The sequence below is a fragment of the Secundilactobacillus collinoides DSM 20515 = JCM 1123 genome, from assembly GCF_001435975.1.
Lineage (GTDB): Bacteria > Bacillota > Bacilli > Lactobacillales > Lactobacillaceae > Secundilactobacillus > Secundilactobacillus collinoides.
Window position 1 is genome coordinate 1 of record NZ_AYYR01000083.1, and the last position, 42,777, is coordinate 42,777.

Annotated in this window: 41 protein-coding genes, 1 pseudogene and 1 other annotated feature; of the genes and pseudogenes, 37 read left to right on the top strand and 5 right to left on the bottom strand. The window is 47.5% G+C overall.

Annotated elements, in window-relative coordinates; all coding sequences use genetic code 11:
- Window positions 1-134: 134 nt before the first annotated feature.
- From FC82_RS13035 to trmB, 3 genes are all read left to right on the top strand, one after another.
- Window positions 135-872 (top strand): ABC transporter ATP-binding protein, encoded by a 738-nt coding sequence (locus FC82_RS13035; protein ID WP_056997231.1) that lies wholly within the window; start codon window positions 135-137, stop codon window positions 870-872.
- On the top strand, window positions 865-2,076 hold the full coding sequence (locus tag FC82_RS13040; RefSeq protein WP_056997232.1) for an ABC transporter permease: 1,212 nt from the start codon (window positions 865-867) through the stop codon (window positions 2,074-2,076). The genes FC82_RS13035 and FC82_RS13040 overlap by 8 nt, the downstream gene beginning before the upstream one ends.
- Before the next feature lie 140 nt (window positions 2,077-2,216).
- Window positions 2,217-2,867, top strand: a complete 651-nt coding sequence (gene trmB / locus FC82_RS13045) for a tRNA (guanosine(46)-N7)-methyltransferase TrmB (RefSeq protein ID WP_054761422.1) — start codon at window positions 2,217-2,219, stop codon at window positions 2,865-2,867.
- 60 nt (window positions 2,868-2,927) lie between these two features.
- Here the strand turns inward: trmB and FC82_RS13050 are convergent, their stop codons facing one another.
- Window positions 2,928-3,254, bottom strand: coding sequence for a PepSY domain-containing protein (locus FC82_RS13050; protein WP_056997233.1), 327 nt, complete (start codon window positions 3,252-3,254; stop codon window positions 2,928-2,930).
- A gap of 208 nt (window positions 3,255-3,462) precedes the next feature.
- Here FC82_RS13050 and FC82_RS13055 point away from each other — a divergent pair, with 208 nt between their 5' ends.
- The 26 genes and pseudogenes from FC82_RS13055 (at window position 3,463) to rpmF (ending at window position 29,886) form a co-directional block, all read left to right on the top strand.
- Entirely contained in the window at window positions 3,463-3,762 is a 300-nt protein-coding gene (locus FC82_RS13055) for a thioredoxin family protein (RefSeq protein WP_412778474.1), read from the top strand.
- Window positions 3,763-3,992: 230 nt separating this feature from the next.
- Entirely contained in the window at window positions 3,993-4,628 is a 636-nt protein-coding gene (gene ytpR / locus FC82_RS13060; protein WP_054761425.1) for a YtpR family tRNA-binding protein, read from the top strand.
- A gap of 117 nt (window positions 4,629-4,745) precedes the next feature.
- Complete coding sequence (locus FC82_RS16570) at window positions 4,746-7,799, top strand: DNA translocase FtsK (RefSeq protein WP_082620372.1); 3,054 nt, start codon at window positions 4,746-4,748, stop codon at window positions 7,797-7,799.
- A 313-nt stretch (window positions 7,800-8,112) separates the two neighbouring features.
- Complete coding sequence (murC, locus tag FC82_RS13070) at window positions 8,113-9,444, top strand: UDP-N-acetylmuramate--L-alanine ligase (protein WP_056997235.1); 1,332 nt, start codon at window positions 8,113-8,115, stop codon at window positions 9,442-9,444.
- 217 nt (window positions 9,445-9,661) lie between these two features.
- Entirely contained in the window at window positions 9,662-10,834 is a 1,173-nt protein-coding gene (locus tag FC82_RS13075) for an AI-2E family transporter (protein WP_056997236.1), read from the top strand.
- Window positions 10,835-11,050: 216 nt separating this feature from the next.
- Window positions 11,051-11,764: a Bax inhibitor-1/YccA family protein gene (locus FC82_RS13080; protein WP_056997237.1), complete on the top strand. Its 714-nt coding sequence runs from the start codon at window positions 11,051-11,053 to the stop codon at window positions 11,762-11,764.
- A 359-nt stretch (window positions 11,765-12,123) separates the two neighbouring features.
- Window positions 12,124-14,796, top strand: a complete 2,673-nt coding sequence (gene polA / locus FC82_RS13085) for a DNA polymerase I (RefSeq protein ID WP_056997238.1) — start codon at window positions 12,124-12,126, stop codon at window positions 14,794-14,796.
- A gap of 18 nt (window positions 14,797-14,814) precedes the next feature.
- Window positions 14,815-15,636, top strand: a pseudogene (gene mutM, locus FC82_RS17215) (bifunctional DNA-formamidopyrimidine glycosylase/DNA-(apurinic or apyrimidinic site) lyase); the annotation flags it as partial.
- Between the two features lie 33 nt (window positions 15,637-15,669).
- Window positions 15,670-16,251 carry a dephospho-CoA kinase gene (gene coaE, locus FC82_RS17220; RefSeq protein WP_268873507.1) on the top strand — a complete coding sequence of 194 codons (582 nt, stop codon included), beginning with the start codon at window positions 15,670-15,672 and terminating at the stop codon, window positions 16,249-16,251.
- 34 nt (window positions 16,252-16,285) lie between these two features.
- Window positions 16,286-16,771, top strand: coding sequence for a transcriptional regulator NrdR (gene nrdR, locus FC82_RS13095; protein ID WP_056997239.1), 486 nt, complete (start codon window positions 16,286-16,288; stop codon window positions 16,769-16,771).
- Between the two features lie 18 nt (window positions 16,772-16,789).
- Window positions 16,790-18,226 carry a DnaD domain protein gene (locus tag FC82_RS13100; protein ID WP_056997240.1) on the top strand — a complete coding sequence of 479 codons (1,437 nt, stop codon included), beginning with the start codon at window positions 16,790-16,792 and terminating at the stop codon, window positions 18,224-18,226.
- Window positions 18,227-19,156, top strand: a complete 930-nt coding sequence (gene dnaI, locus FC82_RS13105) for a primosomal protein DnaI (RefSeq protein WP_054761448.1) — start codon at window positions 18,227-18,229, stop codon at window positions 19,154-19,156. It abuts the gene before it with no gap.
- 357 nt (window positions 19,157-19,513) lie between these two features.
- Entirely contained in the window at window positions 19,514-21,457 is a 1,944-nt protein-coding gene (gene thrS / locus FC82_RS13110; RefSeq protein ID WP_056997241.1) for a threonine--tRNA ligase, read from the top strand.
- Window positions 21,458-21,746: 289 nt separating this feature from the next.
- Window positions 21,747-22,268, top strand: a complete 522-nt coding sequence (infC, locus tag FC82_RS13115; RefSeq protein WP_054761449.1) for a translation initiation factor IF-3 — start codon at window positions 21,747-21,749, stop codon at window positions 22,266-22,268.
- Between the two features lie 27 nt (window positions 22,269-22,295).
- The gene (rpmI, locus tag FC82_RS13120) at window positions 22,296-22,493 is read left to right on the top strand and encodes a 50S ribosomal protein L35 (RefSeq protein ID WP_054706909.1); all 198 of its coding nucleotides are present in this window, start codon (window positions 22,296-22,298) and stop codon (window positions 22,491-22,493) included.
- Window positions 22,494-22,575: 82 nt separating this feature from the next.
- Window positions 22,576-22,929, top strand: coding sequence for a 50S ribosomal protein L20 (gene rplT, locus FC82_RS13125; RefSeq protein ID WP_054761451.1), 354 nt, complete (start codon window positions 22,576-22,578; stop codon window positions 22,927-22,929).
- A gap of 525 nt (window positions 22,930-23,454) precedes the next feature.
- Entirely contained in the window at window positions 23,455-24,000 is a 546-nt protein-coding gene (locus FC82_RS13130; RefSeq protein ID WP_082620375.1) for a YqeG family HAD IIIA-type phosphatase, read from the top strand.
- Window positions 23,984-25,120: a ribosome biogenesis GTPase YqeH gene (yqeH, locus tag FC82_RS13135; RefSeq protein WP_054761453.1), complete on the top strand. Its 1,137-nt coding sequence runs from the start codon at window positions 23,984-23,986 to the stop codon at window positions 25,118-25,120. Before FC82_RS13130 ends, yqeH begins: the two co-directional genes overlap by 17 nt.
- Before the next feature lie 12 nt (window positions 25,121-25,132).
- Complete coding sequence (gene yhbY, locus FC82_RS13140) at window positions 25,133-25,444, top strand: ribosome assembly RNA-binding protein YhbY (protein ID WP_056997242.1); 312 nt, start codon at window positions 25,133-25,135, stop codon at window positions 25,442-25,444.
- Window positions 25,445-25,469: 25 nt separating this feature from the next.
- Window positions 25,470-26,102: a nicotinate-nucleotide adenylyltransferase gene (locus FC82_RS13145; protein WP_054761455.1), complete on the top strand. Its 633-nt coding sequence runs from the start codon at window positions 25,470-25,472 to the stop codon at window positions 26,100-26,102.
- Window positions 26,095-26,706, top strand: coding sequence for a bis(5'-nucleosyl)-tetraphosphatase (symmetrical) YqeK (gene yqeK / locus FC82_RS13150; RefSeq protein WP_054761458.1), 612 nt, complete (start codon window positions 26,095-26,097; stop codon window positions 26,704-26,706). Before FC82_RS13145 ends, yqeK begins: the two co-directional genes overlap by 8 nt.
- A gap of 16 nt (window positions 26,707-26,722) precedes the next feature.
- Entirely contained in the window at window positions 26,723-27,079 is a 357-nt protein-coding gene (gene rsfS, locus FC82_RS13155) for a ribosome silencing factor (RefSeq protein WP_054761459.1), read from the top strand.
- On the top strand, window positions 27,076-27,828 hold the full coding sequence (locus FC82_RS13160) for a class I SAM-dependent DNA methyltransferase (protein WP_056997243.1): 753 nt from the start codon (window positions 27,076-27,078) through the stop codon (window positions 27,826-27,828). Before rsfS ends, FC82_RS13160 begins: the two co-directional genes overlap by 4 nt.
- The gene (locus FC82_RS13165) at window positions 27,773-28,957 is read left to right on the top strand and encodes a nucleotidyltransferase (protein WP_082620377.1); all 1,185 of its coding nucleotides are present in this window, start codon (window positions 27,773-27,775) and stop codon (window positions 28,955-28,957) included. The genes FC82_RS13160 and FC82_RS13165 overlap by 56 nt, the downstream gene beginning before the upstream one ends.
- A 124-nt stretch (window positions 28,958-29,081) precedes the next feature.
- Window positions 29,082-29,639 carry a YceD family protein gene (locus FC82_RS13170; RefSeq protein ID WP_054761461.1) on the top strand — a complete coding sequence of 186 codons (558 nt, stop codon included), beginning with the start codon at window positions 29,082-29,084 and terminating at the stop codon, window positions 29,637-29,639.
- A gap of 67 nt (window positions 29,640-29,706) precedes the next feature.
- The gene (rpmF, locus tag FC82_RS16575) at window positions 29,707-29,886 is read left to right on the top strand and encodes a 50S ribosomal protein L32 (protein ID WP_082409092.1); all 180 of its coding nucleotides are present in this window, start codon (window positions 29,707-29,709) and stop codon (window positions 29,884-29,886) included.
- Window positions 29,887-30,361: 475 nt separating this feature from the next.
- Here rpmF and FC82_RS13175 read toward each other — a convergent pair whose 3' ends face one another.
- Both FC82_RS13175 and adhP read right to left on the bottom strand, forming a co-directional pair.
- Window positions 30,362-31,075, bottom strand: a complete 714-nt coding sequence (locus tag FC82_RS13175) for a matrixin family metalloprotease (RefSeq protein WP_054761463.1) — start codon at window positions 31,073-31,075, stop codon at window positions 30,362-30,364.
- A 355-nt stretch (window positions 31,076-31,430) separates the two neighbouring features.
- On the bottom strand, window positions 31,431-32,453 hold the full coding sequence (gene adhP, locus FC82_RS13180) for an alcohol dehydrogenase AdhP (protein ID WP_056997244.1): 1,023 nt from the start codon (window positions 32,451-32,453) through the stop codon (window positions 31,431-31,433).
- A gap of 347 nt (window positions 32,454-32,800) precedes the next feature.
- Between adhP and FC82_RS13185 the strand changes: the two genes are divergently transcribed.
- Together FC82_RS13185 and FC82_RS13190 are read left to right on the top strand one after the other, a co-directional pair.
- On the top strand, window positions 32,801-33,487 hold the full coding sequence (locus FC82_RS13185) for a response regulator transcription factor (protein ID WP_054761465.1): 687 nt from the start codon (window positions 32,801-32,803) through the stop codon (window positions 33,485-33,487).
- A complete protein-coding gene (locus FC82_RS13190) occupies window positions 33,484-35,202 on the top strand; it encodes a HAMP domain-containing sensor histidine kinase (RefSeq protein WP_082620376.1) in 1,719 nt (572 codons plus the stop codon). The genes FC82_RS13185 and FC82_RS13190 overlap by 4 nt, the downstream gene beginning before the upstream one ends.
- Window positions 35,203-35,398: 196 nt before the next feature.
- Here FC82_RS13190 and yidC read toward each other — a convergent pair whose 3' ends face one another.
- Together yidC and FC82_RS13200 are read right to left on the bottom strand one after the other, a co-directional pair.
- Window positions 35,399-36,328, bottom strand: a complete 930-nt coding sequence (gene yidC, locus FC82_RS13195) for a membrane protein insertase YidC (protein ID WP_054761467.1) — start codon at window positions 36,326-36,328, stop codon at window positions 35,399-35,401.
- Between the two features lie 93 nt (window positions 36,329-36,421).
- A complete protein-coding gene (locus tag FC82_RS13200) occupies window positions 36,422-36,694 on the bottom strand; it encodes an acylphosphatase (protein ID WP_054761469.1) in 273 nt (90 codons plus the stop codon).
- A gap of 69 nt (window positions 36,695-36,763) precedes the next feature.
- On the opposite strand from FC82_RS13200, the gene FC82_RS13205 reads away from it, so the two are divergent.
- From FC82_RS13205 to pheT, 6 genes are all read left to right on the top strand, one after another.
- On the top strand, window positions 36,764-37,531 hold the full coding sequence (locus tag FC82_RS13205; protein WP_056997249.1) for a TrmH family RNA methyltransferase: 768 nt from the start codon (window positions 36,764-36,766) through the stop codon (window positions 37,529-37,531).
- Window positions 37,532-37,590: 59 nt separating this feature from the next.
- Entirely contained in the window at window positions 37,591-37,833 is a 243-nt protein-coding gene (locus tag FC82_RS17225; protein WP_054761473.1) for a hypothetical protein, read from the top strand.
- A 119-nt stretch (window positions 37,834-37,952) separates the two neighbouring features.
- Window positions 37,953-38,465, top strand: coding sequence for an HD domain-containing protein (locus tag FC82_RS13215; RefSeq protein ID WP_056997245.1), 513 nt, complete (start codon window positions 37,953-37,955; stop codon window positions 38,463-38,465).
- Window positions 38,466-38,492: 27 nt separating this feature from the next.
- Window positions 38,493-38,885 carry a winged helix-turn-helix transcriptional regulator gene (locus FC82_RS13220; RefSeq protein WP_054761474.1) on the top strand — a complete coding sequence of 131 codons (393 nt, stop codon included), beginning with the start codon at window positions 38,493-38,495 and terminating at the stop codon, window positions 38,883-38,885.
- Between the two features lie 24 nt (window positions 38,886-38,909).
- Window positions 38,910-39,143: a binding site (T-box leader), on the top strand.
- Window positions 39,144-39,184: 41 nt separating this feature from the next.
- Window positions 39,185-40,231: a phenylalanine--tRNA ligase subunit alpha gene (gene pheS / locus FC82_RS13225; protein WP_056997246.1), complete on the top strand. Its 1,047-nt coding sequence runs from the start codon at window positions 39,185-39,187 to the stop codon at window positions 40,229-40,231.
- 8 nt (window positions 40,232-40,239) lie between these two features.
- Window positions 40,240-42,651, top strand: coding sequence for a phenylalanine--tRNA ligase subunit beta (pheT, locus tag FC82_RS13230; protein WP_056997247.1), 2,412 nt, complete (start codon window positions 40,240-40,242; stop codon window positions 42,649-42,651).
- Window positions 42,652-42,777 lie beyond the last annotated feature (126 nt).

Genomic DNA, 42,777 nt, shown 5'->3' on the forward strand with positions numbered 1-42,777 from the left:
AAAATGTGCATAATCTATCTAATTATTTGATTGTCTCCTTGACAGGAGCCGAGCCCCTAGGCGCCTTGCTCCACTCTCTTGCAACTATGCTATAATAACTGATACGACACTCTAAAAGAAATGAAGGGATATCCATGACGCTTCAAGTCACGAAAGTTGTTGGTGGCTACTCACAAATTCCAGTTTTAAAAGAAGTTACATTTGATATTAAAGACGGCGAACTCGTTGGGCTTATTGGACTCAACGGTGCCGGTAAATCAACCACGATCAATCATATTATTGGGCTGCTGACGCCGTTTAAAGGCCAAATCAAGATCAACGGCGTCACTTTGGCTGAAGATAATGAAGCCTATAAAAAACAAATTGCTTACATTCCTGAAACGCCGATCCTTTATCAGGAACTGACGTTGAAGGAACATCTCGAAATGACCATGATGGCCTATAATTTGGATCAAGCTGCCGCATGGAAACGTGCTGATAGACTGCTGGAAATTTTCCGGCTGGATAACAAACTCGACTGGTTTCCAGCCAACTTTTCCAAGGGGATGAAACAAAAGGTGATGATCGTTTGTGCGTTTATTACTGACGCCCCGCTGTTTATCATCGACGAACCATTCCTTGGATTGGATCCGCTGGCAGTTCATGACCTGCTTGATTTGATTAATGAACAGAAGGCTAAGGGCGCAAGCATTCTGATGTCGACCCACGTGCTGGACACTGCTCAAAAATACTGTGACCGGTTCGTCCTGTTGCACGATGGCCAAGTTAAAACGGAAGGAACGCTGGCAGAATTGCGGAAAGCTCTGCCAGACGCCGGCGAATCACTCGACGATATTTACATGTCGATGACGAAGGCGGACCAACATGACTAACTTATTTAAAAAACGACTTTCCAGTCACCTCAAGGAAATGTTCAAGTATTTGCGGCTGGTGTTTAATGATCACTTTATCTTTGCGCTATTGATCATGATCGGCGGGTTGGGTTACGCGTATTCCAACCTGTTAAAAACATTACACGCTAACGTGTGGTGGTCCCAGCCCATTATTATCTTGGTGATGCTGGTGCTGCTTCAGATCGGGCGGTTGGCAACGTTGCTGGAAGATGCTGACGTTGTGTTTCTGCTTCCTAAGGAACACGCCATGCACAGTTACTTTATCGCCTCAAAACGATACAGTGAAACGCTGGCAGAGATTTGCCAGATCTTTGGACTGTTCATTTTATTGCCATTCATTCAGGCCACGGACCCGCTGTCGGTTGCTGCATTGGCGGGACTGGCCGTTACCCAGATTGTCTTAAAGGATGCCTGGCTGATGGCAAACTTGATGAATCATTACCGATTTAGTCAGCGATGGCTTCACCAGCCAGTCTGGTTTCAGTGGCTGGTGCCGGCAGTGGTTTTGATTATTGGTGTCTATGTCACGCCGCTTGCCAGTGTTGTACTCGCACTCGGTGCTGACGGCATTTTACGGATGTTAGCCTACGGATGGCAGCAACAGGCCTTTGACTGGCGCGCCGCCATCGGTCAGGAAAACAACCGAATGCTTGGTGTCTACCGTTTCTTTAACCTGTTTACTAACGTCCCAATGTTGAAGGGCGTTGCAAAACGTCGAAAATATATGGACGGGCTGTTACGACTCGTGACGATCAAACCTGAAAACACCTACCTGTACCTATACAGCCGCGGCATGGTTCGAAGCGGGGAGTTCAGCGGTCTATATTCACGGTTGACGATTCTTGGAATGATTCTGCTGTACTTTATTCACGGAACCTGGTTGCCAGTGTTGCTGGCAGCGCTGTTTATGTACTTGACCGGCTTCCAGTTGATTCCATTTTTCTGGCAGTTTGATGACATCGTGTTCACCCACCTGTATCCGATTACGACCGAACAGCGAATCGCGAACTTCAAGAAATTATTGCGAACGTTGCTGATTGTGACCGGCGTGTTATTTTTGGTCATGGTAGCGGTGAGTGATTTCCAACTGGAGGTTATTTTAATAACGGCCGTTGTAGAAATTGTTGAAATTTTTGGTATGGTCAGCTATTATTTACCTTTGCGCTTACGAAAAAATCGTTAGTTGACTGGTAACCAATAGTTGCCTAAAATAGATTAAACGAGAACAGTAAACGACGACGGGCTTTTGAGCGCTTCACTTGAACGCTGAAAAGAACCGCCGTTTTAATATGACAAAATTAAAATAATGGAGGCATTATCACTATGCGGGTACGCAAAAAGCCGTGGGCAGAAGGTTATATTCGGGATCACACCGACCTGATCGTCACGGATCCTGAAACACAACTAGGCCACTGGCAAGAACGCTTTGAAAAAAAACAGCCGTTACAGATTGAGATTGGTATCGGTAAGGGGCGGTTCATCGTTGAGATGGCGCGCCAGCATCCTGAAATTAACTTTTTGGGGATCGAGATTCAAGAATCAGTGATCGCCACGGCTTTGCGCCAGCTGGTTGAAAGCGGGCTGACAAACGTTCAACTCGTAGAAACGGACGGGGCTAATGTTGACACGTTGTTTGCAGAAAACGAAGTTGACGCGCTGTTTCTTAATTTCTCCGACCCGTGGCCAAAGACTCGCCACGCCAAGCGACGGTTAACTTCACCAAACTTTTTGGTGCACTATGAGAAAGTTTTAAAGCCCGCTGGTAAGATTCAGTTTAAGACTGATAATCGCGGCTTGTTTGAGTACTCGCTGGGCAGTTTTAATAATTATGGGCTGACCTTTGATGAGGTTTGGCTTGACCTGCACAACAGCGACGGCAACGAAGGCAACGTTGAAACTGAATATGAACAAAAATTTAGTGCCAAGGGGCCCATTTACGAGCTTGTCGCACACTTTCCAATAGCGGAAAACTAAAAAAATCTCATGGGCGACAAAATACCGTCGTGGCATGAGATTTTTTAGTGATTTTAAAGATTAAAGCCGATTTACGCTCAGGACGCTGCCGGTTTTTGCATCGGCCATAAATTCATATTGAACAAGGCTGTCGTCCTCGCGTCTGGTGATACCGCCATAGTAAACTAAGTTCTTAATGGCGAACTGTCGCCGTTCGCTAGGATGTGTACTGATCCATGCACCTTCAATGGGCGCTTCGCGTTGAAACGCGGCCTTGACCTGGTTGAGAATCTCGTCAGAACTCATCATTGTTTGACGGTCGTAAACGTGGCCTAACAGAAAGCCGAGAATGACGCTGAGAATCGATAAAAAGCTGAGTTGTTGCGGTGTTTTTAAGTTCGATGTCATAGGCTGACCTCCAATTACAGTTAGAATAGTGGTGCTTGATTAGCCGGAAGTTTCCGACCCGATAAGGTGCATTGGATGTTTCTATTGAATTATGTCCATCATAACAGGTTTTCAGATGTAAATCATATTCAAGACTCGAAATTTGAGGTATACTTAATACTATTAAAAAGTAAGCAAGGGAGCGATTGGATTGGAACAACTACCAAAGATGACCACTGATGAATTGACGACACGGGTAAGCGATGGGAAATACATGCTCTTTTTCTCTGCTGGCTGGTGCCCAGACTGTGCCTTTATCAAACCAGCAATGCCCGATATTGAAGCTGAATTCAGCGACTACACATTCTTAGCGGTCGACCGTGATGAAAATATTGATCTGTGCGTTGACTTAAACGTACTGGGTATTCCGAGTTTTATTGCTTACGACCATGGCAAAGAAATCGGCCGCTACGTTAACAAGGACCGTAAAACTAAGGAACAAGTTGAAGATTTTGTAAATGCATTGTAATCATGATTCACGGGCGATAAGCGTCTCACTGCTGAGACACTTATCGTTTTTTAATTACCCAAAACGGATCAGTCGCTAATTATAGCAGACTGTTCTTGGCATAGCGCAAGCAGGCGCGATTGATGTTCCTAAAAAGCTGATTTTAGGTACAGTCCAAAGTCATTCTGCGCTATAATGATAGGGCACTGAAAAAACGAAACAGTAATAATTTGCAATTGAAAGGATTCTTCATGTTAATTTCTAGTTATAATCAAAAAGCGCTGGGTGACATTCTCATTGTTTACGTTGCCCCAGACGTAGAGGAACAAGCCGTTGAGACCCGACAAACCATTACCCGGATCTTTGACCCAGAAACCAATGAGACACTGGGGTACAATTTTGCGGACGTGAGTGCCGTTTTAGGGAAGCTTGATGTTAATGGTCAGGTCTTTTTAACGGATGACCAGGTTGACCGTTTAAATGATGCGTTAGCGAACGCCGATTTTGCGCCTAATCTAAAGGCCGACCACGAACCCAAATTTGTGGTGGGGTACGTTAAAACGGCTGATCAGCATCCCGATTCCAATCACCTGTTAGTCACTCAAACAGAGGTTCAAGATGGTCAGGTTTTACAGATCGTCAGCGGTTCACCAAACATGCAGGCCGATATTAAAGTCGTGGTTGCTGAAGTCGGCGCAATGATGCCGGATGGGTTAATTATTTGGCCCGGTAAATTGCGCGGGGTTGAAAGTGATGGTATGATTTCATCAGGACGGGAATTACGAATTCCTAACGCACCCGATCGGCCGGGAGCGTTGATCTTGCCTGATGATTATGAAGTTGGTCAGCCTTTCAATTTTGACAAGGCGCAAACTTTATTTCAATAAGCGTAAGTTCAACTGCTAAGGGGGGCCACGTGCTCCCTTTTATTGTGTCGAAAATCGGGTTATTGATATATGCAATTGATTAAACTGTACCTAGCAAATTTGAATGGATGAACGCTAATGACTCATTATGATGGACCGGCTTTTTATCGCAAGTACCGGTTACCTAAAAAAAATCGCAAACTAAATGCCGCTGCACCGATCCCTGAAGCGGCGCCAATTAAACGGACTTATCACCTGCCGAGCGAAGGTGATGCACAACCAAACCGAATTCGTCATACCGAAATTCGCCAAACCCGGCCATCTATACAAGCGCAAACGCAGTTGCCACCGCGTGAAACGGATGTCGAGATGCGGCGTGAGATCGATGTGCCCAAACCCTCGAAAACTTTGACGTCAACCAACGATTGGCGCACTGACCGGTCTTTTCGGGTAACTTCGGTGCCTAAACAACTCCACCGGCCAGTTTTGGCGCAGGTGCACACGAACTTTAATCACCTCATGGCCACATTTTTTAAAAAACAGGACGACCAGGTCCTGTTATTTGGCACGGCTGAAACGCTGTCGAAGCAGTCAATCACCAGTACCGTAACAACTGCAACTGACCGGCTTCAGTTCGAACATGGTACGCCGACCCCGAGTACGACTGAAGGGACAGCAGGGGCTTCGACTGAAACGAAGACCCCCGTTACGATTCATGATTGGCATTCTGAAGGCGCAGATGATGTGCCTGTTGCAGCTGGTCATAAGGACGGTCATGATGCTAAGATTATGGGGACAGCCACTCCTGAATCTGGAGCTGACCCAATTGTGCCAGCGACAGATTCATCAACAAAAAAAGCTGATAGCAATGAATTAGTCCTTCCTGCAGACGATGCATCTGTTCCAACGGAGACAACCGCTGCCAAAACGCAACCAGTAAACACGGTACAGCCCGAAATAACTGCACCCATGAAAGAAAACGTCGCTGACCAGGAGACGACTGACCAGGACATTGTTTCATCACACACACCGGTTAATGACGGCAATCAGCAGAATAAATCGTTGCAGCATGTTGCCGCACCGGCAGTGTCCGAGACATCGTTCACACAACCAGTGGATGCATCGGGAACTGACGCGCCCCGGCAGAGCCGCCAGCTTTTAGAGACGGATGATGCGAAAAAAATTCCCGACGTGAGTCAAAATTCTGCAGGTGGTCAACCCTTGCAGCCTGCTGGTAATCAGGCGGTTGCACATTCGACCTCGGATTCCCACAAGACTTTTGAACTGACACACTCGTCGAAACAAATCGGCGGTCGCGAAGATCCTAACGACACTGCTACGAATCAGGAAACTGCAACACACGCTGATGACGCACCCGTCCATTCTGATGCAAAGGCAATTTTAGATTCCAGCGACACAACGACTTCTGGTGATAGAACGCAAAATAATGCGCCAGTCATTGAACAGCTGCCTCCAGATAAGACAGATACGACTTTGGATGAAGCAGACGAGGCTGACAGCAATCCGGTTTCGCAATTGCCTGTTTCAGATACTACCGCCGCGAAGAACGTGCCGACAGTAACAGATGAAGCGGATGGGCCGAACACGATTGATAACGCCGGTAAACCGGAGAAACCAGCAGAAACGCAACACGGGTTGGGGCATTCGCTAGGTGACATTTTAAACGAAGAAAACGCCCAACTAAAAGATTTAGCGCTTTTTCAAGACAAACCCGATGTTCAAGGTGACACTGATGCGCAAACACGCGGTTATCACTTTCCGAGTCCGGATCTGCTGACGCCACCGGTCATACCGGATGAAAGCGAGCTGGACGAATGGATCGAACACCAGGGTGAAGTATTGGATGAAACCCTGGCTGCCTTTCACGTGGACGCCCACGTTGTCGACTGGACAATTGGGCCGACGGTAACGCAGTTTCAAGTGCACCTGTCCTTAGGGGTCAAGGTCAACAAAATCACTAACCTGACGGATGACTTGAAATTGGCTCTAGCCGCGAAGGATATTCGAATTGAAGCGCCAATTCCAGGTAAGTCGACGGTCGGTATTGAAATTCCTAACCCCAAGACACGTCCGGTCATGCTGTCGGAAGTTCTCGAATCAGAGGCCTTTAAGACAAGCAAATCACCGTTGACGGTTGCGCTTGGCGTTGACCTGTTCGGCAAACCGCAAGTCACTGACCTGCGGAAGATGCCACACGGGCTGATCGCCGGGGCTACCGGGTCAGGAAAATCAGTTTTCATCAACAGTCTGCTGATCTCTTTGCTGTATAAAGCAACACCAGCCGAACTGCGACTCTTGCTGATCGATCCGAAGGCTGTGGAATTAGCACCTTACGATAAGCTGCCGCATTTGCTTGCACCGGTGATCTCTGATCCGCAAGCCGCTGCAGCTGCGTTGAAGTGGGCGGTCAACGAAATGGACGACCGGTATGACCGCTTGGCAGCCGCTGGTGTGCGGAATATCGAACAGTATAACGAACGGGCTGAACTCACCGAAGAATACAGCCTGAAACTGCCATATATCGTTATTGTGATCGACGAACTGGCTGATTTGATGATGATGGCCTCAAGTGAAGTGCAGGACTACATTGTTCGAATCACACAAAAGGCGCGGGCAGCCGGCATTCATTTGCTGATTGCCACCCAACGGCCAAGTGTCGATATCGTTACCGGGACCATTAAAAATAACATACCGACGCGGGTTGCCTTCATGGTCTCCTCACAAGTTGATTCACGCACCATCATTGATACTTCTGGTGCGGAACGGCTGCTTGGGAAGGGGGACATGCTGTTCCTTGGCAACGGGGCGTCACAACCGGTCCGACTGCAAGGGACCTTTGTGGATGACGAAGTTGACCGTGTCACTGATTTTGTTCGGACGCAGGGCAGCCCACACTATGAATTCGATCCTGATGGGTTACTGGCTAAGGAGCAGAGTCAACAAAACGAAGATGAACTGATGCCGGAAGTTTTGGACTACATTGTTCAGGAACAGACGGTCTCTACCTCCAAACTGCAGCGAGTGTTCTCGATTGGGTATAACCGCGCTGCCAACATGATCGATGCCCTGGAAAATAAGCAATATATTTCCGGTCAAAACGGCTCGAAACCGCGGGATGTTTTTCTGACCGCTAAGCAGTTAACTGAAATGCGGGGACCGCGAACCGATTGACGAGATTGGTTTTCACAGTGAGACTTTATTCGGGTGAGTTTACTAATAAAACGAATCGCGCTATCCTGACTAGATGCTAAACGAACTGTGTGCAAAAGTGCACAGTGTTGGTAAAATAGACGTGGTTATTTTGCTTGAAAGTTACATGACGCTGTCAAGTTTAGACTGAAAAGTTAAGATTCTTGTGAAATAAGACATCTCTTGCGAAATGCCCCTCGAAATTTAGATGACCTGTGCTAAAATAAACGAGTGAATAAAAAATGCGCGGGTTTCCAGCGCAAATTAATATAGAAGTGACGAAAAGAGGATATTGATGGACAACTCGACAACGTATTACTTTGTTGGCATCAAGGGCTCAGGAATGAGCTCGTTAGCACTTATTTTGCATGATAAAGGATTTAAGGTAGCTGGTTCTGATATCACCCAGTACACGTTTACTCAACGCGGTCTGGAACAAGCCGAGATACCCGTCTATCCGTTTGATGAAGCAAATATCCATGAAGGGCTAACGGTTATTGCCGGAAACTCCTTCACGGACGACCATCCTGAAATTAAAAAAGCCCGGGAAATGGGACTGCCCGTTTACCGGTATCACGAATTTTTGGGCAAGCTGATTGAAGGCTACACCAGTATCGGTGTTGCTGGTGCTCACGGTAAGACCAGTACCACCGGCTTGCTGTCACACGTACTATCAGGTATCGCGCCAACCAGTTATCTGATTGGTGATGGGACAGGTAAGGGCACGCCGAACGCCCGCTTCTTTGTTTACGAAGCAGATGAGTACCGGCGTCACTTCCTGGCCACCAAACCTGACTATGCGATCATGACGAACATCGATTTTGATCACCCCGACTACTACAAGGACATCAACGATGTTTTCACGGCATTTCAGTCCTTTGCTGATCAAGTGTCGAAAGGGATTTTTGCCTGGGGCGATGATGAGAATCTGCGCCGGTTGAAGACGGATGTTCCCGTTTACTACTATGGGACTAGTGACAAGGACGATTTCCAAGCACGCGACATCAAACGGACCACGAAGGGCTCGCAATTCGATGTGTACTACCGTGATAAATTCCTGGGCAACTACCACGTGCCGTTATTTGGTGAACACAACGTTTTGAACAGTCTGGCAGTCATCGCTGTGGCTTATTTTGAAGATGTTGATCTGGATGAGATCAAGAAGGAATTGCTGACCTTTAAAGGGGTCAAGCGCCGGTTTGCAGAACGCCAGTTGGCCGACATGACCATCATTGACGATTATGCGCACCATCCTTCAGAAATTCGGGCAACGTTGGACGCCGCACGGCAAAAGTATCCTGACAAGGAAGTTATTGCAGTGTTCCAGCCCCACACCTTTACCCGGGTGATTGCGCTCATGGACGATTTCGCCAAGGCTTTGAACAACGCGGATCACGTTTACCTGACTGACATCTTCAGTTCGGCACGTGAATCCAACGGGAAAGTTTCCAGTGCTGACCTTGCTAAGAAAATTAACAAGGGCGGGGAAATCCTCAAACTCGACAACATGTCGCCGTTGCTTGATTACCACGATGCCGTTGTGGTCTTCATGGGTGCCGGTGACGTTCAAAAGTACGAACGCGCTTACGAAGAATTGTTGAGTCATTTATCACTTAAAGATAACTAAAGTTTTTTATTGATCCCGCTGACTCTGATTTTGAGTTAGTGGGATTTTTTCGTAAATCAGCCAAATGGCCATATTGGACCTGCGAAGCCGAAAGTGGCTGACATATTGAACAAACTAGTCCAGTCACGATGACACTAGTATTTAGTGCGCCGTTCTTGACAATAAAACACAGGTATCATACGGTAAATGCAACAAAAAATAGTTTGGGGGAATTTGCGTGCACCAACCGAGAAGCGGATTAGTGAAAACGTTATTGATCGGCTGCACGATCCTTGTGTTTTCAGGCGTCGTGTTCATTTTATCCAAAGTGTCGTTTTTGTTTACCCCGATTCAGACGTTCTTGTCCACCATTGCGGGGCCGTTTTTAATTGCGGGCTTTCTTTATTATTTATTGCAACCGTTAGTGAAACTGCTGAGGCGGATTCATATCAAGGGACGGGCGGCGTCCATTTTGGCGTTTATTATTCTTCTGGCGCTGATTGGGGCAGCCATCGCCTACGTTGCACCCCGAGCAGTGGTTGAAGTCAAGGAGATCGTTGACCATTTTCCGGCTTATTTGGCCGGTATCCAGACCTGGGTGCACGGTTTCAGTCAAACTGACATTGCCCGCAGTTTAAAATTGAATTCGATTCTGGATAATCTCAAAATCGATAACCAACAAGCGCTAAAGGTCTTTACCAGCCACTTCAGCACCGGTGCCGCGAGTTTCACCGGCCTGATCGGCAAGGTTGGTAAAACGGTCATCAACATCCTGCTGACGCCGATCGTGCTCCTGTACTTTCTTAAGGATGGCCATAAACTGCTGCCAAGCATTACCAGGTTGGTGCCGCCTAAGTGGCGGCCGTTTACCAAGCAGGTGCTGCAGCAGGCCAATAAGACCATGGAAAATTACTTCAACGGGCAGTTCGTGGACATGCTGTTCGTTGGGGTCTTGAGCGCCATCGGCTACGCGGCGGTCGGGACACCTTACGCGCTGGTGATCGGCATCATTGCCGGTATTTTGAACATGGTACCGTATATCGGTCCTTGGTTGGGCGGCATTCCAGCAGTGCTGGTCGCTACTTCAGTTTCTTGGCACCAAGTCATTTGGGTGATCGTTGTCGCCATCGTCGTTCAGCAGATCGACAACAAGCTGATCTATCCCAACGTGATCGGCAAATCGATGAACGTCCACCCGTTGACGATTTTGGTCTTGCTGCTGACTTCAGGCAACATGTTCGGTTTGGTTGGTGTTATTTTAGCCATTCCCGGATATGCCGTTTTAAAAACGATTTTGCAGTGTATTGCCGATGAACCGCTGATCCCATTGTTTAACTATTTAGGCCACCGGCCAGAAGTGGTGCCGGATCCGCCGCATAGTGAGGATCATCAAGAAACCCCTAATGAGTAACGCTGATTTGTTTATAAAATTTATGTGATAAAAATGGACATTTTTTTGTAACTGTTCTAAATGCGATTAAAGATTGACTAATTTCTTAAAAATAGTCTAAAGTCGCTTGTTTTAAATAGGATTTATTGCATTTTTTGCTGAGATTGATACAATTATCAACAATAAGTAGACAGACGTTTCATAAACTGGAGGGAACCATAAACTGGAGGGAACCGAATGAACAATCAACAATTTGATGAACAACCACGTCGGGTCGTCAATGCCGAAGTTGGCTTAAACGCTTTCTTAACAAAAATGTACGGTTGGATGGCACTTGCCGTGTTACTCTCTGCGGTATCAGCATACTTTGTCAGCACCAATCAGGCTCTGCTTTCCGCTGTGACTGGCGGCGGTATGTGGATCGGGCTGATCGTCTGGTTTGTCTTTCCATTCTTGGTCAACGGCCAAGCGTTTAAACGGCCGGCAGTCAGCTTTGTGTTACTAATGGTGTACGCCTTGATCACCGGTGGGATTTTCTCGATCTATTCACTCGTGTACTCGGGTGCGACCATTGTTTCAGCGTTCGTCTCAAGTGCCGTTGTCTTTATCGTGATGGCACTTTACGGGGTTGCAACTAAACGTGACCTGACACGGGTCGGTGCACAAGCAACCGCTGCTTTGATTGCATTATTGGTGGCCCTAGTCATCAATATGTTCCTGCACAGCGCGCTGATTGCCTACGTCTTTTCATTCGTGGGCGTGATTATCTTTACCGCGCTGACCGCATCTGACAGTCAAAAAATGAAGACCATGTACCTGAAGAGTGACGGTAGCGGCACTGCTTCCAGCGGTTTAGCCGTTGTTGGTGCAATGCAGCTCTACCTTGATTTCGTCAACTTGTTTATTTTCTTGCTTCAAATCTTTGGCGGTTCAGGCAGTAGCCGTAACTAATAAATACAAATGCGAAGAGACCTCATCCAAAAAGCCTTAATTGTGGATTTTTGGATGAGGTCTCTTCCATGCCCAGGTGATTTTTCGGTATCAATTTGGCGCGGCCACAACGTCACTTGCGCGGAAGAAACGCGTTCAATCGTGTTGTGCGCCGTTTAATTGGCGCCATCATTTTGGGTCGAATCGGTGAAACTGAACAGCCGTTTCATTTGTCAAAAGACACCAATAACACCCCATACTCAGTGAGCTTTGAAAATGAGGCTATTCCTGATGTTTTTCAAAGACACAAGATTTTTATTTGCTTGAATCTTTGGTAAACTATAGGGTGGATGTATAGAAGATACGGCAAGGAGAAGCACATGACAGAATCTAAAAAATTATTGCTAATTGATGGGAACAGCGTGGCCTTTCGAGCCTTTTACGCGCTCTACAACTCGTTGAACCGATTTACAAACCCCGATGGCCTGCATACGAACGCCATTTACGGCTTTAACACCATGCTGGATCACATGTTAAAAGACGTGCAGCCAACGGATGCCTTAGTCGCATTTGATGCTGGCAAGACAACGTTTAGAACAAAGAAATATACGGATTATAAGGGCGGTCGTGCTAAAACACCCAGTGAACTAACTGAGCAGATGCCGGAGATCCGGAATCTGCTGACGGCTCGCGGTTTAAAGTCTTATGACTTAAAGGATTACGAAGCTGATGACATCATCGGCACGTTGGCCAAAGAGGCGGATGAGGCCGGTTACGAAACGGTTGTGATCACCGGTGACCGTGACCTCACTCAATTAACCTCGGATAAGACCAGTGTCGCTGTCACCGTCAAAGGGGTCAGTGAAGTTGAATACTACACCCCGGCACACGTTGAGGAAAAACTTGGCGTAAAGCCCGAACAAATCATTGAAATTAAAGGACTTCGCGGTGATACCTCGGACAACTATCCGGGGGTTGCCGGCGTCGGACCAAAGACTGCTGAGAATTTGATTCAAAAGTACGGGACCATCGATGGTGTTTACGACAACATTGATGACATCACCGCAAAGAAACTCAAAGAACACTTGATTGAAGATAAGGATTCGGCATTTATGTCGCGTGACCTGGCCACGATTCGTCGGGACGCGCCGTTGGCCATCAGCCTGACTGACCTCGCTTACACAGGCGACGACAATGACGCGCTGGTCGCTTTTTATCAGAAGATGAATTTCCAATCCTTCATCAGTAAAATGAACGCTAGTGCTAGTGCTGACGGGGAAGACGTTCTGGGCTTAAAACCAGTCGAATTCACCGTTTTAACTCAAGCGAACCTATCCGAATTGAAGACCATTAACGATCCTGTGTCGTTTTATCTTGAGATGCCGGAAGCCAATTACCACACCTCTAGCTTTGCCGGTTTTGTGATTGGCAGCGGCGCCAAGTGGTTCGTTAGCCGGGACGTCGATCTCTTGCAGGAAGAAGCCGTTACGGCACTTTTGACCAGCGAGACCATCACCAAAAATGTGTTTGATGTCAAGCGGACCTACGTTGGCCTGAATCGATTGGGTATTCACCTGGTCAATGTGGACTTTGACCTGCTGTTGGCTTCGTATTTACTAGATACCAACGAAAACAGCAACGATCTTGGCAAACTCGCTTTCCAGCACCAGTACCATGAAATCCAAACGGACGATGAGGTGTACGGTAAGGGCGCAAAACGGGCGATTCCTGACGACGACCAGATTTTCTTTGAACATCTGACACGTAAGGCAATTGCTATTGAGCAGCTGTCCCAACCCTTATTTGATAAATTAACGCAAAATGAACAGATGTCGTTATACCGTGATTTGGAATTGCCGATGGCTTATGTTTTGGCACACATGGAAATTGCGGGCATTAAGGTGGATACGGATAAACTCAGTGAAATGGGCAGTCAGTTCACGGAACAGCTGGCGCAGATCCAGCAAACTATTTATCAAGAAGCCGGTGAAGAATTTAACATTGGCTCACCCAAACAACTGGGGCACATTTTGTTTGAATCGATGGGTTTGACCCCGATTAAGAAAACCAAGACCGGCTACTCGACATCGGTTGACGTGCTTGAAAAATTGGCTGGCGAAGCACCGATCGTTGAAAACATTTTAAAGTACCGGCAAATTTCAAAAATCCAATCAACCTACATTGAAGGGCTTTTGAAAGTGGTCCACTCAACGGATCAAAAAGCACACACGCGTTATCAGCAAACGCTGACACAGACAGGGCGGCTGTCCTCAGTTGACCCGAATTTGCAAAACATTCCGATTCGGACTGAGGAAGGACGGCGGATCCGGCAGGCGTTTGTGCCTAGTCATGACGGGTGGCAGATCTTCTCGTCTGACTATTCGCAAATTGAGCTGCGTGTTTTAGCTCACATGACCCACGATAAGAACTTGCAGGCAGCCTTTGTTGACGATGAAGACATTCATGCCAGCACCGCGCGACGCATTTTCCGGTTGTTACCTGACGAAGAAGTTTCACCGAATATGCGGCGGCAGGCCAAGGCGGTCAACTTCGGTATCGTTTACGGGATCAGTGATTACGGCCTATCCCAAAACATTGGCATTTCCCGCAAACAAGCCCACGATTTTATTGAAACGTACTTTAAAGAGTATCCTGGCGTCAAGAAATATATGGATGACATCGTTCAGACTGCTAAGGATCAAGGATATGTTGAAACTATCAGCCACCGGCGCCGATATCTGCCTGACATTAACGCGCGGAACTTTGCCCAGCGCTCATTTGCTGAACGGACAGCGATGAACACGCCGATTCAGGGGAGCGCAGCTGATATCATTAAGATTGCTATGATCCACATGGAAGACGCACTTAAGAAAGCTCAACTGCAGGCAACCATGTTACTACAGGTTCACGATGAATTGATCTTTGAAGCACCAGCCGATGAGATCCCAACACTTGAAAAATTAGTGCCCAAGGTGATGGATTCAGCCGTTCAGTTGGAAATTCCGCTGAAGGTTGAATCACACTTTGGGAACACTTGGTATGAAGCCAAGTAAGTTGTAAGGAGGGGCAGTATGCCTGAGTTACCAGAAGTTGAAACGGTTCGCCGCGGGTTAATGCGGCTGGTCGGCGGCGCGACCATTGACCACGTTGACGTGATTTACGAAAAAATGGTGAGTCCAGCGCCCGCCGAGTTTAAAAAACGCTTAGCTGGTGCAACCATTGACCTGATCGAACGTCGCGGTAAATACCTGCTGTTTCGGTTCAGCAACGGGTACACCATGGTGTCGCACCTGCGAATGGAAGGCAAGTACGACGTTCAGCCAGAGGGCGCACCGTTGACCAAACACACCCACGTTGTCTTTCATTTAACGGACAATCGTGAATTACGGTATACCGACACCCGTAAATTCGGCCGGATGAATTTGGTTGAAGACGGCGATGAAATGCAGGTGGCGGGACTGAAAACCATTGGTCCGGAACCCACTGAAACAACGTTGACGTTTGACTATATGAAACGCATTTTTAATAAGAGCAAGAAGGTCATCAAACCGTTCCTACTTGATCAGAGCAACATTGCAGGTCTGGGTAACATCTACGTCGATGAGGTGCTGTGGATGACCCGGATCCATCCTGAACAGCCAGTAAATACGCTGACTGATTTTCAGATTCGACTGTTGCGCGACAATATTCTCAAAGAACTGGCGAAAGCAATCGATGGGCACGGAACGACGGTGCACTCATTTTCCACGGCATTTGGCGAGGCGGGGCAGTTTCAAAATCAGCTCAACGTTTACGGTCGTGAGGGCGAACCCTGTGTGCGGTGCGGTGCTGAACTGCAAAAGACCAAGGTCGCGCAACGCGGCACCCATTTTTGCCCGCGTTGCCAGAAGTTGAAAAAAAAGCCTAGCAAGACGGTTGTTCTGGGGTTGACGGGCGGTATTGCCACGGGTAAATCATCGGTCAGTGCCGTGTTCCATGACCGGGACATTCCGGTAATCGATGCGGATCAGATTGCCCGTGAAGTGGTTGAACCGGATTCACCAGCGCTCAGTGAAATTGCGGCGACCTTTGGCCAGACGATGCTCCAGCCGGATGGCACGCTGAACCGGCGGAAACTTGGCCAGCACGTTTTTAACGATGAGGACGAATTGGCGAAATTGAACGCCATTACCAGCCCGGCCATCCACAAGGCAGTTAAAAAACGGGTCGCTGCCTATCGTCGTAAACGCACGCCGTTAGTGGTGTTTGACGCACCAACGTTGTTTGAAGGCGACTACGCCTATGACGTTGACGTGATCATGGTGGTCGCGCTTGATACAGCAACCCAGCTCGCCCGATTAATGGCGCGTGATAAGATGTCTGAAACGGATGCACGAAGTCGAATCAATAGTCAGCTGCCGCTCGCTGAAAAGGTGAACGTGGCGGATATTGTTGTTGACAACAGCGGTCCTATTGATAAAACAAAAGCCCAAGTGGTAAAATGGCTTAATAAAATGCAATTGGTCTGATTTGGGACCAATCGTGTGAAAACGAGGTGAGACCATGCACTGTCCGCATTGCCATCATAATGGATCCCGCGTCGTTGACAGCCGACCGACTGATGAAGGTCGGGTCATTCGGCGACGGCGGGAATGCGAAAATTGCGGTTTTCGTTTTACGACCTTTGAACGGATCGAAGTGACACCGTTACTGGTCATTAAAAAGAACGGGACGCGTGAAGAATTTAATCGTGAAAATATTTTGCGCGGCATCATTCGCTCGGCTGAAAAGCGACCGGTGGGAATGGATGTTATGACCAAGATCGTTGACGAAGTTGAAAATGAGATTCGCTCACTGGGCGAAAATGAAGTTTCTAGCCAACTGATCGGTGAGTACGTTATGAAACGGTTAGCCGATGTGGATGAAATTTCCTACATCCGGTTTGCCAGCGTGTACCGTCAGTTTAAAGACATGAGCGTTTTCTTGAAAGAACTGGAAGACGTCATGCAAAAAGATAAAGATAAACCAGATAAGACTGATAAAAAATAACGAATGGGGGGATCTGGGATGACACAAGAGCGCACCCCCTTGACCCCAAAAACAACTGTTGCCATCACCGCCGCCGCGACGTTAACGGCGGATCAGCGCGAGGTATTAGATGATCTGTACCAGCCGCTCATTGGCGTCGCCGGCTATGGATTACTACTTGTGCTGTGGCGCCAGCTGGGGTTGAACCACGGGACCCAGGTGCAGCTGAAACACAGTGAGCTGCTTAACTTGCTGAATATCAGCGTGACCGAACTCGAACACTGCCGTCAGCGGCTGGAGGCCCTGGAACTGATGCAAACGTATCGTAATCAACCGGATAAACTGCCGGAATTGGTCTACGAACTGCAGCAGCCTGTTTCAGCCAGCACATTTTTTGGTGACGACCTGTTAAGTGTCCTGTTGCTGGATGTTGTTGGTGAAAAACAGTTTAAACGTCTGCGGGCGCACTTTGCCCGGCCAGCGATGACGCACGAGGGGTTAACGAATATTTCCAGCCAATTTTTGGATGTGTTCCAGGTTAATGACCGTCTGATTGCGACACCACCGGCATTGATCTCTGAAACAAAGTCTGCGTTTAATGACAATGAGGACGTCACTAATTGGCCAAAGCAGACCGCTGAGTCACACTTTGACTTTGACCTGCTGGTGGATATTTTAAAACGTTCATACGTGAACCTTGAGGATATTAAGGCAAACCGGGAACTCATTTTAAATGAACACTTGATGTATGGTCTGACTGAACCTGAAATGGCCGATTATATTAACCGGTCAACAAATTTGGCGACCAACGCGTTGAATGCACGGCAGTTGCAGGCCATGATTGCTGAGGAGCAACGCAATCTATCACGGTCGGCAACGCCGCCTTCCGAGCCGGGTCAGTCGCACACGGCAAAGACGTCTGAAACAGCTTCGACGAGTGCCAGCACCAAAAAGGGTCAATACTCAAAACAGGAGCGGGCGCTGATCACAGTTGCAAATCAGGTGTCACCTATGGCATTTTTGAACAAAATGCACGAAGAAAAGGGCGGCTTTGTGACGAACGGCGAGCAGCGCATTATTGAGAACCTGCTGAGTAAGCAGATCTTTTCGGGCGCCGTCATTAACGTACTGATTTTCTATTTACTCATGGACATGAAACAGGCGGCGCTGACCCAGCGGCTGACTGAAACGATTGCGAACAGTTGGGCGCAGGCTGGTGTCAAGACGGCGGATGATGCGGTCAAAGAGATTCACCGGTTTCAAGAAGAGCGGAACAAACCGCGACCAAACCGCAACGGTAATCGCTGGTCTCAGGGAACGGTTAAAGAAACCTTACCGGACTGGGCCAAAAAAGATTATCAACCCGCTAAAAAAACGGCTGATGATTCCGTGTCTGATGCGCAGCAGCAACGCGCCATTGACCGGTTGAACAAACTCAGAGCGGAAAAGCAGGATCGAAATGGAGGTGACGCATAAATGGACAATATCAGTGATGCCATGCAACGTTACATGGACCAGCATCAGCTGAACCATAATTACCAGGAACTTATGCAACGGGTCTATCAGGATGCTGACGTGCAGGCCTTTATCAAAGCAAATGACGCCGACCTCGATGAGCAGCAGATCGACCGTTCGTCAGCAAAGCTCTATGAGTATGTGACGGAACGTGACCGGCTCGCAGCTGGTCAACAGACCTTCGCACCGGGCTATGAGCCTAAATTGATCATGAATAACCATTTGATCGATGTGGCTTACTTGCCGACAGAGGCCCAAATTGCGAAACAAAAGCAGCAATCTCTGCATAAGCGGGTCAATTCTGTCCTGATGCCGAAATTAATTCGTAAAGCCTCCTTCGACCATTTCGACGCGTCTGATAAGGATCGGGTGCCAGCGTTAATGGCGGCCTTGGATTTTACGGATGCCTATGTAGCGGCACCGAAGGACTACCATCAGGGCCTTTATTTTTACGGCAGTTTCGGTGTGGGGAAGACCTATCTGTTGGGTGCAATCGCCAACCGGCTTGCTGAGAAGGGCTTTAAGTCCACCCTAGTGCATTTTCCGAGCTTTGCTGTGGAAATGAAAAACGCAATTGGGAATAATCAAGTGGCTGAAAAATTGGATGCCATTAAAAAGGCCCACGTCCTCATGATTGATGATATTGGCGCGGATGCTATGTCTGCCTGGGTCCGAGATGAAGTTCTCGGCGTGATTTTGGAATACCGGATGCAGTCAGAATTGACGACCTTCTTCTCATCGAACTTTTCCATGGATCAGTTGGAGAAAGAGCATTTGCAGGTGACTCAAAAGGGCGATGTGGAGCCGTTGAAAGCCAAGCGATTAATGCAACGTTTTCACTTTTTAGCCAAGGAGATCGAAATGATCGGTCAAAACCGGCGACCAAATTAACCTTGACGAAATAAATTCGGCGTGGTTTAATGAGGATTGTAATCATAAATTAAGACTTTAAATGTTTGAAAGACATGACTTGTATGACCTTTCCAAGAGAGAGACGACATCTTCTGTAAGGCGTTTCGTTAGGAATCACAAGCTACCACTTTCTGGTATGTGCGGTGGATAATACCGTGCCGGCGGGTCCGTTAATCCTTCTGAGGTCAGGCGATTGGTGCACCAATTTCCTGATGAATTCGGGTGGAACCGCGCTAAATAACGTCCCGGTGTTTGCAATTTTGCAGACACCGGGATTTTTTTATCCACCGGTACCGCAGTACATTTAAGTAGGCTATTTTAAAGGAGAAGAAGAATATGTCAGAAATTTCATTAGAATTTCCAGATGGCAGCAAGCGTCAGTTTGAAGCCGGCGCCTCCGCAAAGGATGTTGCCCAATCAATCGCGATCAGTTTAGCAAAGAAGGCCGTTGCTGGTAAGTTAGACGGCAAGTTGATCAACTTGAACGCCCCCATCAACAACGATGGTAAAATTGAAATCGTTACTAAGGACAGCGAAGATGGGTTAGCTGTTTTACGGTCAACGGTTGCCTTGCTGGCTAAGGTTTCCTTGAAAGAAATTTTCTCAGACATTCGTTTTGGGGAAGACAGCGGCGACGCTGAGGGCTTGTATATCGATACTGATAAGGACGATGGCCAAGTCAGTGCCGACGATTTGGAAGCTATCAGTACGAAGATCCAATCGTTTGTTGATAAAAAGACTGAATTGAAGCACGAAAGCGTCAGCAAGGCAGATGCTTTAAAGAAGTTAGCCGACAGCAAGTTCGAAGCACAACTTGTTCAGGATTCAGAAAACACCAGCTTTGATTTTTACACCGTTGACGGCGTGGAAGTCTTGAACAATGGTGTGGCTTTTGAAAACGCTGGCGACGTGAAGTTCTTCCGTCTTCTGTCAGTTGCCGGAGCCTACTTTGAAGGCAAGTCCTCAAACGACATGCTGCAACGGATCTACGGGACGGCGTTCTACAAGCAAGCCGCCCTTGACGATGATCTAAAAGCACGTCAGGAAGCCCGCGAGCGTGATCACCGGGTTATCGGGAATGATTTGGATCTGTTCTTCGTTGATCCTAAAGCCGGTGCCGGTCTGCCATACTGGATGCCAAATGGTGCCACTATTCGCCGGACTATCGAACGTTACGTTATCGATAAGGAAGTTGCCGATGGGTACAAGCATGTGTACACCCCAGTGTTAGCTAACTTGGATCTATACAAGACTTCTGGTCACTGGGCCCACTACCGCGATGACATGTTCCCACCAATGGACATGGGTGATGGTGAAATGCTTGAATTGCGGCCAATGAACTGTCCATCACATATTCAAATTTACAACCACCACATCCGTTCATACCGTGAGTTACCACTGCGGATCGCTGAACTTGGGATGATGCACCGTTACGAAAAATCAGGTGCCTTGAGCGGTTTGCAACGGGTTCGTGAAATGACCTTGAACGATGGGCACACGTTCGTTACCCTGGATCAAGTGCAAGACGAATTCAAGAAGATCCTAACCCTGATCATGGACGTTTACAACGACTTTAACATTACAGATTACACCTTCCGTTTGTCCTATCGTGACCCAGTCAACACCGCTAAGTACTTCGATGACGATGAAATGTGGAACCGGAGCCAATCAATGCTGAAGGGTGCCATGGACGACTTAGGCCTCGACTACTACGAAGCCGAAGGGGAAGCTGCCTTCTACGGTCCTAAGTTGGATATCCAAACCAAGACTGCTTTAGGTAATGATGAAACTATGTCGACTATTCAATTAGACTTCATGTTGCCGCAACAGTTCGACCTGAGTTACATTGGCGCTGATGGTGAAAAGCACCGTCCCGTTATGATTCACCGTGGGATTGTTGGGACTATGGAACGGTTCATCGCTTACCTGACCGAAATCTACAAGGGTGCTTTCCCAACTTGGTTGGCGCCTAAGCAGGTAACAATCATCCCAGTTAGTGATGACAAGCATGGCGACTACGCTGAATCATTACGCAAGAAATTTGCTGCTGCCGATGTTCGGGTGGACGTTGACCACCGTGGCGAAAAGATGAACTACTTGATCCGCGATGCCCAAACCCACAAAATTCCATATACGCTGGTTGTTGGTGACCAAGAAAAGGCCAACAACGCCGTCAGTGTTCGGAAGTACGGTGAACAGGACAGTAACAGTATGAGTGCTGATGCCTTCCTATCTGAAGTATTAGGCGACATTGAAAACTACAGCCGCGCAGACAAATAATTGTGAAAAGGGGGTCGACAGATAATCGGCCCTGCGCTATAATTTGTATTCGTGAGCTTTTAAGTAAGACGAGTTGACATGAATTAGGATACATGGTATTCTAGTTTGGTTGATAAATGTAAGTAGAAGCACCCGCTTCTCGCCTCGTGACCCACGTTGCCTGGCTGATACGTAAATAACCTGATCGCAGTCCTGCGGTTCAGGAACTTTAACGGGTGCTGTTGTGAGACAGCACCCGTTTTGTTTATGCAGACTTATGTTGATTGTTTTTAAACTCACTCGGAGGTGAATGACCATAGCAAACGATATGATGGTTAACGAAGGAATCCGTGCCCGTGAAGTTCGATTGATTGCTGCAAACGGCGATCAATTGGGTATCAAGAGTAAGCGTGATGCGCTTCAGTTAGCTGATGATGCTGAATTGGATCTTGTCCTGGTTGCCCCAAAGGCAAAACCTCCAGTAGCCCGAATCATGGACTACGGGAAGTACCGGTTTGAGATGCAAAAGAAGCAACGTGAAGCTCGTAAGAAGCAAAAGGTCGTTAGCATTAAAGAAGTTCGCTTGAGTCCGTCAATTGATGACAACGACTTTAACACTAAGCTGAAGAACGCTATCAAGTTCTTGAGCAAGGGTGAAAAAGTTCGGGTCTCAATTCGATTTAAGGGTCGTGCCATTACCCATAAGGAAATTGGTCGCGACGTGTTAAACCGGATGGCTGCAGCAACTAGCGAAGTCGCTACTGTTGAACAGCGTCCGAAGATGGATGGCCGAAGCATGTTCTTGATGCTGACACCAAAAGTAGAAAAATAGTTGTAAGAAATTAGGAGGATTTACGTTATGCCAAAGATGAAGACAAACCGTGCTAGTGCCAAGCGTTTCAAGGTATCTGCCAAGGGTGGTATTAAGAGCGCCAATGCTTACACAAGTCACCGTTTCCACGGTAAGACCAAGAAGCAACGTCGTCAATTGCGTGGGACTTCAATGATGAAGTCAAACACTATCAAGAAGACGTACCACGCATTATTACAAAAGTAATCAACGTTACTTCATTACAGTGACGCATCAATCGAGACACTGTTAGTCGAGAGACTGGCCGTAAGTATTAGGAGGAATTATTATGCCACGAGTTAAAGGTGGAACAGTTACACGCGCACGCCACAAGAAAGTTCTTAAGTTAGCCAAGGGTTACCGCGGCTCAAAGCACCGTTTGTTTAAGGTTGCTAAAGACCAAGTTATGAAGGGTGCTCAATACGCATTCCGCGACCGTAAGGCCAACAAGCGTAACTTCCGTCGTTTATGGATCGCCCGGATCAACGCCGCAGCCCGGATCAATGGTCTGAGCTACAGCAAGATGATGTTTGGTTTGAAGCAAGCTAACATCGAAGTTAACCGTAAGATGCTGGCTGACTTAGCTGTTAACGATGCAGACGCCTTCAAGGCTTTTGCAGACGCTGCTAAGAAAGCTCTTTAATCAACAACTAATAGACGAGGCCGAGGTGTTTGTCACTTCGACCTCGTTTTTTATTTTAGCAAGCGGTCCATTCTGTTTTGACAGTTGCGCGCAACTTTTACCGTCACGTTTCGATAAACTGTGCTAACCAAATAGGACCCTTAAACCTGTGACTAAGAGTGCGCTTCACCGTGCCGGCCGTCAAAAACACGTTCATGACAGTGGCTGGAGAATCCGTTCTTGACCGTTCGGGCCAATCTGACCATTGAAAAATTCCATGGTGCCTAACACTGAGCCCTCGACGTGCTGGTGACTGGGCTATGGTCGGTGAGAAGTGCGATAGTATGCGCATTGTTGCGTTTGCTGCTGATGATAAACTAGTTCTTTTTTGGGCTGAACAGCGGACTAATGGGCTGGTGCAGCAACGCCGTGCGATAAACGGTCTTTAATATAGTAGAAAATTCATATTTTCAAGTAGTAGGGTTAGTCAAACAGGCGAAAGTCCAGTATAATAGACTGTCAGTAGAGAAATAAAAGGAGTCCGTCATGATATCAGGATTTACCCCGACTTGGATGATTCGTGCCACTTATGACATTTCACCTGAGACGTTAATTCAGCTTGGCATCAAGGTCGTGTTAACCGATCTGGACAACACGCTGATTGCTTGGAATAACCCCTATGGTACAAGTGAACTTAAAAATTGGATGTTGGAATTGGAACGGGTGGGGATTCAACTCGTCGTGGTCTCGAACAACTCGCACCAGCGGGTTAAAAAGGCCGTGGCACCACTAGGCTTACCATTTGTTTCACGAGCATTAAAACCGCTCCCCTTTGGCATTAAACGCGCCATGCGTCAGTATCACGTCACCGCCGATCAAACGGTGATGGTGGGCGATCAATTGCTGACGGACGTGGCTGCGGCCAATGCCAGCCGGGTGCGGAGTATATTGGTGAAACCAATTGTCGCTAGTGATGCTTGGAATACGAAAATCAACCGGTTCTTTGAACATTTTGTGATGCACAGCGTCAAAAAGGCGCACCCAGAACTCACCTATCGAAAGGAAATAACCATTAATGGACGACACAACTAACACCGACGTCTTAGTTGACGGCGAAACACTGTACTGTATCGGGTGCGGTGCCCAGATTCAAACGACTGAAAAGGATAAACCAGGCTACACACCGAAGTCCGCACTGGAAAAAGGTTTGCAAACGGGCGAACTGTATTGCCAACGCTGTTTTCGGTTGCGGCACTACAATGAAATCGTGCCCGTTGGCCTGACTGACGACGATTTCTTAAAATTGTTGACCCAAATTCGAGATGCTGACGCGCTGATCGTTTACGTGGTCGATATTTTTGACTTTAACGGGTCGATTATTCCTGGCCTGCACCGATTCGTTGGGGATAACCCCATCTTGATGGTGGGGAACAAGGAAGATTTGTTACCGCGGTCATTAAAGCGGCCTAAGTTGCGCGATTGGATTCGTCAACGGGCCAATGAACAAGGGTTACGTCCAATCGACGTGGCACTGGTCTCAGCCAAGACGAATCATTCGGTCGACCAGTTGCTGCAGAAGATCGACAAATACCGTGAGGGCCGTGATGTTTACATCGTAGGTGTGACCAATGTTGGGAAGTCGACGCTGATCAATCAGATTATCCATCAGCGAACCGGCGAGCAAAACGTTATCACGACATCTCGTTTTCCTGGGACAACGCTTGACCGGATCGAAATTCCATTGGACGACGGCCATTCATTAGTCGACACCCCCGGAATCATCCACGAGTCACAGATGGCGCACTTCCTGACAGGTAAAGATCTGAAGATTGCGGCCCCGCAAAAACAAATCAAGCCAAAGGTCTTCCAATTAAATGACCAGCAAACCATTTTCTTAGCCGGGTTAGCTCGGTTTGATTACGTTCGCGGACCTAGGACCGGATTTACAGTCTACGTTGAAAACACGTTACCGCTGCACCGGACCAAATTGGAAAACGCGGATACTTTTTATGACAAGCACGTGGGTGATCTATTAACACCACCTGCAGATCTGGACCAGCTCCCACCGCTGACCCGCCACGAGTTTAAAATCACAGAGAAGAGTGACCTCGTTTTCGAGGGCCTGGGGTGGATCACGGTTCCCGCAGGCACAGTAGTCGCCGGATACGCCCCGAAAGGTGTCGGCGTGCTGGTTCGCAAAGCAATGATTTAAGGAGAATTGAATTTGACATTAACAGGTAAACAAAAACATTATTTACGGTCACAGGCTCATCATTTGCACCCTATTTTTTCAGTTGGGAAGAATGGCTTGAACCCAGAATGGTTAGCCCAACTTGACGGTGCGTTACAAAAACGTGAACTGATCAAGATCAACCTGCAGCAGTCTGCCGATGAAACGGTCAGCGATGTGCAGGCTTATATTGAAGCTGAAACACCTATTCAGGTTGTGCAGACCATCGGCCGGGTGCTGGTTTTATTTCAACCCGCAGATGAGGAAAAGTATCAACGTTATTCAGTTGACGTTAACCAACTGTAAGATGCAAGCATAAGGGGATATTGAGATGGTAAAGGTACTGGAACGAACAGAGACCAAGGTTGTTCAGCAACTGGCTGCCAGCGTAAAGAAGAAACGCATCGGCATCCTGGGTGGGACTTTTAATCCGCCGCACCTTGGACATCTGATCATCGCAGACCAGGTGATGGATCAATTAGGACTCGATCGGGTCCTATTTATGCCCGATGCCAACCCGCCGCACGTGGATCGCAAATTTGCGATTGACGCGCAAGAACGGGTAAAAATGGTGTGCCAAAGCATTGAGGGCAACCCTGATTTTGGGTTAGACCTGACTGAGGTGCACCGTGGCGGCATCAGTTATACGTACGATACCATGGTCGAGTTGAAGAAGAAGCACCCTGAAAATGAGTATTACTTCATCATCGGCGGTGACATGGTAGCTTACTTGCCAAAGTGGCATAAAATAGATGAACTGATGAAACTGGTGCAGTTCGTAGGTGTTCGTCGGGAACACTCACCGCTGACATCCCAATATCCAGTGCTGTGGGTGGACGTCCCCGTTATCGATATCAGTTCCACAAAGATTCGCGACCGCGTTAAGCACGGTCAATCGATTCGTTATATGGTGACGGATCCCGTAGCTGATTTTATAAAGGAGCGACAACTATACCGTGACTAGTGAATTAACATATTCAGATCACTATACAACAGATACAAGAGATCAATTGTTAGCAAAAATCGAGGCTCATTTGCGCCCGGCCCGTTTTGCCCACGTACAACGTGTAGAGCAGACAGCCATCGCGTTAGCCAAACAATATGGTGCTGATATTGAAAAAGCATCGATTGCCGGCTTGGTGCATGATTATGCCAAACAGCGGCCAGACAGCGATTTCTTGCAGGCCATAACAGACTACAAACTGGATCCGGACCTTGCAAATTGGAACAATGCCATCTGGCACGGTGTGATCGGTCCTGAATTCATCAAGCGGGAACTTGGTATTTACGATGAAGAGATTCTGGACGCAGTCCGTTACCACACCACTGGAAACCCCTACATGACAACCCTTGCCAAGATTATTTACATGGCGGATTACATTGAACCTGCACGTGATTTTGACGGGGTCGAGGAAGCTCGAGAGCTCACCGCTCGTGATTTGGATCTGGGCGTGGCTTACCAAACGTGGCATACCCTGACCTATTTAATTTCTGAGAACAAAGCCATTTACCCAAAAACGATTGAAACATACAATGCTTGGGTCCCGAACAGCGGACTCGTTAAATAAGGAGCGAATACGATATATGGATAGTAAGCAAATTTTAGAAGTTGCTGTTAAAGCAGCTAATGACAAGCGCGCAGAAGACATTTTAGCCCTCGACATGGAAAAAGTCAGTCTCATTACCGACTACTTTTTGATTATGGATGCCACTTCAAATCGACAGGTCCAAGCCATCACCGATAGTGTCCATGATGCGGCTGATAAAGCGGGCATCAATGTAAAGCGCATCGAAGGTCGAGAAGCCGGCCGCTGGGTTCTGATTGACCTTGGCGATGTCATGGTCCACATATTCCAAAAAGAAGAACGCGGACATTACAATTTAGAAAAACTTTGGTCCGATGCGCCAACTGTTGACCTGAGTGACTGGGTCGAAGCATGATTTATCAGACTTTTGCCAAGCTATACGATGAGCTGTTTGACCCGCAATTGTACGCGGATTGGGCAGCTTTTACGCGTCAGACAGTTCGCCAACCTGAGGCACCGTTATTGGAGTTGGCTTGCGGCACCGGCCGGCTGGCTGTTCAACTCGCGAAAACCGGCTTTAACGTGACTGGATTTGATTTATCAGAAGAAATGCTGACGCTAGCAGATCAGCACGCCCGCGAAGCAGCGGTGACCTTGCCGCTGATTGAAGGAAACATGCTGGATCTGAGTGAATTGGGCACGTACCAAACGGTGACCTGCTACGCTGATTCATTGTGCTACTTGGCGGATGAGGCGGCTTTGCAAACCGTGTTTGAGCAGGTGGCTGCGCACTTAGAGGATGACGGTCAGTTTTTGTTTGACGTGATCACGCCGCATCAGACGGATGATATTTACCCCGGGTATATGTTCAATTACCGGGATGAAGACCGCGCTTTTTTGTGGTCGAGTGATGAAGCTGAGGAGCCGCACGCAGTCGAGCATGACTTGACATTCTTTACCTATAATCCGGCTAAGGACGCCTACGATGAGGTGTCGGAGCTGCACCATGAACGAACCTATGAATTAGCTGTCTACCAGCGGCTATTACAAGTTGCCGGTTTCAAAAAGGTTACGGTCAGTGCGGACTTTGGGCGCAACCAGCCGGATGATGACACCACCCGCTGGTTCTTTGTTTGTGAAAAAGGGGACGGTCAAAACGACTAACGTACTCGGTATTATTGCAGAATATAATCCGTTTCATAATGGTCACCGCTATCAGTTGGCAACGGCTAAACGATTGACTGGGGCCGACGTTTCTATTGCCGTGATGAGCGGTAACTGGGTCCAGCGAGGCGAGCCCGCTCTGTTAGATAAGTGGCAGCGAACTGAGTTAGCACTCCAAAATGGTCTTGATTTCGTCGTCGAGCTGCCTTTCAGCATGGCCGTTCAGCCAGCGCATTTATTCGCATCGGGCGCGGTCAACATGCTCAGTCTATTGGGCTGCGATACTTTGGCATTTGGTGCGGAACATCCAGACATGGACTTTTCAACACTGGCTGCAAATCGCCCCGCGTCCCAAACCGCCCATTTTAAACAGTTTGATGAGACTTACCCCACGTTGTTTAATGATTATTTACAACAGCAGACGGGCATTGATCTGCGCGCATCAAATGACATTTTGGGGTTCACGTACGTTGCTGCTAATCAGCAGCTGCAGTCGCCCATGACCATCCTTCCGATTCAGCGGTTGGCAAGTGACCACCGTTCAGATGCCTTGGGTGACTCCTCTATTGCAAGCGGGGCTGCCATCCGTAAAGCACTTACTGAGGCGCAGTGGCCGGCCGTAGCGCAGGTGGTGCCACAACAGACCCTAACTGCCTTGAGAACACAGCAAACCGTCACCTGGGACGCATTTTGGCCGTTATTGCGCTATCAGTTGCTGGCTCAGTCTATTGAACAGCTTCAGCGCATTTATCAGATGAGTGAAGGCATTGAGTACCGGCTTAAACAGGCCGCTCTTGAGGCCAATGATTTTCAAGATTTTTTGCGCCGGGCAAAGACGAAACGATTTACCTATTCGCGGTTGCAACGGCTGTGCGTCTATGTGTTGTTGCAGGTCACAACTGCCGTGCCAAACACGCTGACCCGTTACTGTCGGATTCTGGGCTTTTCACAAACGGGTCAGCAGTATTTGAATCGAATCAAAAAAACATTACCGGTGCCGGTGGTCACAAAGGTTACCGATGATTGGATCAACGGGCCATATTTCTTGGACTACCAAGCTGGTTTATTGCGGCAAATGATTACGGGCCGGGATCAAGATCGGTTGCAACACCCAGTCATTTTAAGGTAGAATTCACTTGGGCAGGTCCGAATTTTGCCCAATTTTCAAGCATAAGCACGACTATCAAGGAAATTACCTTGACAACCTAAATCGGGCTAGGTATAATAATAAAGTTGCATTAGGAGGGTTCATTGTGAAACTTTCATTGACCGAATTGCGTAAGAACTACCGGCATGAGTCGTTAAAGTTCGAAAACACCTTGGATTTAAAGGCTTCACTGATGGAACGATACCCGGATGAAGTGTTGAACGCAACGCCTGCCAAAGTTTCTGGCATGGCGAGTGTCGACGCGAACGGGGATATTCTCATCTACGCCCACGTATCCGCAACGTTAACAGTGCCGTCGTCACGGTCATTAGACCCGGTTACATTACCCACGGACTTCGATATGACAGAATTCTATGTCGACAGTCATGAGGCAGTGAACCGCTATGAGAAGACGGACGTTGTCATTTATGTTGATGATGATGAAATTGACGTTGATAAGGCGGTAGCAGATAACTTGCTGCTGCAGATTCCCATGCAAATTCTGACGCCGGCTGAGCAGTCAGCGAAGTCGTTACCAGAGGGTAAGGGCTGGTCAGTGACCATTGAAGGTCAAGATGACACGTCGGATACAAAAACTGTTGATCCACGTCTTGCTAAACTGCAGAACTTCTTCAAGGACGATGACTCTGAGAAAAAGAACTGAGGTTGTTATCAGGACTTTAAAAATTATTCACTAGTGGACAAATTTTAGACCAAAGGAGGTGTTGGTTTTGGCTGTACCAGCACGTAAAACTTCAAAGACAAAGAAGCGTATGCGCCGTGGACACATCAAGTTGCAAACACCTAACTTGAGTGCCTGCCCAAACTGTGGTGAATTACGTGTATCACACGTTGTTTGCCCTAACTGCGGCTTCTATGATGGCCGTCAAGTTGTTACTACTAACAACTAATTGAAGCTTTCTACACAGACAAAAAACCACCCTATGAGAACCGCGGTCTCGGGGTGGCTTTTTTGTATGGTAAAAAAAACAATGGGAGAAGCCGCAGCGCATAGGGGAACATTGAGGTGAAACCCGTTTTGGGCCTTTTAAGCGCGTTGGCCGCATCGCCTTCGTGTCTCGCAGCAAGCACGCAACACTATGCGCACAACCGCGCCGTTACGTTATATGGTTATTTACGCTACACGCTGCAGTTAGGACCGATTAACATCATTTTTGACCCTGAAAGTAATCGGTGGCAACGGGGTCAATGCCGCTTGACAGGCACAGTACCCAGCGCATGATTCGGTTTTCCTGAATCATGAGCTGGGTACTGTTTTTTTATGAGTTTGAAGCTATTATCTCCAGGTCGTACGCCCTAGTTAGGATCTATTATGTCGGCAGCGTAGTCGAAACGTGTTTCAGAAAAGCAACACACTGCAGCAGCCTAAGCGTCTCCGCCTGGGTTCTGCTTTACCGTAATTAACTGAATATCCTTCTCATCACCAACTGTTTGGTTCAATAACGGCAAGATGCGTGTGCCATATTTCACTGCAGTGTCGCTGACTGGCTCACCCTGTAGCGGACCGCTGACCATGGGCGTTTTATAATGTGCTTTCACAGTAGTGACATCAACTGTCTGAACAGCGTAATAGCGGTTTGCATAGTACATGACACTTTTTTTGCCGGGATTATGATCCAACCCCATTGCATGCCCAAGTTCGTGTTCGGCCACATGCACACGCTGCGCCGTTGTATAGTGGTTGGCTTTGACAACGCTAGTATTAATATACGCCGTGACGGCGACAATTCGGTTATCAGCTGTATGTTGAATGCTTGTTAAGCCGCTGAGTTCTGCTTGATAGAGATTGGATGGCAGGGACGTTGCCAGTACCTGTGCGGACGACCTGCTTGTAAGTTTAAATGAAAAAACGTGTTTACTGTTCCAAATTTTAATCGCCTGTTGCCAAACTTTCGTATAGTAGCTACCCGCTGTAATGTGAATGGATGCTTGTGAAGTTGGAAATCGGTAAGGAAAAACGGGCGTAATTGCAGCTTGAGCTGTAACTGACGTAACTGGTCCGCCAACAATCAGCATGCATAACATCAAGCCCATCGCGACCACAGAACGGTGTATTTGGTGTCGCGTCAAATCAAACATGGCAGGTGACCTCCGTCATTTTAGAATGAAGTCATAATAACATAAAAATAGGGTTCTACAATAATATTAGCTTATACAAAGATAGCATTAGACAACGGTTTTTATGTAATTGTAGAATTAGACGCTTATTAGAGAGAATAAATCGAAATTGAAGTCATCTTTTGATGAATAAAAGCACACGGGGGTAATTTTAGACAACAGTCGTGTCATCATGCCGATTGTGAGCTTGAAACGCAGTGTCTACCATTAAAATTGAACAAAAAAACAATGACGCACAAACCCGCGGAGGTAAGGCATCATTGTTTTTAATCACGACCTTGTTATCAACAAGGTCGTGAAATAGTTATTAATTAAATTACTTTTCTTTTGTGAAATCGACAACCATCCGACCTGTGATTTCGCCACGCTTCATTTCGTCAATGATGTCGTTGATTTCGCTCAAACGACGGGTCTTAACGATTGGGTGGACCAAACCTTCAGCACCGAATTGGAAAGTTTCAGCTAAGTCTTGACGAGTCCCAACGAGGGAACCAGCCACTTGGATACCGTCCAAAACTGTCTTAGCAATGTTTAATTCCATGTCGCCTTGTGGTAAGGCAACGGCAACCAAACGGCCATCTGGACGAAGGGCATTTACGGATTGGGTAAAGGCATCCTTGTTAACAGCAGTCACTTGAGCGTTGTTTACACCGCCGACCTGCTTTTGGATTTCTTCAGCAACGTCTTGCGTGTGACGGTTGATCAGAATATCCGCACCGTTTGCCTTAGCAGCGGCCAACTTGTCTTCGTTACCATCAACGGCAACGACGTGGGCACCAAAGACATGCTTGGCGTATTGGATAGCCAGATTACCTAAACCACCGGCACCAACGACTTCGACCCATTGGCCAGGCTTTGTTTCGCCGACTTTAAGGGCTTTGTACATGGTGACACCGGCACAGGTCAGTGAGGTAGCTTCAACGGGGTCAAGGCCTTCTGGCACTTTAACGGCGTAGTTGGCATCAACGATAACTTGTTGTGCCATCGCACCATCAACAGTAAAACCAGAGTTTTGAACGTTGCGGCAAAGGGTCTCACGACCAGTTAAACAGTATTCACAGTGGCCGCAGCCTTTAAAGAACCAAGCAATCGATACTCGGTCGCCGACTTTTAAGTTTTCAACGTCATCGGCAACTTGTGAAACGATCCCAACACCTTCGTGACCGATGATCCGGCCAGGAAACTTGCCAAAGTCGCCAGCGGCAACGTGCAAGTCGGTGTGACAAAGGCCACAATATTCAACGTCAACTAAGGCTTCACCCTGCTTAATGGGGCGTAACGTAACATCTTTAATATCTACATATCCGTCTACTGGATCGCGAACAACAGCTGCTTTCATTATTCGAATAACCTCTTTCGTTTTTGTCTAAGTTGTGTAATTTTTTCACAATGTTATTTAACCACATTTATTGCAGAAATACAAGTGAGTTTATGAGCAATCATAATTATTTTCATTTTATTTTTAGTAAAGAAAATATGACGAGTGCTTTTTCAGAATTATGAGAACATCATGAAACTATATTGGAATTGACTGAAATTACTCGCAGTTTCTCGCCAAAAAGCGATTAGTATAGTATGATAAAGGGTGTATGAGTAATAGTTATGGTACACTGTGTGACAGTGTCAAAAATGCTATAGACGATGGAGATCCTAAAAAAACAATATTGAATAAGAGGAGTCGTTAAAATGAGTCGCATTTTAATTATCGAAGATGAAAAAAATTTAGCCCGCTTTGTGGAGCTTGAACTTAAACACGAAGGTTACGATACAGAGGTTCGTTTTGACGGTCGTGCCGGCCTCGATACTGCTCTGGCCGAAGATTTTGACGTCATCTTACTTGACTTGATGTTGCCGGAATTAAACGGTATTGATGTTGCCCGTCGAATTCGTGAAAACAAGAGCACGCCAATCATCATGATGACTGCTCGTGATTCAGTGATCGACCGGGTATCCGGGTTTGATCACGGGGCTGACGATTACATTGTGAAGCCGTTTGCCATTGAAGAATTATTGGCACGGGTGCGGGCTTTACTGCGACGGATTCACATTGAAAGTGAACAAAAAGACTTCAAGCAGACCACTGTGACCTACAAGGATCTGACCATCGAAAAAGAAAACCGTGTTGTCCGTCGTGGTGATGAAGTAATCAACCTGACGAAGCGGGAATATGAATTGCTGCTGACATTGATGGAAAACGTCAATGTTGTGCTTGCCCGAGACGTTTTGTTAAACAAGGTCTGGGGTTATGAATCCGAAGTTGAAACGAACGTGGTTGACGTCTATGTCCGTTACCTGCGGAATAAAATTGATCGTCCTGGTGAAAAGAGCTACATCCAAACCGTCCGTGGGACAGGGTACGTGATGCGTTCATGAGTCAAAACAAACCAGAACTCGCGGCGGAGACGACCGCTAAAAAAAGACGTCGGTTATCTGTCAAGTGGAAATGGGCGCTGGGCACCGCAACCGGCGTCTTTATCATCTTTATCGTCTTTTCTTGGCTCTTGTATTCGGGCTTATCCGGCGTGCTGCTCAGCCAGGAACGCAGTCACGTCAATAGTACGCTCACAACCGTTCAGAGCCGCTTAGATAATTTGCAGGGGCACTTTAATAAAACAACCGTGGCGTCAGAATTACAACCGACGCTTGACCAGCCGAGTGGATCAGTGAGTGGTGAGACGAATATTTATTCCAGCAATCTGATCACTGACCTTTCACGAGATAGCACCGTTGTGACGGTCTATAACGCGCAGAAAGAAGAAGTCTTTTCTTCGCGGAGTAAACAGTTTAAAACCGGCAAGTTAACGCATAAGCGTCATTTGTCACGAGTGAATAAAGACGGGTTTTCAGGTCTGGTTGGCCGAGCGCCAATTTATACCAGTAACAGCCATAAACTCCTCGGTTACGTGCAAGTTACCAATTCTCTTCAGGAGTACAAATCTGCACAACAGCGGTTTGCAATGATCTTGCTTGTATTGCTGATCTCAGCCGTCTTTGTAGCGGCGGTCTTTAGTTACCTGCTGTCAGCCTACCTGTTAAGGCCAATCGATGATCTAAACGCCACCATGCGGGCTGTCCGTTCTGATCCGCAGTCGGAAGAACGGGTGCCTGAAACTCGGCGCAATGATGAATTGTCTGATCTGACAACGCTGTTTAACGACATGTTGGACCAAATGCAGCGCTACATCGACCAGCAGCAACAATTCGTGGAAGATGTTTCCCATGAATTGCGGACACCAGTGGCCGTCATTCAAGGTCACATTGAAATGCTGCAGCGGTGGGGCAAGGATGATCCGGAAGTCTTGAACGAGTCGCTGAGTGCGGCCATGCAGGAAACCAAACGGATGCAGAGTCTGGTCAGCGAAATGCTTGATTTAACTCGCGCTGAACAAATCGAGATCACCTTGAACCACGAAACCACGGATGTGAAGGAAGTCGTTAATCAGGTCTTTAACGATTTCAAGATGATTCATCCTGATTTTATGTTTATTTTGGATGATGACGTGGAAAAACACGCTTACTCGCAAATTTACCGAAATCATCTTGAACAGGTGTTGATTATTTTGCTGGACAATGCTGTGAAGTATTCTGTGAAGCGCAAAGAAATTCACATGTCGCTGTCTGAGGGTGGTCACACCGTCGAAATTGCCGTTCAGGATTTTGGGGAAGGCATTTCACAAGAAAACATGAACCGCGTCTTTAACCGGTTCTACCGGGTAGATAAAGCCCGGAGCCGAAATAAAGGCGGTAACGGGCTGGGCCTATCCATTGCTCAGCGGCTGATTGAGGCCTACCACGGGAAGATCGCGATTGAAAGTGCCGTGGGTCATGGTTCTATTTTCCAGATTGCCTTGCCGCTGATTTCAGAGACAGAAAAACAGCAGTTGGACATCGCTAAAGAAGAGGGACCGAAACCAAAAACCACGCCATTAACGACCAATTTGGGTGCCAACCCAACGGCTGACGAAAGTCGTTCAGATGAAGAACAATCGACAAGCCAATCGGATGCCGGAACAGGAATTCCGGGCGTGTACCGCGCTTCGGATGATCCAAGTACCCATGACACTGACAATGATGATGGGCAGCACTAACAGATCGAATTAAAGTTAAGCTAACAAAAAATCTCAACTAAAGGCCATTTTTGATGGCTTCAGTTGAGATTTTTTGTCTTGGTTTGTTGCGGGTAACAGCTGTAATGGCTGGCTTAAAAAACTATATGATATCTAAGCAGGACTACAGTGTTTATTTATCACGTCCAGTTTGACTAGTCTGGGCCATAATAAACGATTAGTGATGCCGTTGCTTACCAGCGTTGCGTTGACGATTCTTTTTATCAACCGTTTCGGCTTTAGTGGCTGCTGGTTGACCTTCAGCAGCGGTTGTTGCAGCGAGGGCCGGCATTGGTTCTTCGACGATCTTCGGTGGATTCTTTTTCATTTCCGCTTCGATCTCACGCCGGATCCGCGGCCGATACAGGTTGATAATAATCGTTTGGATGCAGGCGAAGATCCCACCGATAAAGAAGTAGAGACCTAACCCGGCGTTGGCTGAGATAGTGAAGAACAGAATGAACACGGGACTGATAACCATGGTGACCCGCATTTGTTTTTGCTGTTCCTTTGGCATCCCAATCATTGACAGATACCCTTGAAGCAGGTAGGCAACGAATGATAGGACAGCCAGTAAAATAGAAGATTTACCAAGCGGAATGCCCATAAATGAAGATGAAGATAATTCTGGTGAATACTGGATGGCTGCGTACAACGCCGCGAAAATCGGCATTTGAATCAGCAATGGTAAACACCCGATACCGCCAGTCATACTAATACCGTTGTCACGATATAACTGCATCATGGCTTGACCGGCTGCCGCTTGATCTTCTTGCGTAGTGGCAGCTTTTTGCCGTTTTTGCAAAGCGGTCAGCTGCGGCTTAATAGCCGCCATTTTTTCTTGTTGAACAGTCGAACTGCGCATTTGACGAACCATCAGCGGCAGCAGCACCAATCGGACGACCACCGTTAACACGATAATGGCCAACCCGTATGAGTGGCCTAAGAAGTTGGCCATCCATTCCATGACGTGCTGACCGGGAATGGCAAGGTAATCGTAAACGATCCCGTATGGCTTGCCACCCTTAGTTCGTTGCACGCACCCGCTCAAAACGAGCAGGAGACCCGCTAAGGCAATGCCTAAGCGTAAACGTTTATTTGATTTCATTTGTTAGTTGTCAATCCCCTTTATAAAAATATTGCAGTCTTCACAATTTGCTTAACGCAACACCATAAATATTACTTGAATTAAGGTCATTTTTCAATTGGTAATGTTAAATTCATGCCACACGGGTGCTTGGGTCGCCTCAACTTGGACTTGCGTGACCACAGCATAGGGCGATGGCGAGCGTTTAAGTGCCGCAACAAATGCTGCGAGCGTCTCGGTATCAGCCTGTGCCAAAATGGCCACGGATCCATCGCGCTCGTTTTTAACCCAGCCAGTGACTTGTAATTCATCCGCCAAACGTTTCGTTGACCAGCGGAACCCAACGCCCTGCACCCGACCAATAACAGAAATTAATTGCGATGCCATATATTCACCTTCTAAATCGTGCTAGTATGTATATATGGTAACAAAAATCGGAAAGAAGAGGTGGACATGATCGAAAAGATTACGTCAACACAGAATGCAAAGGTCAAAAAATGGCAACATTTAACAACAAAAAAGGGTCATCAAAAATATCATCAATATCTCGTGGAGGGCTGGCACACAGTCGGCAATGCATTGACTGCGCACGAACCCGTTCAAACGCTGATTGCCACTGGCGAACAGCTTGATGCACATCAAAACGACTTGCCTGATACGATCGAACAAATTGAAATTACTGAAGAAATTGCCAAGAAACTAACGGATACGGTAACACCGCAGGGTATCTTTGCTGTGGTAAACATCACGGCTGCTACCCGGGTGGCGCCGGCCGGTGCTGATGGTGCTTGGCTGCTGCTGGACCGGATTCAAGACCCAGGCAACATCGGCACCATGGTCCGGACCGCTGACGCAGCAGGCTTTACTGGCATTGTCTTTGGCAAAGGGACCTCCAGTCGTTTTAATCCGAAAGTGATTCGCTCGATGCAGGGCAGCCAGTTTCACGTGCAGTTGACCGAGGGCGATTTGACAGAGTGGCTGCAAACCTTTCAGACTGCCAACAAGCCGGTCTACGGTACAGCCCTGAACAAGGACGCCAAAAACTTCCGCGATGTTACAGCGGGCAACGACTTCGGCCTGATTATGGGTAATGAAGGCCAAGGCATGGCACCTGAGTTGATGACGCAAACGACTGAAAATCTCTACATCCCTATCAAGGGTAACGCAGAGTCATTGAATGTGGCGATTGCTGCTGGGGTTTTGATGTTTCAACTGAATCAGTAGTGTACGTGAAATCGGAAATTCGGTGAAAAATGATCATCTAGGGTGCCGGATAGACCATTATGGCACTGTGCTTGTTAATGAAGATGGCTGGTATTGTGAGCAAAATGATCGGCTGGAAAATTTGCGGGGACTGCTGCCATGCCATAGGTAAGGCATTGGTTTGTGTTAAGAACAGGACTGCCAATTTGGCCGGTGATCAGGGCAACGGCGCTATTTACGACGCGGTTTACTGGGCGCCGCTTTACTGCTGTGACGAAATGGACACTTGCCTGTTCTTGGTCACCAGTTTGAATGCATCATAGCCTTCAAGCGGTGACCTTTAGGTTTATTTAATCGAATAAAGGGCCATTTTACTTGTTATTTGTAACAAAATTCAGTATAGTATGTCTAAATGAACTTACTTAAGCAAAGGAAGCGTTCTATGAAGACCAATGATTGGCGTACAGACACAGAATATATCGCTTTAGTGGACGACTTACTGGCAAAGCCAGAAGTGCAGAAATTGGGCAACTACACGCAGCACCACCATTCTGACCGACTCACACATTCGATCTCAGTGTCTTACGATAGTTACTTAATTGCTAAAAAACATGGCCTAAACACCCGGGCAGTCGCTCGGGCGGGGCTGCTGCATGATTTATTCTACTATGACTGGCGCACCACCAAGTTTAACTTGGGCTCTCACGCCTTCATCCATCCGCGGGTCGCACTACGTAACGCGGAGAAGCTGACTGAACTGACCCCAATGGAAAAGGATATTATCCTGAAACACATGTGGGGTGCCACGGCGGCCATGCCAAAGTATCGCGAAAGTGTTGTGGTCAGCCTAGTTGACGACTATGATGCGATTCACGAATTTTTCAGCCCATTGCGGGCACGGGTCAGCCAATGGAATATGAAGCGATTAAAACAAGCTTTATTTGATAACAAATAGTATGAGATTAAAACAGGGGGTGTTAAGATGGATCAAACCTTAACGCAAGGATTAGTGGATATTGACAATTTTGAACTTTGTCCGAAGTTTGAACAAACGTTTAGCATTTTAGGTAAGAAGTGGAACGGACTGATTATCGATGTTTTGTTGAATCTTGGTCCGCAGCGGTTTAAGGATATTGCTGGAAAGGTGACGAAGTGCTCTGATCGGGTGTTAGTCGAACGCCTGAAAGAACTCGAAACTAACGGTATCGTTGTGCGTAATACGTACGATGATTCGTCACTGATTGAATACGCCCTCACTGAAAAGGGTCAGGATCTTGCCGGCGTCATGAAAACGGTGCACAGTTGGTCAGAAAAATGGAACCAATTGGACACTGCCGGCGCGCAAGAGGTTGACCAATGCCATCAACCGCTGTAAACTAGTTGTTGTGCAAAAATTGAATTAAATGCCTTAACGAAAGAGCAGTAGGTTCAGCGCCGACCCCAGAGAGAAAACCAGGTCACTGGAAGGTTTTTGGTTGGTTAGGATCGAATTCACTTTCAGAGCAGAGATTGGGCGTCGCAGTCATTATTGACCGCCACAAAAAATCTTCCGGTTGATTAACCGTTATTAAATTACCGAGTGTACTTATTGATAAGTAAACAAGGGTGGTACCGCGAAAGCTTCGTCCCTTTATTTGGGGCGGAGTTTTTTTATTTTGTTAAGGAGGATCAGGAATGACACTTAGAGATCAGTTGGAAAAAATCCGTGAAGAACGGAAACAGAGTATCCACGATGTTGATGACCTTAAAAAACTTGATGACCTGCGGGTGCAGTTATTAGGTAAAAAGGGTCCCATTACCCAAGCATTACGCAGTATGAAGGACTTGCCCGCAGACGAACGGCCAAGTTTTGGTCAGTTTGCAAACAAGGTTCGTGATGAACTGAAGAACGCCATCGATGACCGCAATGGCGAATTACAACAGGCAGCCCTGAATTTTAAATTACAACACGAAAAAATTGACGTGACGTTACCAGGCGCCCCAGTGATGCAGGGTCAACCGCACGTCATTCAACAAATTGTTGATCAACTCGAAGACCTCTTCATGGGCATGGGCTACCAGGTATTAAGCGGTCCTGAAGTTGAAGAAGACAAGTACAACTTCGAAATGATGAACCTCCCAAAGGATCACCCAGCGCGGGACATGCAGGATACATTCTACATCACAAAGGAAATCTTGATGCGGACTCAAACGTCGCCAATGCAGGCGCGGACGTTGGAAAAACACGATTTCAGCAAGGGACCGTTGAAAATGATCTCCCCAGGTGTTGTTTACCGGCGAGATACCGATGACCCAACCCACTCTCACCAATTCCACCAAGCTGAGGGGCTTGTGATCGACAAGCACATCACCATGGCTGATTTGAAGGGGACCTTGGAATTAGTTGCCCACACCTTGTTTGGTGACCGGTTTGATGTTCGTTTACGACCAAGCTATTTCCCATTTACGGAACCTTCCGTTGAAGCAGATATTACCTGCTTTAACTGTGGCGGTAAGGGCTGCAGCGTCTGCAAGCACACTGGCTGGATCGAAGTTCTGGGTGCCGGTATGGTGCACCCGAACGTGTTGAAGATGGCCGGCGTTGACCCGAATGTATTCGGTGGCTTTGCCTTTGGTCTTGGCCCCGATCGGTTTGCAATGCTGAAATACGGTGTTGACGATATCCGGAACTTCTACTTAAACGACGTCCGGTTCCTCACCCAATTTGCTAAGAAAGGATAATCTAACCAATGAAAATTTCTTACAGCTGGTTAAAAGAGTATTTAGATATTGACGTACCGGCAAAGGACTTAGCAGAAAAAATCGAACGGGGTTCCGTTGAAATTGATTCTGTTGAAAAGCCCAGCGATGGTCTAAAAAAAATTGTGGTGGGCGAAGTCATGTTCATGGAACCGCACCCTGATTCAGACCACTTGAATGTCTGTCAAGTTGACGTTGGCGAAGATGACCTTTCTCAGATTGTCTGCGGTGCCCCTAACGTTGCTCCGGGTCATAAGGTGATCGTTGCTTTACCCGGGTCGCGTATCGGCGGCAACGTGAAGATCAAGCGGTCTAAGATGCGCGGCGTCACCTCAAACGGGATGATTTGTGCCTTAGACGAAATCGGGTTCAGCAAGGATGTTGTCCCAAAGGAATGGGCTGACGGTATCTACTTCATGCCCGATGATGCTGAAATCGGGGCACCCGTTTTCTCTTATCTGGGGATGGATGATGATCTGATCGATGTTGACGTGACGCCAAACCGTGGTGATATGCTGAGCGTGTACGGCGTGACCAATGACGTGGCCGCTCTTTACGATAAAACAGCGAACCTTAACCACCCGAGTGTGACCGAGATCGGCGAAAAGGCGGCTGACCAAGTTTCAATGGACACGAATGCCGACCTTGCGCCGATTTACAAGATGCGGATCGTCAAGAACGTCAAAATCAAGCCAAGTCCACGCTGGTTGCAAATCAAATTGTGGAACGCTGGCGTTCGGCCCATCAACAACGTGGTTGACGTCACAAACTACATTTTGTTGAAGTATGGTCAACCGTTACATGCGTTCGATTTTAATAAAATCAAGGGCAATACTGTTGTGACTCGTCATGCGCGCGCTGGTGAAAAGCTCACCACGCTGGATGAAGAGGAACACGATCTTGATGAAAACGACATTGTGATTGCGGATGTTGACAAACCCATTGCACTTGCTGGTGTCATGGGCGGGTTCAATTCACGGATCGATGACGATACGACGACGGTTGCCATCGAATCGGCTGTGTTCCAACCAACGTTGATCCGAAAGACTGCGCAACGGCATAACCTGCACACGGATGCTTCTCAACGCTTTGAACGCGGTGTGAACCACGGCGGCGTTGCTGAAGCTCTGGATGCAGCGGCCCAAATGATGGATGAATTGGCTGATGGTGATGTTTTGACTGGTATCGTTACTGGCGCTGAATACGATGTAAAGGACGTTGTTGTTGATGTGACCCTGAGCCGTGTGAACCATGTTCTGGGGACCGACTTATCAGCGGATGATGTTGAAGCAATCTTTAAACGGCTTGGTTTTGGCGTGTCAGTTAGCGGGGAGACCTTTACTGTGACTGTACCGCCGCGCCGTTGGGACATTCACATTGAAGCTGATTTGCTTGAAGAAGTTGCGCGGATCTACGGCTATGATGAAATTCCATCAACCCTGCCAAGCGGCCCAACCACACTAGGTGTGCTGACCGATAAGCAACGGCTCATCCGGGCATCTCGCAGTCTGTTGGAAGGCTTTGGCTTGAATCAGGCCATCTCCTATGCACTGACAACCCATGAAAAAGCGCAACAGTTCTTAATGCGCGATACTGAAACGACTGAATTGAGTTGGCCAATGACGACCGACCACACGACCCTGCGTGAAAACTTGGTGAGCGGGCTGCTGGATGACGTTGCTTACAATAACGCTCGTCACGTCAACGACATTGCCCTCTACGAACAAGGTCGGGTCTTCTACCGCGAGCCAGAAGACGTCCGGCCAAGTGAGCAGGAGCATATCGCCGGGGTGATCAGCGGTGAATTGACACCGACAAGCTGGCAGCACAGCAAAGCTCAAAAGGTTGATTTCTATCAGCTGAAGGGTATCGTTGAACAATTTCTGGCTAACCTGGATGTTGAGGGCGATGTGACTTTCGAAGCCACTGACAAATACCCTGATTTGCATCCCGGCCGGACCGCTGATATTTCGATCCACGGCCACTATGTCGGCTTTATTGGTCAGGTCCATCCAACAGTTGAAGCAGCATACAAGATCAAGGAATCCTACGTATTTGAACTTAATTTGGATGCTTTGATTGCTATGCCGAAGAAGGCTAACCAGTACGATCCAATCTCGAAGTACCCGGCTGTCTCCCGTGACATTGCGCTGTTAGTTGACCGGTCTGTCACCAACGATGAGATTTTAGCCAAGATCAATAAGCGAGGCGGTGCTTATCTGAAGTCCGTTCACTTGTTTGATATTTATGCCGGCAAGAACGTGCCGGCTGGCAAACAATCAATGGCATACACGCTGACGTATCAAAATCCAAATGAGACGTTGACGGATGACGAAGTCAGTCAAGCCTTTGCAAAGGTTGAAAAGATTTTGACCGAAGATTTGAATGCTGAAATTCGTTAATTTACCAGCTTAACCTTGAGGGTTGAGTTTCGCAATGTTTTTAAAACCGAGGGTCTGCGGATCCTTGGTTTTTTGGCTCTTTGTCAACTGGTATTGGTGGAGAGTTTTGAAACGTATTTGACTTTA

Excerpts from the sequence above, each read along its gene's own strand:
- FC82_RS13035 (WP_056997231.1), top strand. The coding sequence starts at position 135 with ATGACGCTTCAAGTCACGAAAGTTGTTGGTGGCTACTCACAAATTCCA.
- FC82_RS13040 (WP_056997232.1), top strand. The coding sequence starts at position 865 with ATGACTAACTTATTTAAAAAACGACTTTCCAGTCACCTCAAGGAAATG.
- trmB (WP_054761422.1), top strand. The coding sequence starts at position 2,217 with ATGCGGGTACGCAAAAAGCCGTGGGCAGAAGGTTATATTCGGGATCAC.
- FC82_RS13050 (WP_056997233.1), bottom strand. The coding sequence starts at position 3,254 with ATGACATCGAACTTAAAAACACCGCAACAACTCAGCTTTTTATCGATT.
- FC82_RS13055 (WP_412778474.1), top strand. The coding sequence starts at position 3,463 with ATGACCACTGATGAATTGACGACACGGGTAAGCGATGGGAAATACATG.
- ytpR (WP_054761425.1), top strand. The coding sequence starts at position 3,993 with ATGTTAATTTCTAGTTATAATCAAAAAGCGCTGGGTGACATTCTCATT.
- FC82_RS16570 (WP_082620372.1), top strand. The coding sequence starts at position 4,746 with ATGACTCATTATGATGGACCGGCTTTTTATCGCAAGTACCGGTTACCT.
- murC (WP_056997235.1), top strand. The coding sequence starts at position 8,113 with ATGGACAACTCGACAACGTATTACTTTGTTGGCATCAAGGGCTCAGGA.
- FC82_RS13080 (WP_056997237.1), top strand. The coding sequence starts at position 11,051 with ATGAACAATCAACAATTTGATGAACAACCACGTCGGGTCGTCAATGCC.
- polA (WP_056997238.1), top strand. The coding sequence starts at position 12,124 with ATGACAGAATCTAAAAAATTATTGCTAATTGATGGGAACAGCGTGGCC.
- nrdR (WP_056997239.1), top strand. The coding sequence starts at position 16,286 with ATGCACTGTCCGCATTGCCATCATAATGGATCCCGCGTCGTTGACAGC.
- FC82_RS13100 (WP_056997240.1), top strand. The coding sequence starts at position 16,790 with ATGACACAAGAGCGCACCCCCTTGACCCCAAAAACAACTGTTGCCATC.
- dnaI (WP_054761448.1), top strand. The coding sequence starts at position 18,227 with ATGGACAATATCAGTGATGCCATGCAACGTTACATGGACCAGCATCAG.
- thrS (WP_056997241.1), top strand. The coding sequence starts at position 19,514 with ATGTCAGAAATTTCATTAGAATTTCCAGATGGCAGCAAGCGTCAGTTT.
- infC (WP_054761449.1), top strand. The coding sequence starts at position 21,747 with ATGACCATAGCAAACGATATGATGGTTAACGAAGGAATCCGTGCCCGT.
- rpmI (WP_054706909.1), top strand. The coding sequence starts at position 22,296 with ATGCCAAAGATGAAGACAAACCGTGCTAGTGCCAAGCGTTTCAAGGTA.
- rplT (WP_054761451.1), top strand. The coding sequence starts at position 22,576 with ATGCCACGAGTTAAAGGTGGAACAGTTACACGCGCACGCCACAAGAAA.
- FC82_RS13130 (WP_082620375.1), top strand. The coding sequence starts at position 23,455 with ATGATATCAGGATTTACCCCGACTTGGATGATTCGTGCCACTTATGAC.
- yqeH (WP_054761453.1), top strand. The coding sequence starts at position 23,984 with ATGGACGACACAACTAACACCGACGTCTTAGTTGACGGCGAAACACTG.
- FC82_RS13145 (WP_054761455.1), top strand. The coding sequence starts at position 25,470 with ATGGTAAAGGTACTGGAACGAACAGAGACCAAGGTTGTTCAGCAACTG.
- rsfS (WP_054761459.1), top strand. The coding sequence starts at position 26,723 with ATGGATAGTAAGCAAATTTTAGAAGTTGCTGTTAAAGCAGCTAATGAC.
- FC82_RS13160 (WP_056997243.1), top strand. The coding sequence starts at position 27,076 with ATGATTTATCAGACTTTTGCCAAGCTATACGATGAGCTGTTTGACCCG.
- FC82_RS13165 (WP_082620377.1), top strand. The coding sequence starts at position 27,773 with ATGACACCACCCGCTGGTTCTTTGTTTGTGAAAAAGGGGACGGTCAAA.
- FC82_RS13175 (WP_054761463.1), bottom strand. The coding sequence starts at position 31,075 with ATGTTTGATTTGACGCGACACCAAATACACCGTTCTGTGGTCGCGATG.
- adhP (WP_056997244.1), bottom strand. The coding sequence starts at position 32,453 with ATGAAAGCAGCTGTTGTTCGCGATCCAGTAGACGGATATGTAGATATT.
- FC82_RS13185 (WP_054761465.1), top strand. The coding sequence starts at position 32,801 with ATGAGTCGCATTTTAATTATCGAAGATGAAAAAAATTTAGCCCGCTTT.
- FC82_RS13190 (WP_082620376.1), top strand. The coding sequence starts at position 33,484 with ATGAGTCAAAACAAACCAGAACTCGCGGCGGAGACGACCGCTAAAAAA.
- yidC (WP_054761467.1), bottom strand. The coding sequence starts at position 36,328 with ATGAAATCAAATAAACGTTTACGCTTAGGCATTGCCTTAGCGGGTCTC.
- FC82_RS13200 (WP_054761469.1), bottom strand. The coding sequence starts at position 36,694 with ATGGCATCGCAATTAATTTCTGTTATTGGTCGGGTGCAGGGCGTTGGG.
- FC82_RS17225 (WP_054761473.1), top strand. The coding sequence starts at position 37,591 with ATGGCACTGTGCTTGTTAATGAAGATGGCTGGTATTGTGAGCAAAATG.
- FC82_RS13215 (WP_056997245.1), top strand. The coding sequence starts at position 37,953 with ATGAAGACCAATGATTGGCGTACAGACACAGAATATATCGCTTTAGTG.
- FC82_RS13220 (WP_054761474.1), top strand. The coding sequence starts at position 38,493 with ATGGATCAAACCTTAACGCAAGGATTAGTGGATATTGACAATTTTGAA.
- pheS (WP_056997246.1), top strand. The coding sequence starts at position 39,185 with ATGACACTTAGAGATCAGTTGGAAAAAATCCGTGAAGAACGGAAACAG.
- pheT (WP_056997247.1), top strand. The coding sequence starts at position 40,240 with ATGAAAATTTCTTACAGCTGGTTAAAAGAGTATTTAGATATTGACGTA.